This is a genomic window from Arthrobacter silvisoli (assembly GCF_003369445.1).
GTDB lineage: Bacteria > Actinomycetota > Actinomycetes > Actinomycetales > Micrococcaceae > Arthrobacter > Arthrobacter silvisoli.
In genome coordinates, this window is record NZ_QRCU01000017.1 from 1 (window position 1) to 57,096 (window position 57,096).

At 67.7% G+C, this 57,096-nt stretch carries 49 protein-coding genes (1 of these 49 only partly in view); 16 read left to right on the plus strand and 33 right to left on the minus strand.

Annotation, left to right across the window (positions count from 1 at the left end; all coding sequences use genetic code 11):
* The 8 genes from DWV11_RS03460 to DWV11_RS03495 form a co-directional block, all read right to left on the minus strand.
* A partial coding sequence (locus tag DWV11_RS03460; protein ID WP_168404553.1) for an ABC transporter substrate-binding protein occupies positions 1-551 on the minus strand: 551 nt, incomplete at its 3' end.
* A 335-nt stretch (positions 552-886) separates the two neighbouring features.
* Positions 887-2,200, minus strand: a complete 1,314-nt coding sequence (locus DWV11_RS03465) for an alpha-L-fucosidase (protein ID WP_115787500.1) — start codon at positions 2,198-2,200, stop codon at positions 887-889.
* Between the two features lie 5 nt (positions 2,201-2,205).
* Positions 2,206-3,486, minus strand: coding sequence for a glycoside hydrolase 5 family protein (locus tag DWV11_RS03470; protein WP_245953415.1), 1,281 nt, complete (start codon positions 3,484-3,486; stop codon positions 2,206-2,208).
* A gap of 182 nt (positions 3,487-3,668) precedes the next feature.
* Positions 3,669-5,069 carry a sulfate adenylyltransferase subunit 1 gene (locus DWV11_RS03475; protein WP_115787501.1) on the minus strand — a complete coding sequence of 467 codons (1,401 nt, stop codon included), beginning with the start codon at positions 5,067-5,069 and terminating at the stop codon, positions 3,669-3,671.
* A complete protein-coding gene (gene cysD / locus DWV11_RS03480; protein WP_115787502.1) occupies positions 5,069-6,022 on the minus strand; it encodes a sulfate adenylyltransferase subunit CysD in 954 nt (317 codons plus the stop codon). Before cysD ends, DWV11_RS03475 begins: the two co-directional genes overlap by 1 nt.
* Positions 6,019-6,732: a phosphoadenylyl-sulfate reductase gene (locus DWV11_RS03485; RefSeq protein WP_115787503.1), complete on the minus strand. Its 714-nt coding sequence runs from the start codon at positions 6,730-6,732 to the stop codon at positions 6,019-6,021. Before DWV11_RS03485 ends, cysD begins: the two co-directional genes overlap by 4 nt.
* Positions 6,729-8,474 (minus strand): nitrite/sulfite reductase, encoded by a 1,746-nt coding sequence (locus DWV11_RS03490; protein ID WP_115787504.1) that lies wholly within the window; start codon positions 8,472-8,474, stop codon positions 6,729-6,731. Before DWV11_RS03490 ends, DWV11_RS03485 begins: the two co-directional genes overlap by 4 nt.
* Before the next feature lie 110 nt (positions 8,475-8,584).
* Positions 8,585-9,298: a sirohydrochlorin chelatase gene (locus DWV11_RS03495; protein WP_115787505.1), complete on the minus strand. Its 714-nt coding sequence runs from the start codon at positions 9,296-9,298 to the stop codon at positions 8,585-8,587.
* 72 nt (positions 9,299-9,370) lie between these two features.
* Here DWV11_RS03495 and DWV11_RS03500 point away from each other — a divergent pair, with 72 nt between their 5' ends.
* Complete coding sequence (locus DWV11_RS03500; RefSeq protein WP_115787506.1) at positions 9,371-10,057, plus strand: trimeric intracellular cation channel family protein; 687 nt, start codon at positions 9,371-9,373, stop codon at positions 10,055-10,057.
* Positions 10,058-10,075: 18 nt separating this feature from the next.
* Positions 10,076-10,498 (plus strand): hypothetical protein, encoded by a 423-nt coding sequence (locus tag DWV11_RS03505; RefSeq protein ID WP_115787592.1) that lies wholly within the window; start codon positions 10,076-10,078, stop codon positions 10,496-10,498.
* A 119-nt stretch (positions 10,499-10,617) separates the two neighbouring features.
* Here DWV11_RS03505 and DWV11_RS03510 read toward each other — a convergent pair whose 3' ends face one another.
* The 4 genes from DWV11_RS03510 to DWV11_RS03525 form a co-directional block, all read right to left on the minus strand.
* On the minus strand, positions 10,618-11,505 hold the full coding sequence (locus DWV11_RS03510) for a type IV toxin-antitoxin system AbiEi family antitoxin domain-containing protein (protein WP_115787507.1): 888 nt from the start codon (positions 11,503-11,505) through the stop codon (positions 10,618-10,620).
* Positions 11,506-11,943: 438 nt separating this feature from the next.
* Positions 11,944-13,047 (minus strand): polyprenyl synthetase family protein, encoded by a 1,104-nt coding sequence (locus DWV11_RS03515; protein WP_115787508.1) that lies wholly within the window; start codon positions 13,045-13,047, stop codon positions 11,944-11,946.
* Between the two features lie 10 nt (positions 13,048-13,057).
* On the minus strand, positions 13,058-14,386 hold the full coding sequence (locus DWV11_RS03520; protein ID WP_115787509.1) for a geranylgeranyl reductase family protein: 1,329 nt from the start codon (positions 14,384-14,386) through the stop codon (positions 13,058-13,060).
* A gap of 33 nt (positions 14,387-14,419) precedes the next feature.
* On the minus strand, positions 14,420-15,181 hold the full coding sequence (locus DWV11_RS03525; RefSeq protein WP_115787510.1) for a demethylmenaquinone methyltransferase: 762 nt from the start codon (positions 15,179-15,181) through the stop codon (positions 14,420-14,422).
* A 44-nt stretch (positions 15,182-15,225) separates the two neighbouring features.
* Here DWV11_RS03525 and DWV11_RS03530 point away from each other — a divergent pair, with 44 nt between their 5' ends.
* The 5 genes from DWV11_RS03530 to DWV11_RS19905 all read left to right on the plus strand — a co-directional run bounded on the left by DWV11_RS03530 (position 15,226) and on the right by DWV11_RS19905 (position 20,084).
* Positions 15,226-16,551, plus strand: coding sequence for an isochorismate synthase (locus tag DWV11_RS03530; protein ID WP_115787511.1), 1,326 nt, complete (start codon positions 15,226-15,228; stop codon positions 16,549-16,551).
* Positions 16,552-16,749: 198 nt separating this feature from the next.
* Positions 16,750-17,556 carry an ABC transporter substrate-binding protein gene (locus DWV11_RS03535; RefSeq protein WP_115787512.1) on the plus strand — a complete coding sequence of 269 codons (807 nt, stop codon included), beginning with the start codon at positions 16,750-16,752 and terminating at the stop codon, positions 17,554-17,556.
* A gap of 86 nt (positions 17,557-17,642) precedes the next feature.
* Positions 17,643-18,434, plus strand: coding sequence for an amino acid ABC transporter permease (locus tag DWV11_RS03540; RefSeq protein ID WP_115787513.1), 792 nt, complete (start codon positions 17,643-17,645; stop codon positions 18,432-18,434).
* A gap of 10 nt (positions 18,435-18,444) precedes the next feature.
* Positions 18,445-19,251 carry an amino acid ABC transporter ATP-binding protein gene (locus DWV11_RS03545; protein ID WP_115787514.1) on the plus strand — a complete coding sequence of 269 codons (807 nt, stop codon included), beginning with the start codon at positions 18,445-18,447 and terminating at the stop codon, positions 19,249-19,251.
* Positions 19,252-19,658: 407 nt separating this feature from the next.
* The gene (locus DWV11_RS19905) at positions 19,659-20,084 is read left to right on the plus strand and encodes a beta/gamma crystallin domain-containing protein (protein WP_136017874.1); all 426 of its coding nucleotides are present in this window, start codon (positions 19,659-19,661) and stop codon (positions 20,082-20,084) included.
* 251 nt (positions 20,085-20,335) lie between these two features.
* Here DWV11_RS19905 and DWV11_RS03555 read toward each other — a convergent pair whose 3' ends face one another.
* From DWV11_RS03555 to DWV11_RS03590, 8 genes are all read right to left on the minus strand, one after another.
* On the minus strand, positions 20,336-21,250 hold the full coding sequence (locus DWV11_RS03555; RefSeq protein WP_245953416.1) for an aldose 1-epimerase family protein: 915 nt from the start codon (positions 21,248-21,250) through the stop codon (positions 20,336-20,338).
* A 14-nt stretch (positions 21,251-21,264) separates the two neighbouring features.
* Complete coding sequence (gene araA / locus DWV11_RS03560; RefSeq protein WP_115787516.1) at positions 21,265-22,785, minus strand: L-arabinose isomerase; 1,521 nt, start codon at positions 22,783-22,785, stop codon at positions 21,265-21,267.
* 75 nt (positions 22,786-22,860) lie between these two features.
* Positions 22,861-23,553 carry an L-ribulose-5-phosphate 4-epimerase gene (locus tag DWV11_RS03565; protein ID WP_115787517.1) on the minus strand — a complete coding sequence of 231 codons (693 nt, stop codon included), beginning with the start codon at positions 23,551-23,553 and terminating at the stop codon, positions 22,861-22,863.
* On the minus strand, positions 23,550-25,319 hold the full coding sequence (araB, locus tag DWV11_RS03570; protein ID WP_115787518.1) for a ribulokinase: 1,770 nt from the start codon (positions 25,317-25,319) through the stop codon (positions 23,550-23,552). Before araB ends, DWV11_RS03565 begins: the two co-directional genes overlap by 4 nt.
* A gap of 120 nt (positions 25,320-25,439) precedes the next feature.
* Complete coding sequence (locus DWV11_RS03575) at positions 25,440-26,447, minus strand: LacI family DNA-binding transcriptional regulator (RefSeq protein WP_115787519.1); 1,008 nt, start codon at positions 26,445-26,447, stop codon at positions 25,440-25,442.
* Positions 26,448-26,451: 4 nt separating this feature from the next.
* A complete protein-coding gene (gene menD / locus DWV11_RS03580; RefSeq protein ID WP_115787520.1) occupies positions 26,452-28,188 on the minus strand; it encodes a 2-succinyl-5-enolpyruvyl-6-hydroxy-3-cyclohexene-1-carboxylic-acid synthase in 1,737 nt (578 codons plus the stop codon).
* A 119-nt stretch (positions 28,189-28,307) separates the two neighbouring features.
* Positions 28,308-30,401: a PhoX family protein gene (locus tag DWV11_RS03585; RefSeq protein ID WP_115787521.1), complete on the minus strand. Its 2,094-nt coding sequence runs from the start codon at positions 30,399-30,401 to the stop codon at positions 28,308-28,310.
* 72 nt (positions 30,402-30,473) lie between these two features.
* A complete protein-coding gene (locus tag DWV11_RS03590) occupies positions 30,474-31,538 on the minus strand; it encodes an o-succinylbenzoate synthase (protein WP_425452040.1) in 1,065 nt (354 codons plus the stop codon).
* A gap of 95 nt (positions 31,539-31,633) precedes the next feature.
* On the opposite strand from DWV11_RS03590, the gene DWV11_RS03595 reads away from it, so the two are divergent.
* Positions 31,634-32,392 (plus strand): DUF2510 domain-containing protein, encoded by a 759-nt coding sequence (locus DWV11_RS03595; RefSeq protein ID WP_115787523.1) that lies wholly within the window; start codon positions 31,634-31,636, stop codon positions 32,390-32,392.
* Between the two features lie 119 nt (positions 32,393-32,511).
* Complete coding sequence (locus tag DWV11_RS03600) at positions 32,512-33,561, plus strand: LacI family DNA-binding transcriptional regulator (RefSeq protein ID WP_115787524.1); 1,050 nt, start codon at positions 32,512-32,514, stop codon at positions 33,559-33,561.
* Between the two features lie 300 nt (positions 33,562-33,861).
* On the opposite strand, the gene DWV11_RS03605 is transcribed toward DWV11_RS03600, so the two are convergent.
* The 4 genes from DWV11_RS03605 to DWV11_RS03620 are packed head-to-tail and all read right to left on the minus strand — an operon-like array spanning position 33,862 to position 38,565.
* The gene (locus DWV11_RS03605; RefSeq protein ID WP_115787525.1) at positions 33,862-35,265 is read right to left on the minus strand and encodes a glycoside hydrolase family 32 protein; all 1,404 of its coding nucleotides are present in this window, start codon (positions 35,263-35,265) and stop codon (positions 33,862-33,864) included.
* 32 nt (positions 35,266-35,297) lie between these two features.
* The gene (locus DWV11_RS03610) at positions 35,298-36,167 is read right to left on the minus strand and encodes a carbohydrate ABC transporter permease (protein ID WP_115787526.1); all 870 of its coding nucleotides are present in this window, start codon (positions 36,165-36,167) and stop codon (positions 35,298-35,300) included.
* Between the two features lie 8 nt (positions 36,168-36,175).
* On the minus strand, positions 36,176-37,150 hold the full coding sequence (locus DWV11_RS03615; RefSeq protein WP_245953417.1) for a carbohydrate ABC transporter permease: 975 nt from the start codon (positions 37,148-37,150) through the stop codon (positions 36,176-36,178).
* Positions 37,147-38,565: an extracellular solute-binding protein gene (locus tag DWV11_RS03620; RefSeq protein WP_115787527.1), complete on the minus strand. Its 1,419-nt coding sequence runs from the start codon at positions 38,563-38,565 to the stop codon at positions 37,147-37,149. Before DWV11_RS03620 ends, DWV11_RS03615 begins: the two co-directional genes overlap by 4 nt.
* A 155-nt stretch (positions 38,566-38,720) precedes the next feature.
* Here DWV11_RS03620 and DWV11_RS03625 point away from each other — a divergent pair, with 155 nt between their 5' ends.
* On the plus strand, positions 38,721-39,731 hold the full coding sequence (locus DWV11_RS03625) for a phosphatase PAP2 family protein (RefSeq protein WP_115787528.1): 1,011 nt from the start codon (positions 38,721-38,723) through the stop codon (positions 39,729-39,731).
* Positions 39,732-39,922: 191 nt separating this feature from the next.
* Here DWV11_RS03625 and DWV11_RS03630 read toward each other — a convergent pair whose 3' ends face one another.
* From DWV11_RS03630 to DWV11_RS03640, 3 genes are read right to left on the minus strand one after another with little or no spacing between them, the layout of a single operon-like run.
* Entirely contained in the window at positions 39,923-41,152 is a 1,230-nt protein-coding gene (locus DWV11_RS03630) for an MFS transporter (RefSeq protein WP_115787529.1), read from the minus strand.
* A 41-nt stretch (positions 41,153-41,193) separates the two neighbouring features.
* The gene (locus tag DWV11_RS03635; RefSeq protein ID WP_115787530.1) at positions 41,194-42,336 is read right to left on the minus strand and encodes a GGDEF domain-containing protein; all 1,143 of its coding nucleotides are present in this window, start codon (positions 42,334-42,336) and stop codon (positions 41,194-41,196) included.
* A gap of 20 nt (positions 42,337-42,356) precedes the next feature.
* Positions 42,357-43,556, minus strand: coding sequence for a MinD/ParA family ATP-binding protein (locus tag DWV11_RS03640; protein WP_115787531.1), 1,200 nt, complete (start codon positions 43,554-43,556; stop codon positions 42,357-42,359).
* A gap of 310 nt (positions 43,557-43,866) precedes the next feature.
* Here DWV11_RS03640 and DWV11_RS03645 point away from each other — a divergent pair, with 310 nt between their 5' ends.
* A complete protein-coding gene (locus DWV11_RS03645) occupies positions 43,867-45,342 on the plus strand; it encodes an APC family permease (RefSeq protein ID WP_115787532.1) in 1,476 nt (491 codons plus the stop codon).
* 43 nt (positions 45,343-45,385) lie between these two features.
* Here the strand turns inward: DWV11_RS03645 and DWV11_RS03650 are convergent, their stop codons facing one another.
* Positions 45,386-46,195: an MBL fold metallo-hydrolase gene (locus DWV11_RS03650; RefSeq protein ID WP_115787533.1), complete on the minus strand. Its 810-nt coding sequence runs from the start codon at positions 46,193-46,195 to the stop codon at positions 45,386-45,388.
* 243 nt (positions 46,196-46,438) lie between these two features.
* Here DWV11_RS03650 and DWV11_RS03655 point away from each other — a divergent pair, with 243 nt between their 5' ends.
* Complete coding sequence (locus DWV11_RS03655; RefSeq protein ID WP_115787534.1) at positions 46,439-47,950, plus strand: FAD-dependent oxidoreductase; 1,512 nt, start codon at positions 46,439-46,441, stop codon at positions 47,948-47,950.
* 146 nt (positions 47,951-48,096) lie between these two features.
* On the opposite strand, the gene DWV11_RS03660 is transcribed toward DWV11_RS03655, so the two are convergent.
* The 3 genes from DWV11_RS03660 to DWV11_RS03670 are packed head-to-tail and all read right to left on the minus strand — an operon-like array spanning position 48,097 to position 51,868.
* The gene (locus tag DWV11_RS03660; protein WP_115787535.1) at positions 48,097-49,578 is read right to left on the minus strand and encodes a dihydrolipoamide acetyltransferase family protein; all 1,482 of its coding nucleotides are present in this window, start codon (positions 49,576-49,578) and stop codon (positions 48,097-48,099) included.
* Positions 49,566-50,690 carry an alpha-ketoacid dehydrogenase subunit beta gene (locus tag DWV11_RS03665; RefSeq protein WP_115787536.1) on the minus strand — a complete coding sequence of 375 codons (1,125 nt, stop codon included), beginning with the start codon at positions 50,688-50,690 and terminating at the stop codon, positions 49,566-49,568. The genes DWV11_RS03660 and DWV11_RS03665 overlap by 13 nt, the downstream gene beginning before the upstream one ends.
* The gene (locus DWV11_RS03670; protein ID WP_115787537.1) at positions 50,687-51,868 is read right to left on the minus strand and encodes a thiamine pyrophosphate-dependent enzyme; all 1,182 of its coding nucleotides are present in this window, start codon (positions 51,866-51,868) and stop codon (positions 50,687-50,689) included. The genes DWV11_RS03665 and DWV11_RS03670 overlap by 4 nt, the downstream gene beginning before the upstream one ends.
* 193 nt (positions 51,869-52,061) lie before the next feature.
* On the opposite strand from DWV11_RS03670, the gene DWV11_RS03675 reads away from it, so the two are divergent.
* A complete protein-coding gene (locus DWV11_RS03675) occupies positions 52,062-52,547 on the plus strand; it encodes an Lrp/AsnC family transcriptional regulator (protein WP_115787538.1) in 486 nt (161 codons plus the stop codon).
* Here DWV11_RS03675 and rfbA read toward each other — a convergent pair.
* Entirely contained in the window at positions 52,544-53,407 is an 864-nt protein-coding gene (gene rfbA, locus DWV11_RS03680; RefSeq protein WP_115787539.1) for a glucose-1-phosphate thymidylyltransferase RfbA, read from the minus strand. The genes DWV11_RS03675 and rfbA overlap by 4 nt on opposite strands.
* A gap of 53 nt (positions 53,408-53,460) precedes the next feature.
* Between rfbA and rfbB the strand changes: the two genes are divergently transcribed.
* Both rfbB and DWV11_RS03690 read left to right on the plus strand, forming a co-directional pair.
* Positions 53,461-54,492: a dTDP-glucose 4,6-dehydratase gene (gene rfbB / locus DWV11_RS03685; RefSeq protein ID WP_115787540.1), complete on the plus strand. Its 1,032-nt coding sequence runs from the start codon at positions 53,461-53,463 to the stop codon at positions 54,490-54,492.
* Positions 54,489-55,889, plus strand: coding sequence for a sugar nucleotide-binding protein (locus DWV11_RS03690; protein ID WP_115787541.1), 1,401 nt, complete (start codon positions 54,489-54,491; stop codon positions 55,887-55,889). The genes rfbB and DWV11_RS03690 overlap by 4 nt, the downstream gene beginning before the upstream one ends.
* On the opposite strand, the gene DWV11_RS03695 is transcribed toward DWV11_RS03690, so the two are convergent.
* The gene (locus DWV11_RS03695; protein ID WP_115787542.1) at positions 55,872-56,711 is read right to left on the minus strand and encodes an alpha/beta fold hydrolase; all 840 of its coding nucleotides are present in this window, start codon (positions 56,709-56,711) and stop codon (positions 55,872-55,874) included. The genes DWV11_RS03690 and DWV11_RS03695 overlap by 18 nt on opposite strands.
* Before the next feature lie 127 nt (positions 56,712-56,838).
* Here DWV11_RS03695 and DWV11_RS03700 point away from each other — a divergent pair, with 127 nt between their 5' ends.
* A protein-coding gene (locus tag DWV11_RS03700; protein WP_115787543.1) for an HNH endonuclease signature motif containing protein crosses the window boundary here: on the plus strand, positions 56,839-57,096 show its start. 1,179 nt of this gene lie beyond the right edge of the window; only the first 258 of its 1,437 coding nucleotides appear in the window; its start codon is at positions 56,839-56,841; its stop codon lies off the right edge, out of view.

Sequence of the window (57,096 nt, forward strand, 5' to 3'; positions counted from 1 at the left end):
CGCAGCGCCACGTCCTGGGTGCCGCCCAGCTGCGGGGAGGCCAGGGTCTTGCCCTTCAAACCGGCGGCTGAGGTGATCCCGGGCTTGACGACCAGCTGCGCGCCGCCGGCGGCGGCACCGGCGATGATCCGGACGGACTCGCCCTTGCTTTTGACGAAGGAGTTGATGGCCGGGTTCGGGCCGATGTAGGTGGCGTCGATCGCGCCGGCGTTCAGGGCCTCGATCGCGGCCGGGCCGGCGTTGAAGACCTGGGTGCTCAGCTTCGTGGCGCCGAGTTCCTTGGCGATGAATCCCTTGCTGACCCCCACCAGGGCCGGGGCGTGGGTGACGTTGCCGAAGTAGCCCAGGCGCAGCTCAGCGGCCGGGGAGGGCGCGGCTGCCGGGGCGGCGTTGTTCCGGGCGACCGCCGAAGCGACCGCGGCACCGCCGCCGATCAGCAGGGCCAGGCCGACGGCGATGCCCACTTTCAGGCCGCGCCCGGCCCTGGGCTTGTTGCTCTCACCGGCAACGATCCGGACCATGCCGGGACGTTGCTCTGGGGTTTGTGACATCGGGGTTCCTTTGAAGATGTTGCGGGCGGGGCTGAAAAATCAGGTCCCGCAACATCGCCTTGGAAGGGCATGCAAGGACCAGTCCGTCATGGTCATGGATTCACAGTAGGGACTGGCCTGTTAGCCGTTCAACGGCGTGGAAACCCGGGGTCACGCAACTTCATCCGGCGTCATATACCGGAACGTTGGCGGGTTCGACCCGACGACGCTTCCGTCCCTACCGTAAATGCCCCCGGAAAACGTTGGTCACCCGGTCAAATTTGAGCGGGCAAGCAACATTTTCGGGGGTGAAACCGGTGGGCACCGGAACCGGTCCAGCGAAACCGCGCGGGCATTCAGTGGTCTTCGGGGTAGGTGGTGGGAGCCAGGTAGGCGATCTCCGGCACGCTTTCGGCGCCGGTGCTGAAGCCGTCGACGGCGGCCAGCCGGGCGCCGTCGTGAGCTTCCCCGGAGCCGTCCAGCTCAACGGTGAGCCGCTGGACCGTGACGGCCGGGAAGGCGTGAATGCGCTGGGAACCGACCGTCCCGCCGGAGGCAAGAAGCGTCGCTCCCGAAGCGGGCCGGCCGCCGTCGGCGTCCAGAACACGATCGGCAACACTGATCCGATGACCCCGCACCCGTTGGCCCTCGGACAGGTCCTCGGCGAGCATCAGGTGGTCGATGGTGACGGGCCGTCCGAAGTCCAGCTCCCAGCGCCCCTCCCCCAGGTCCCGGAGGGACGCCGGCAGCGGCGTGCCGAAACGGCGGCCGATCTCGGCGCCGAATTCCCGCACGCGTTCCACGTCCTCCTCGGGGAGCAGGCCGCGGGCGTCGGGCGGCAGGTTCAGGAGCAGGTTCGCGCCCAGGCCTACCGAGCGGTAGTAGATGGCCAGCAGGTGCTCAAGGGTCTTGGGTTCTTCATTTCCGTGCCAGAACCAGCCGGGGCGGATCGAGACATCGCATTCCGGCGGCAGGTAGAGGGCTTCCTCGAGTTTGGTGGTGACCACGGTGTAGTTGGAAAAGTCGGTCTGCTCCACGACGTACTCCACCGGGTCGGCGGCCAGGCCGTCCTCGTTGCCCACCCAGCGGATGGTCGGCTGGCCCATATTGAACACCATGGCGCCGGGCTGCAGTTCCTCGATGAGGGCGGCGATGCGGCCCCAGTCGTACTCGTGGCCTTCGGAGCCGGCGCCGTCGAACCACAGTTCGTGCAGTTCCCCGTAGTTGCTGCACAGCTCACGCAACTGGCCGAGGTAGAACTCGTCGTAGGCCTTGGAGTCGGCGTAGCACTGGGCATTGCGGTCCCAGGGCGAAAGGTAGAGGCCCAGCTTCAAGCCGTATTTCCGGCACGCGGCCGCCACCTCTGCCACGACGTCGCCCTTGCCGTCCTTCCACGGGGAGGACGCTACCGAGTAGTCCGTCAGCTCGGTGGGCCACAGGCAGAAACCGTCGTGGTGCTTCGCGGTGAGCACCACGTATTTCGCGCCGGCCTCCCGCGCGGTGCGGACCCACTGTGCGGCGTCCAACTGCGCGGGGTTGAACGACGACGCCGGCAGGGTCCCGTCACTCCACTCCTTGCCGTGGAAGGTGTTGATGCCGAAGTGGAAGAAGACGCCCATCCGGTCGGCCTGCCAGGCGAGTTGGGCAGGGGTGGCTTTGATGTGCTGCATGGGGTTCACTTTCGGAGGGATCGGGAGGTGCCGATGATGTCCGTGATGCCACGGGCGGCGAGGTACGCGGGGTCCGCGGCGCGGCTTTCCAGCACCAGGGCCGGCGGTTCACCGTCGACGACGGCCTGCAGCCAGGTGTCGAAGAACTCCCCCGTGACGGCGTAGCGGCCGCGCCCGGCGGTGCTCTGTTCGTCGTCGAGCGCGATGACCATGGCGTTCCTGCGCACGACGGCGGCGGGCGGCGCGGTGCGCAGCTCACCTATGAGTTCGGCCAGGGCAAGCCCGGCGGGTTTTGGCTGACGGCTGCTGTCCAGGAGGCCGAGCGAGTATTCGAGTTCCGGGAAGTCCCCGAGCTCCCGGCTGACGTCGTGCGAGCACCACCAGGTGATGCCCCAGAGGTTCGGGGTGCCGGCGAGGTGGCGCACCGTTGCGGTGGCGAAGTCCGCGGCATCCCCGGCGGCAACCCAGGGTGCGGGTGCACCGACTTCCTGGACCCACACCGGACGGGCCGGGTCCGCAGCGAAGGCCGTGACGTACTGGACGAGGTAGTCGGCGAAGTGCGCCAGGGCCGGGTGGCGTTCGCCGTAGCGCTGGCCGGCACCGCCGAACACCCAGGAGTGCACGGTGCTCACGTCGCCCAGGGTTGCCGCGTGCCGCGGGGTGAAAGCCATGTCTTCGTTGAACAGGGCCGAGTCGTCGAAGGAATGCTGGTGGCTCCCCCGGGGCCAGGCGGCCTTGGCGGCCCCCAGCAGCGTGGCGAGCCAGTCGCCCGCCTCGTCGCCGGAGAGCACGTGGGGATCGGGGTGCCATGGCGCAGCGAACTGGTTGGTTTCATTGCCGACGGTGAGGCCCAGGGCGTTGGGACGGCCGGAGAGTTCGGCGGCGAGGGCCCGGACAAGGCGGGCTTCGGCCGCCACGGCCTCCGGGTCCGTGAAAACGTTGCGGCGGTGCCACGCGCTGAGCCATGGCGGCAGGAAGTCGAAGCTGGACAAGTGGCCCTGCAGGACGTCGACGCTGGCGTCCAGGCCGAATTCCGCGGCCGCGTCCACCACGGCGCCGACGTCCTCCACGGCCTTCCGCCGGATCAGGGTGCGGCTGGGCTGGAGTTCGGGCCACAGCGGGAACACCCGGATGTGGTCGAGGCCGAGCTTCGCGATCGACTCGAGGTCGCGGCGGACCTCGTCGGAGTCGAAGTCCTGCCAGCTGTGGAACCAGCCGCGGCTTGGCGTGTAATTGGCGCCCAGTCGCAACGGCCGGGTGCCCTTCGGCTTCGTAATTTCCTGCACTGGCTCCCCGATGGTTCGGCGTCAGACTGCGATCGTCAGTCGAGCATAAACATCGGATGTCTGTGCGTCAAGGAACAAAAGGCAAACAAAAAACCGCAGCCCATCCGCGTCCGGGGACCTTGCGGTTCCGGCTTCGCGGACAGGCTGCGGTTGCAGGCGGCACCCTTCAGGGCGCACAAACCTCAGATGACGTAGCGCTCTTCTTCGTGGTCGCCCGGGTGGTCCTTCACCAGGCCGGCGGCCAGGGTGTTGCCGTCGAGCGGGTCAATCACCAGGAACGCACCCGTGCGGCGGTGGCGCTGGTAGTTTTCCACCGGCAGCGGCGCGGCCAGGCGGAGCTGGGCGTGTCCGATGTCGTTGAGCTCCAGGGTGGAGGCTTCCTCGACGTTGAAAGTGCCCAGGTCCAGCTTGCCGCTGACGTTGCGCACCAGGGCCTGCACCGTGCGGGTGCCGTGCTTCACGAGCACCTTGGCGCCTTCGCGCAGCGGCTTCGGCGACAGCCAGCACAGGGAGGCGTACAGGTCGGCGGTGCTGTCCGCGACCGTGCCGGCGGCGGCGATCGTGTCACCGCGGGCGATGTCGATCTCCTCGGCCAGGCGGATCGCCACGGATTGCGGGGCCGCAGCTTCCTCGAGTTCCCGGCCCGCGAAGTCGATGCCGGTGACCGTGGTGTTCCGGGGTTCGTGGCCAGGGCTCAGCACCGTGACCTGGTCGCCGACCTTCACCGAGCCCTCGGTGATCTGACCGGCGTAGGCGCGGTAGTCGCGGTACGCCTCGGCGTCGAGCCCGCCGGCCACCGCGTCAGGCGCCAGGGCGCCCTGCGGACGGATCACCAGCTGCACCGGGAAGCGGAAGCTCTCCAGGTGGCTTTCCAGCTCATCGGCCGCAGGCAGGGTCTCCAGGACCTCGAGCAGGGCCGGGCCGGAGTACCAGGGAGTGCGGACGGAGCGGTCCACCACGTTGTCGCCGTCGAGGGCGGACACCGGGACCACCAGAACGTCGCTGATGCCGTCGGCACCGATGCCCAGGTCGCGGGCCACCTGCTGGACGTCGGCCTCGATGGCGCGGAACACGTCCTCGCTGAAATCGACCAGGTCGATCTTGTTCACGGCCACGATCACGTGGGCGACGCGCAGCAGCTGCAGCACGGACAGGTGGCGGCGGGTCTGCTCCAGGACACCCTTGCGGGCGTCGATGAGCACGACGACGGCGTCCGCGGTGGACGCGCCGGTCACCGTGTTCTTGGTGTACTGCACGTGGCCCGGGCAGTCGGCCAGGATGAAGCTGCGGCGGTCGGTGGCGAAATAGCGGTACGCGACGTCGATGGTGATGCCCTGCTCGCGCTCGGCGCGCAGGCCGTCGGTCAGCAGGGCGAGGTCGATGCCGCCCTTGTCGCCGCCAAACCCGCGGTCCGCGGAAGTGCGGGCAACGGCGTCGAGCTGGTCGGCGAGGATCGCCTTGGAATCGTGCAGGAGCCGGCCCACCAGGGTGGACTTGCCGTCGTCGACGGATCCGGCGGTAGCGAAGCGGAACAGCGTGGATTCGCGCAGGCCGCTTTCAATCAGTGCGGTTTCGGTGCTCATCAGAAGTAGCCGTCCTTCTTGCGGTCTTCCATGGCGGCCTCGGAGATGCGGTCATCTGCGCGGGTGGCGCCACGTTCGGTGAGGGTGGAGGCGGCGACTTCGACAACGACGTCGGCCACGGTGTAAGCGTCGGACTCGACCGCACCGGTGCAGGACATGTCGCCCACCGTGCGGTAACGGACCGTCTTGGTGATGACCTCTTCGTGCGGCAGCGGCTGGGACACTTCGCCCACCGCGCGCCACATGCCGTCGCGGGCGAAAACCTCGCGCTGGTGGGCGTAGTACAGGCTGGGGAGTTCGATGTTCTCACGCTCGATGTAGCGCCAGATATCCAGCTCGGTCCAGTTGCTGATCGGGAAGGCGCGGACGTGCTGGCCCACGGTGTGGCGGCCGTTGTAGAGGTTCCACAGCTCGGGACGCTGGTTGCGCGGGTCCCACTGGCCGAACTCGTCGCGCAGGGACAGGATGCGCTCCTTGGCGCGGGCCTTGTCCTCGTCGCGGCGGCCGCCGCCGAAGACGGCGTCGAACTTGTTGCGCTGGATGGCGTCCAGCAGCGGCACGGTCTGCAGCGGATTGCGGGTTCCGTCGGCGCGTTCGGCGAGTTCGCCGCGGTCGATGAACTCCTGCACGGAGCCGACCACGAGCTTCAGGCCCAGGCGCTCCACTGTGCGGTCACGGAAGTCGATGACCTCCGGGAAGTTGTGGCCGGTGTCCACGTGCAGCACCGGGAACGGCACCTTGCCCGGCCAGAAAGCCTTGGTGGCCAGGTGCAGCATCACCACGGAGTCCTTGCCGCCGGAGAACAGCAGCGCGGGGCGCTCGAATTCGGCCACGACCTCACGGATGATGTGGATGGCCTCGGACTCGAGCGTGTCCAGGGAAGACAGTCGGGTCGACGTGGAAACTGCGGCGTCGGTCACCTGCGTGGGCTCCTCGGTTGTGTACGTGCTCATGTGTGTAGTCCGCATTCTGTCTTGTCGGTTCCTGACCAGCGGCCGGCGCGGGGGTCTTCGCCCGGGGCCACCTTCCGGGTGCAGGGCTGGCATCCGATGGACGGGTAGCCCTGGCTCAGGAGTGGATTGACGGGAAGGATGTTGTCCTCGGAGTACTCGACCAGCTGGTCGAAGGTCCAGTCGACCATCGGGTTCACCTTGACCAGCCCGAAGGACTCGTCCCAGGTGACTACCGGGGTGTTGGTCCGGGTGGGGGCCTCGTCGCGGCGCACGCCGGTGAACCAGACCTCGTAGCCGGCCAGCGAGCGGCGCAGCGGCTGGACCTTGCGCAGGGCGCAGCACTGGGCGGCGTCGCGGGCGAACAGGTCCTTGCCCAGGAGCCGGTCCTGCTGTTCCACGGTGTTCTCCGGCAGGACGTCCACCACGTTCACCCGCAGGTTCGCGGCGACTTCGTCGCGCGTGGCATAGGTCTCCGGGAAGTGGTAGCCGGTTTCCAGGAACAGCACCTCGACGCCGGGGATCTGGTCAGCCACGAGGGCCGGCAGGACGGCGTCGGCCATGGAGCAGGCCACAGCGACGGCGGGCAGCTCGAAGTTGCGGGCCACCCAGGCGATGACGTCCTGGGCGGTGGGGTTCCAGCCCAGCTCCCCCGCGCCGGCTTCGGCCAGCGCCTTGAGGTCCTCGACGGTGCGCTTGGTGGCGATTGTCACTGGAGGTCTCCTTCATCGGCAGAGTGTGCCCATTCGGCGAAGGTCTGGCCTTCGGCACCCACGGCGACGAACTTCCGGACGACGCGCTCGACGTAGTCCGGCAGGTCTTCGGCAGTGACCTTCAGGCCGCGGACGGTGCGGCCGAGGCCTGCCTCGGCGCGGTCGTTGTTGGCGAGCCCGCCGCCCAGGTGCACCTGGAAGCCCGGCGTGGGGTCGCCGTCGGGAGTCGGCAGCATCATGCCCTTCAAGCCGATGTCCGCCGTCTGGATGCGGGCGCAGGAGTTGGGGCAGCCGTTGATGTGCAGGGACAGGGCCTGCGGAAGCTGCTTGCTCTCCACGAGGTCCGCCAGGCGGGTCTCCAGCTCGGCGATCGCGGTGGCGGCCGTGGCCTTGGTTTCCACGATGGCCAGCTTGCAGAACTCAATGCCGGTGCAGGCGATGGTGCCGCGGCGGAACAGGGACGGGCGGGCGGACAGGCCCAAGGTGTCCAGCTCGGCCACGAGCGGCTCCACCTGGTCCTTCTCCACGTCCAGCACCACGAGCTTCTGGTGCGGGGTGGTGCGCAGGCGCCGGGAGCCATGGGCTTCCAGGGTGTCGGCGAGCTTCACCAGGATCGAGCCGGAAACGCGGCCCACCGTGGGGGTGACGCCGATGAAGAACTTGCCGTCCTTCTGTTCGTGGATGCCCACGTGGTCGCCGGGGGTGGAGGGCTTGGGCGCGGCGGGGCCGTCCGGAAGCTTGAAGCCGAGGTATTCGTCCTCGAGGACCTCGCGGAACTTGGCCGGGCCCCAGTCGTTCATGAGGAACTTCAGGCGGGCCTTGGTGCGCATGCGGCGGTAGCCGTAGTCGCGGAAGATGCTGGTGACGCCCAGCCAGACTTCGGCAGCAACGTCCGCGGAGACGAACACGCCCAGGCGTTCGGCCAGGCGGGGGTTGGTGGACAGGCCGCCACCGACCCAGAGGTCGTAGCCTGCACCGAGCTCAGGGTGCACCACGCCCACCAGGGCGAAGTCGTTGATTTCGTGCACCACGTCCTGGGACGGGTGGCCGGTGATGGCGGTCTTGTACTTGCGCGGCAGGTTGGCCAGTTCCGGGTCGCCGATGAAGCGCTCGGACAGCTCGTGGATCAGCGGCGTGGGGTCGATGATCTCGTCCTTGGCGATGCCGGCCACCGGGGAGCCGAGGATGACGCGGGGCACGTCGCCGCAGGCCTCGGTGGTGGACAGGCCCACGGCTTCGAGGCGGCGCCAGATTTCCGGGACATCCTCCACGCGGATCCAGTGGAGCTGGACGTTCTGGCGGTCGGTGAGGTCCGCGGAGTCGCGGGCGAACTCCACCGAGATCTCGCCGATGACGCGCAGCTGCTCGGTGGTGAGGGCGCCGCCGTCGATGCGGACGCGCAGCATGAAGTACTTGTCTTCGAGCTCGTGCGGTTCGAGGGTGGCGGTCTTGCCGCCGTCGATCCCGGGCTTGCGCTGGGTGTAGAGGCCCCACCAGCGGAAGCGGCCGTGGAGGTCGGTACCGTCGATCGAGTCGAAGCCGTTCTTGGAGTACACGGACTCGATACGCTCGCGGACGTTCAGCCCGTTGTCTTCCTGCTTCCAGGTTTCGTTGGCGTTGAGCGGCGTGGTGCCGTCAACCTTCCACTGGCCATGGGGTTTTGCGGCAGGGCGGGACGCGCGCACCGGGCGCTTCGGAGCAGCCTGGTCCGCGGACGCTCCGGCTAGAGCAGTATCAGTCATGCATCGACTGTAGGGGTGGCCGGAATTGCGTCACAAAGGTCCGGAAACGCTAAGTCACCTAGGGAAACATTTCGTCACGAACACGCCGCGGGCCTTGCATTTTTGCGGCGTTAGGGCAGGAGCGCGACGGCGGCGTCGTACCGTTCCAGCGCAATCTCCGCGAGCACCGGGGATGGCAGCACCGGTGCCGTAACAATGTCGGCCTCCGCTTTGAACAGCTGGTCATGGAAGTACCCCGTGGCAAGCAGGTAGGACGACACGACCACCCGGCCCGCTCCCCCGTCCGGGTCGCCGCCGGTGAGTTCAGCACGCAGGGCCGCGACGCCGTCGGGCACGTTCGGTTCGGCACTGGCACCGTAGGCGACGCGCACCTTGTTCGGCAGCAGCTCGGCGAGCAGCCGCGCCTGCTCCTCGGAATCGACGGAGCCGTCCGGCAGCGAGGACCCCGCGGCGGCGAGCAGCACGCCGTCGTCCTCGCGCAGCCCGGCCTCGCGCAGGCGCTCGGCGAGCAGCCCGGCCAGCCGCGGGTCCGGGCCCAGCGGCGGCGCCGCGGTAACCTCCGGACGGGCCTTGATTGCCTTGGGGATGTCCACCTTCACGTGGTAGCCGGTGCCCAGCAGCAGGGGAACGACGACGGCGGCCGTCCCCTCAGGCAGGCCCGCCACCACCGCGGAAAGTTCCGGCTCCTGGACGTCCACGTAGGCTTCGACCACCTGCAGCCCCGGTCGCAGCGCCTCGATCTCGGCGAGGACCTGGCGGATGGCTGCCTGGCCCTCTGCGTTGCGGGTTCCGTGGGCACAGGCAATCAGGACGGGTTCGCTCATTCCCCCAGCGTAACGTTGGGTCAGTACTTGTCCGCCTTGATGACAATCCCTAACGACTGAGGAGACCTGCGCGTGTTCAGCTTCGACCTGGCCTTGGCATGGCTGGATCTGGCGGGTGTGTTCTTCTTTGCGGTGTCGGGCTCGCTCCTGGCTGCCCGCAAGCAGTTCGACATCATCGGCTCACTCATGCTGGCCGGCCTCGTTGCGCTTGGCGGCGGGGTGATCCGCGACATCATCATCGGCGCCGGTATTCCGGCGGCCTTCAGCAATCCCGTGTACCTGCTTCTGCCGGTGCTCGCCGCGGGGCTGGTGTACTTCCTGTTCTTCAGCGTCCAGCGCTTCACGTCGCTGCTGACCCTGTTCGACGCCGGCGGGCTGGCCCTGTTTTGCATCACCGGCACCGTCAAGGCCCTGGCGTCCGGGATGAACCCGGTGGCCGCCATCCTTCTGGGCGTGACCACGGCGGTGGGCGGCGGGGTACTGCGGGACATCACCGCCAACGAAGTCCCCTCGCTCTTCAACGACCGCGACCTCTACGCCCTGCCCGCCTTCCTGGGGGCGGGGCTGACCACGTGGCTGTGGCACAGCGGCACCTTCAACGGGGTCAGCGCCGCCCTCGTTGCTGCCGCCGTCTTCCTGTTCCGGGTGGCCGCGTGGCGCTGGAGCTGGCGGGTGCCGCTGGCCGTGCGCGGCTGGTACCGGACGGCCCACGGTACGAAAGTCAGGGTGCGCCAGCGGAAGAAATTCCGACGCCCCTGATTGGCTAGGATGGAAGCCATGACTGAGATGTTCCTCGAGAAGTTCCGTGCGCTTGTTCCGAAGTATCTCGAGGACGAATGGCAGGAAGAAGACGGCCTGACTCCGGCCGAGCTGGACGAGGCACTTTCCGCCCACAGCTTCACCATCCCCCTGGTCCTGCGCGAGTTCTACCTCGCCCTCGGCGGCTGCGAAGACCTCATGGAGGCCTACCACTACTTTTGGGACCCCGAGGAACTCGAAGTGGACGACGAAGGCTTCCTCATGTTCCTCGAGGACGAAGAGGAGCGCTTCACCTGGGGCTTCCGCGTGTCCGACCTCAGCGTCCCGGACCCCATCGTGTGGCGCCGGAACAACGTCCGCGGGCAGTGGAAAAGCGAGGACGGCACGTTCTCCGAGTTCGTCTTTGACATGTTCGACTGGGCCTTCAGCGACGAGGACTAGGGTTCGTACTGCGGGCCGGATTGCCGGGACCTGGACTTGCTGCCGTCCTTCCTGACCCTCTTTGAAACCCGCAGGGCCGCGACACGCCTCTCCCACGGCGCGTCGCGGCCTTTTGCGTGTCAATCAGGGTCGGGAAAGAACGGCGAAGCCTGCCCTGAGCCGAACGTTCCCGCTTCCCTCAGGCGCAGGACAGTGAGCACCTGTGCAACCATCCGCTCCGGATGGTGCACGACGTCGTCGTAGTAGTACCGCAAGGGCAACAGTCCGGCCCTGAGTGCGGCGTTGTTCCGCCGGTGGTCCTTCTTCACCTGCCGCGGCTCCATGTGGCTGCCGCCGTCAAGCTCCACGGCCAGGCAGTCCTCGATCAGGCAGTCGATCTCACCCACGCCCGGCACCTCGGCATGCATCCGGACCATGAGGCCCGCGCGGATGAAGTGGGTGCGGGCCAGCACCTCCGTCAAGGAGTCCGCCCGCGGGATCACGAGGTCCAGCACTGAGCGGGCCACCCCGTTCCGGTTTCCCGGGAGCTTCTGCCGCAGGAAGTCCACCGTGATGCTTCCTTGGCTGACGGCGGATTGGACCATTACCAGGGCCTCAAGCTCATGCAGGCAGCGCATGGCATGGAGAAGCACGTCCGCCAGGCCTGCCACGGGCAAGTAGGGGTGGGCTGGATGAACGCAGCTCGAATGGTCCACCATGCCTGCTTTGGGGACTCCGTTGCCGCAACTAACGTGCAGCGTTCCGGGCTCTTCCGGCGTTCCGGGCTCGCGGAGTTGCCACAGGCCATAAAACCGGCCTGCCGAGACGCAGCTCAGTTTCGCGTTCGCCTGCACCGCGGCAAGGATTGCCCGGTCCGGCTCTTCGACGGCGTAAACACCCCTGCGGACCAGGCTCAACCGGCCATCCTGCAGGCCTTCCGACAGCTCCCTCTTGGAAAATCCGGCCTTCCGGAGCTGCGCCGTTCTGGCCACTCCGCCCCGCGTGCGGACAAATTGAACGAGGTCCATGTGACAACTCCACCAGCCGGAGGAGCAGTTTGGAGGGGCCGGGAACGCCTTTGTGGATAACGGACCGGCCTTCCTGACTTTGTTTCAGGGCTTGAGGGGCCCATTTCGCCGCTTGGCCGGCGTGTCGCGCGGTTCGTCGTGGCGAACAGGGTCAGGAAGGACCCGGCAGGTCCGCGAAGCGCGCCGGCAGGCCACCCGCGCCTCCATTCGTAAATGAGAGTTGACCGCCAGGGTTGCGCTTATGACAAAGTTGTCATAAGCTGTTTCACGGATTCACTAAATGCCTCCGGTGGGTCTGATGCGAACGGAGATTATGGCCCCGGTTTCGCGCAACGTTTGACTCGTAACGTTGCGGGGAACCGGGGTCATTCCGTTTAAGCCGCTAAGCAGGAACACCCAACTGACTCGCAGTTGTCAGTTGGGTGTTCCAGGAAAAAGTCAGCTGCTGCGCTCCACCACGGCGTGCGCGAAGTTGCTCAACGAGTCCTTCACCACGCCCTCCGGCAGCGGCGCCAGGGCCGCCACGGCCTCAGCGGCCCACTGGCGGGCAATCACCCAGGACTCGGCGGTGACCGGGTGCTCGCGGAGCCCGGCAACGGCCTCGGCCAGGGCTGCATCCGAGGACAGGTCGCCGTCCACCAGTTCAAGCAGCGAAACGGCGGACTGATCGCCGTTCGCCGCGGCCTTGCGGAGCAGGAGCACCGGCAAGGTCGGCACGCCTTCGCGCAGGTCGGTCCCCGGGGACTTGCCGGACTTGACCTTGACCCCGGTGACGTCGATGACGTCGTCGGCCAACTGGAAGGCCACACCGACCTTCTCGCCGTACTCCACCAAGACGTCCTCAAACGCCTCGTCGGCCCCGGCGAAGATGGCGCCGAGTTGGCCGGACGCGGCAACCAGGGAGCCGGTCTTGTCGGCGATGACGGACAGGTAGTGCTCCACGGCGTCTTCGTCTTCACGCGGGCCCACGGTCTCGTGCAGCTGCCCCAGGCACAGGCGTTCGAACGTGCGGGCCTGGATGCCCAGGGCACGGGAGCCGAGTTCGGACACCAGGATCGAGGCGCGGGCGAAGATGAGGTCACCGGTGAGGATCGCCACGGAGTTGCCCCACACCTCGTGGGCGGTGGGAGCGCCGCGGCGGAACGGGGCGGAGTCCATCACGTCGTCGTGGTAGAGCGTGGCCAGGTGGGTCAGTTCAACGACGACGGCGGCCTGCACCACTTCGGGCCGGGACGCGTCACCCAGGTGCGCACACAGTAGCGTGAGTAGCGGCCGGATGCGCTTGCCGCCTGCTTCCACCAGGTGACGCGACGTTGCGTCCGCCAGCGGGTCCGAGTTGGCGATGGCCTCGCGGAGCTGCTTCTCCACGCGGGCGAGGTTCGTGGTGATGGCAGGGCCCAGCTCGGCGTCGGCGGCGATGGCAGCGAATCCCGCGGGTAGCTGCAGTCCCGTGGCGATCGCAGTGGTGCTGGGAGCGGGTTCCGCAGTGTCGGGCAGTCCGTGCCCTGCATGCGTCCAGCTGTGTTCGGCAGAGTGAGTCACAGGCTTAACCCTAACTAGTCGTTGCGGAAACCGCGGTGTCGGAGCCGGCCGCCCTCAAAGCGCCACTGTTGGACGTGGCCGGCACCATGGCTTCGAGTACCCGGATCACACGGTCTTCGAGGCCCTTGGCGGAGGAATCGGTGAGGTTGGCCAACATGCGGACCACGAAGCGCATGAGCAGCGGCAACGGCATGCCGGTCCGCAGCGCGAGCTTCATGACGGCAGGCTTGCCGATCAGCGCGGCAAATGCCCGGCCCAGGGTGAAGTGCGATCCCCACTGCCCCCGTACATGGTCCGCGTAGCGCGCCAGGTGCGCGTCGGCGTCGTAGGTTCCGGCGGAAGCGGCTCGGGCTGAAGCGTCGATGATGAACTCCGCGGCGAAGCGCGCGGACTCCATGGCGTAGGAGATGCCTTCGCCGTTGAACGGGGACACCATGCCGCCGGCGTCGCCCAGCAGCAGGAGCCCTGGCGAGTAGTGCGGGGTGCGGTTGAAGCCCATGGGCAGCGCGGCGCCGCGGATCTCCCCCACCTGGTTCTCCGGGGTGAAGCCCCACTCGGCGGGCATGGCTGCAGTCCACTCGCGCAGGACCTGTTTGTAGTCGAGCTTGCCGAATTCCTTGGAGGAGTTCAGGATGCCCAGGCCCACGTTGGAGGTGCCGTCGCCGACGCCGAACACCCAGCCATAGCCGGGCAGCGGTTTGCCTGACTTGCCGGGAAGTTCCAGCCAGCCTTCCATCCAGTCGTCGTCCGTGCGCGGCGAGGTGAAGTAGGTGCGCACCGCGACGCCGAGCGGCCGGTCGTCGCGCTTGTGTATGCCCAGCGAGACGGCCGTCCGGGTGGAGTTGCCGTCGGCAGCGAGGACGACGTCGGCATGGAAGTCGCGCGTTTCGCCGGTCTTGCGTCCGGCTCCGTCGAGGATCGCGGCCCGTGCGCCGATGACGCGGCCGTCCTCGTTCCGGAGCGCTTCGGTGACGCTGTGGCGTTCCAGGACGACGGCGCCCGCCGCCTGGGCGTGCCGGGCCAGTTCCTCGTCAAAGCCGAGGCGGGTCCGGATCAGCCCGTAGCTGGGGAAATCGGAGACGTCCGGCCAGGGCAGTTCGATGGTGCGACCGCCAGCGATGAGGCGCAGGCCCTTGTTGCGGCGCCAACCGTCGGCCTCGGCGTGCGGCAGGCCGAGCTTCTGGATTTCACGGACCGCACGTGGGGTGAGGCCGTCGCCGCAGACCTTTTCCCGCGGGAAGCTGGTCTTTTCCAGCACGGTCACGTCCACTCCGGCGCGGGCAAGGTAATACGCGGCGGTGGACCCGGCGGGCCCGGCGCCAACAATCAGTACGTTCACAACGTCCTTGGATAACTACGGGGAGAACCGGAACTAGGAGGTGCGGCGCGGCTTGAGCTGGCGGCGCAGCTTGGCCACGGGAACGCTGTCCGAGTGCCCGTTGGCCGGTTTGGAGGCGCGGTGCACGGCCACGATGCCGCCGCTGAGGTTGCGGTAGGTGACATCCTGCCAGCCGGCTTCCTGCAGCCACGCGGCCAGGTGGTCCTGGTCCGGCCAGGCGCGGATGGATTCGGCGAGGTAGACGTAGGCATCCGGGTTGGAGGAGACCTTGGTGGCGATCGCAGGGAGGGCGCGCATCAGGTATTCGGTGTACATGGTGCGCCACAACGGCACCACGGGCGCGGAGAATTCGGCGATGACCAGGCGTCCGCCCGGCTTGGTCACGCGCAGCATTTCCGCGAGGGCCTTGTGCGGTTCGTTCACGTTGCGCAGACCGAAGGAAATGGTGGTGGCATCGAAGCTGTTGTCCGCGAAGGGAAGGTTGGTGGCGTCCCCTGCCACGAAATTGATGTCCGGGCGGCGGCGCTTGCCCACCTTGAGCATCCCGAGGGAGAAATCGCAGGCCACGACGTCGACGCCGGCGTCGGCGTACGGCTCGCTGGAGGTTCCGGTTCCGGCGGCGAGATCGAGCACCCGCTGCCCTTTCCTGACGTCCACGGCTTCGACCACCACCCGGCGCCAGCGCCGGGTCTGCCCCATGGAAAGGACGTCGTTCACGACATCGTATTTGGGGGCGACATCGTCAAACATCGTCGCAACTTCGTCCGGGCGCTTTTCCAAGGATGCTCGATTCACCCAGCAATTGTCTCAGACAATCCCCGGAGTACTGTTGTTCCATCATGACGAGCACGCTCCGCACCTTGACAGTCCCCCTCGATGAAGACGCCACCGCCGGGGGGCTGCCGTCGTTTCTGGTGCGGGACGACGCCCTCTGCTGGACGCGCCGCGAGGACGGACTCGTGGCCTTCGGCGAGCTCACCCGCTTCACCGGCAGCGGCCCCGAACGCTTCCTCGAGGCCGATATCTGGTGGCGGCACATGGTCATCGAAGCCGAGATCACCGACCATGTGGGCATTCCCGGCACCGGCCCCCTCGCTTTCGGGACCTTCGCTTTTTCCAAGACCTCGCCGTTCGAGTCCCGCCTGATCCTGCCCGAAATCGTGGTGGGCATCCGCGACGGGCGCTCCTGGCTCACCCAACTGACCCTCGACGACGTCGAACTCACCGAAGCCGGCGCGCGCGCCGCCCTGGCTGGCTGGCTTGATGTCCCGGATACCGGACTCGGGTCGCCCGACGGCGGCAGCACCGCCGTCGGGCGATCCTTTACTTTGAAGAGCGGCTCGCTGAGCGAGGAGGACTGGAAGCAGGCGGTGGCGGACGGCGTCGCCGAAATCCGCACCGGGAAGCTCGAGAAGCTGGTGCTCGCGCGCGACGTCGTGGCCACCCTGCCCGACGGCGTCCGTTCGGCGGAGGTGCTGCGGAACCTCACGCGCAACTACCGGGAGTGCTGGACGTACGGCGTGGACGGCCTGGTGGGCGCGACCCCCGAAATGCTGATCCAGGTGGAGGGCCGCACCGCCCAGGCCCGGGTCCTGGCCGGAACGCTTGACCGGCGCGACGCCGAGGGCGTGGACGGCTCCCCCATGGAATATGCGGAACGGGTGCTGGCCGGCTCGGAGAAGCAGCGGCACGAACACGAAATCGCCATCCAGTCGCTCACCACCCAACTTGCACCGTTCTCCGAGGCCATGAACGCGCACAGCGAGCCGTTCATCCTGGAACTGCCGAACGTGTGGCACCTGGCCTCGGACGTGAAGGCCGAACTCGCCGACATCGAAGGGCACGTCCCCACGTGCCTGGCACTCATCAACGCCCTGCATCCCACGGCGGCGGTCTGCGGCACGCCGACCACCGTTGCCGGCGCCCTGATCCGGCGGCTTGAGCACATGGACCGCGGACCGTACGCCGGGCCGGTGGGCTGGCTGGATGCCGCAGGCAACGGGGAATGGGGCATCGCCCTGCGCGGGGCCGTGATCGAGTCCCCCACCTCGGTGCGGATGTTCGCGGGCTGCGGGATCGTGGAGGGCTCGGTGCCGGAAACCGAGCTTGCCGAGACCTGGGCGAAGTTCCGCCCGATGCTCGAGTCCCTCGGCATCCAGAACTGACCGGCGCTGCGGCGTGGTTTTTTCGCCCATGTAGCCGAAGAATCTGGGATTAGAGACTTGCTTGGCAGGGATAGGCTTGATTTTTGGATGAGTTGGTTATCCAATAGTGAAACTTAGTTTCCTGTGACGAACATCTCACGGTCGGCGCTACACTAAAGACCGATTTGCTTCGAGTCCCCCGCAACAAAAGGTAAACAAATGCATATCTCCCGTTCGTTCCTCGGCAGTTCCAAGGTGAAGGCGGCAGGTCTCCTCGCTGCCGGTGCACTCGCCCTGACCGCCTGCGGTGGCGGCGCTCCTGCACCTGCAGCAAGCAGCTCCGGCTCGGTCAGCCTGATCAACGCAGGCAAGCTCACCGTCTGCTCCGACATCCCCTACGAGCCCTTCGAGTATCAGAAAGACGGCAAGATCGTCGGCTTTGACATCGACATCGCCAATGAACTGGCAAAGGACTTGAACGCCGAGCTCAACGTTGTGGACAGCTCTTTCGAGGCCATCGAAACCGGTACCGCGCTGACCGGCTGCGACGTTTCCATCTCTTCGATTTCCATCACGGACACCCGCAAGAACGTCATGGACTTCTCCGACCCGTACCTGAACGACGACCTCACCCTCGTCGCCTCGGACGCCTCCGGCATCACGAACATCGACAGCGCCAAGGGCAAGAAGGTGGGTGTGCAGCAGGCCACCACCGGCGCCGCGTACGCCAAGGACAAGGGCCTTGACGCACAGCAGTTCGAGGACACCGGCCTCCTGGTCCAGGCCCTCAAGGCAGGTACCATCGACGCCGCCCTGGGCAACCAGTCCGTGCTCGGCTACGCCATCAAGGACGACACCAAGTTCAAGCGCGTGGAGAACTACGCAACGGGTGAAAAGCTCGGCATCTCCATCAAGAAGGGCAACACCGCCATGGCCGAGAAGGTCAACGCGACCCTCAAGCGCCTCACCGACGACGGAACCCTGAAGAAGCTCGAAACCACCTACTTCGGCGAAGCCGCAAAGTAGTACGTCCGGCCTGAGACATACGCTGCGAGGCCCCGTGTGAGCGTCTGCACGGGGCCTCCGCCGCGCAACATGAATGTGAGAACACCATGGCAATGACCGCACGTCAACGAGCCAAAACCAGCCTGTACGTCCAAGCAGGAATCTTCGTGGTGGCAATTGCCGCCCTGCTGCTGGCCACCGACTGGAAGACCATCAGCGCCAACGTCTTCAACTTCGGCAGGATCGGCCCGATGTTCCCCGGGATCTTCACCGCCGGGTTAGTCAATACGCTGATCTACACAGCGCTCGGCTTCATCGTGGGCCTCTCCGGCGGTTTGCTGCTGGCCCTCATGAAGCTTTCCACCTTCCCGCTTTACCGCTGGATCGCCACCGGCTACATCGAGTTCTTCCGTGGCATCCCCGCCCTTCTGGTCTTCATCGCCTTCGGCTACGGCGTCCCGCTGGCCTTCGGCGTGCAGTGGCCCATCTTCGTGGTGGTGATGGTGTCTCTGGGCATGGTGGCAGCGGCCTACATCGCCGAAACACTGCGCGCCGGCCTCCAAGCGGTCCCCAAGGGACAGCTGGAAGCGGCCCGCTCCCTGGGCATGCCACAGTGGCGGGCAATGGTGACCATCATCATCCCGCAGGCCTTCAAGATCGTGTTGCCGCCGCTGACCAACGAGATCATCCTGCTGACCAAGGACTCCTCCCTGATCTACGTGCTGGGCCTGACCGCGTCCCAGTACGAACTCACCAAGTTCGGCCGCGACGGCATCTCCAGCCTCGGCGCCGGTCTGACTCCCCTCCTGGTGGCAGGCGCGTTCTACCTCGTGGTCACCATCCCGTTGAGCCTCTTGGCCCGGAAGTTCGAAAGCCGCAGCGCGCGGACCAAGCGATAGGCAGGAAGCCATGAACGACGTCGAAACCACCAACCCCGGCGGTACCCAGACGGTGCACGCCGCCGGCGTGTCAATCAAGGACCTCCGCAAATCCTACGGCTCCAACGAAGTCCTCAAGGGCATCAGCCTGGAAGTACGGCCGGGCGAGGTCGTCTGCCTGATCGGTCCCTCCGGGTCCGGCAAGTCCACCCTGCTGCGCTGCGTGAACCTGCTCGAACAGCCCAACGAAGGCGCCATCCAGGTGGGCGGCTTCGAAGCCACCGACCCGGACGTGGACATCGACAAGATGCGCCGCAAAGTAGGCATGGTCTTCCAGCAGTTCAACCTCTTCCCGCACCTTGACGTGCTGCGGAACTGCACTATTGCCCAGACCAAGGTGCTCAAGCGCTCCCAGGGCGAAGCTGACAAGATCGCCCAGGCGAACTTGGAACGTGTTGGCCTGGGGCACCTCGCCAAGCGCTTCCCTGACCAACTCTCCGGCGGGCAGCAGCAGCGCGTAGCCATCGCCCGTGCGCTCAGCATGAACCCCGAGCTGATGCTCTTCGACGAGCCCACCTCGGCGCTCGACCCCGAAACGGTCGGCGACGTGCTCGCCGTCATGCGCAAGCTCGCCCGCGAAGGCATGACCATGCTCGTGGTCACTCACGAAATGGCCTTCGCCCGCGAAGTAGCCGACCGTGTGGTCTTCATGGACGGCGGCGTGGTGGTCGAGGAAGGCGTAGCCGAGCGCGTCATCGGCGCCCCACAGCAGCCACGTACGCAGGAGTTCCTGCGCCGGGTCCTGGATCCCACTCACATCGAGGTCGCGGAAGACTAACGGTTTGGACCGCGGCCGTGTTTCCGGGCGCAGGGGCCGCGGTCCAAACCAGAGTTGAAATTCAGGGGTCAGGCAAAGCCAGGAGGCCCGAAATATTCTCAACCTGCCCCGAAAACATAATCAAATCCTGTTTTTCGTTTTGCTCCTATTTCCGTTGACACGCTACACCGCTAGCTGGAACAATCCGACTACACCAAACCCTCAGCACGCGGTCACCACGGAATTCCTCAGCCGCGTTCTCTAAATCGCAGGATTGACAGCCGCCTCCGGGAATCCATGGGCGACTACCTATTTGTGCATCGCAAACCTGGGCCGCGCGTTTGGCCTTACTCTCGGACGTCGCACAATTCCGAGGGAGCGAACGAGCGACAACAATTGCGTCGCAACAATTTTGAATACAGGATTGATTGACAGTCGTTCAAGATGATGCAAGGATCTGGATTCCAACCGGACTTCAAAATTTGGGGGATACATTGAAAGTGGGTCGTTTAGTTTCATCAGCGCTGGTTAGCATCGTATTAGGCCTAGGAGTTCCGCTCGTTGCTGCGACTGCGGCCAACGCCACGACCATGGTGCAATGCGGAACCCGTACCGATTACCTCAAAATAACGCAGTTCAATGGTCAGAGCGACTGCTTTGCCTACGCCGGATTGACTATCATCCCGCCCCAACTCAGACAGTCTATTGCCAGAATTTCAAGTGGAAATAACGCGATAACAGTGACTTACTATTCGGGCGGCTTTTCCGACGGGTCATTTTACCTCGGGAAATGGTCATCTTGGTCAAATCCAAATCCGACCGGAATTTGGATCAAGAGCATCACGATTCACTGATGATGCCTCATATAGGCAAGCTAAGGCTGGAGTCATCGACCGATTTGCTACTCAGTGAGCCTATTGTATAGAGCATTGAATGCCCTGTTGTTTTCGCAAGGTGGAGACAACAGGGCATTCACTGTACATTTCGGGTTCAAACGCAGAGTTCGATCTCGCCGGAGCGCGGGCGCCTCTGACTTCGAGCGGTATGCAAGGAAAGGCCCTGCAGGATTGACTGGTCCGCGGATTAGCTGGCTCAGGCCGCCCGGTCACACCGCGAAAATAGTCCACGCCGTGCTGTGCGTGGCGCCTGCTTCGAGCCGCACGAGGTCCGTTCCGCTGTTGAAGGCGTCCGGGGGGCAGCTCATGGGTTCCACGGCCAGGCCCAGGCGGTTCAGCGCCGGGGCTTCCTTGTCCGCGGTGTGGATCTGCAGCCACCGGCAGCTGCTGTCCCAGGACATCCCGACGCCGGTCCCGCCGGGGTCCCGGACGAGCACTCGGGCCTGGCCGCCGCCGTCGAACGCGATGTCCGTGAAGGCGTGGTCAATCTCGGTGGCGCCGATGGCGCGGGGCGACCGGAAGTCGAAGGCGTGGCCCTCCACGCTGCGCGTTTCCTTGGGCAGCAGGCGATCCGGGGTGACTTCCAGGCATGCCCCGGCCGGGATTTCCAGGATCCACTGGTCCAGGGGCGACGGGCCTGCCACCAGGTACGGGTGCGGGCAGACGCCGTACGGCGCGGCCGTACGGCCAAGGTTCGCCGCGGTGACGGCGATCCGCAGGCCGGCGTCCGTCAGCCGGTATTCGACGGCGAGGCGCAGCGCGTGCGGGTATCCCGCCGTCGGCGCGGGTGAACAGGAAAGGGTGACGGCGGATTCCTCCTGCGAATCAAGGGTCCAGTCCAGTTCGAACAGAAAGCCGTGGAGGGCGCAGCTCCGGGCGGGCTCGTTGATCGGGACGTGGTATTCGACGCCGTCGAAGGTGTATTGACCGTCGGCGATCCGGTTGGGCCAGGGCGCGGCGATGATGCCGCGGTAGTCGGGGATCGGCCCGCCGGCGGGGAACGGGACCACGATGTCCCGTTCCCCGTGCCGGAGTTCGCGCAGGGCCGCGGCGCGTGCCGTGATGACGGCGCTGTACTCCCCCGAGCGGATGCGGTATTCGTTCACGGTGTTTTGCCTGGTCACAGCCCGGTGCCCGGTCACAGCCCGCCTGCCAGCTTGTAGTAGGCGGCGTTCCAGGCGAGTTCCTTCTTGAACTGTTTGATGGTGGTGCCCTCGTCGATGGTCAGGAGTTCGGTCTTGGCGATCTCGGCGAAGTCCTCGAACACGTCCAGGCCCACCTGCGTGGACAATACCGTGTGGTGGGCCGCGCCGGCGGTGAGCCACGCGGCGGCAGAGGTGGCGAAATCGGGCTTCGGTTCCCAGAGCGCCCGCGCCACCGGCAGGTTGGGCAGCGGCTGCTCGAGGTCGACGACGTCAACGGCGTTCGCCACGAGACGGAAGCGGTCGCGCATGTCGGACAGCGCGACGACGACGCCGGGGCCCGCGTCGGTGTCGAACACCATCCGGACCGGGTCTTCCTTGCCGCCGATGCCGAGCGGGTGGATCTCGACGCGCGGCTTGGCGGCGGTCAGGGACGGGCAGACTTCGAGCATGTGGGCGCCGAGGATCTTCTCCGAGCCGGGCGCGAGGTGGTAGGTGTAGTCCTCCATCAGGGAGGCCCCGCCGGGCAGCCCGGCGCCCATCACCTTGGCGGCGCGGACCAGGATGGCAGTCTTCCAGTCACCCTCGGCGCCGAAGCCATAGCCGTCGGCCATGAGCCGCTGCACAGCCATGCCGGGGAGCTGCCGGAGCTCGCCCAGATCCTCGAAGGAGGTGGTGAAGGCCGCGGAGCCGTTGGCTTCCAGGAAGGACCGCAGGCCCAGTTCGATCCGGGCGCTGTAGCGCAGCGATTCGTGGCGGGCGCCGCCCGCCGTGAGCTCCGGCGCCACGTCGTAGAGGCGCTCGTACTCGGCAACCAGGGCGTCGACGTCGGACTCCGCCGCCGCGTGGACAGCGTCGGCGAGTTCGTTGACCGACCAGGTGTTGACCGAGACGCCGAAGCGCAGCTCGGCTTCGGTCTTGTCGCCCTCGGTGACCGCGACGTTGCGCATGTTGTCACCGAAGCGGGTCAGCTTCAGGGCGCGGACGGCGGCCCAGCCCGCGGCGGCCCGCTGCCAGGTGCCGAGCTGGCGGGCGACTTTCGGGTTGGAGGCGTGGCCCACGACGGTCTTGCGCGGCACGCCCAGGCGGGACTGGATGTAGCCGAATTCGCGGTCGCCGTGGGCTGCCTGGTTGAGGTTCATGAAGTCGAAGTCGATGTCCGCCCAGGGCAGGTCCCGGTTGGCCTGGGTGTGCAGGTGGAGCAGCGGCTTGCGGAGCAGGTCCAGGCCCTGGATCCACATCTTGGCCGGGCTGAAGGTGTGCATCCAGGCGGTCACGCCGATCACCGAGTCGTCCGAGTTCGCTTCCAGGGCGGTGCGGCGGATGGCGTCCGAATCGGTCAGCACGGGCTTCCAGACGAGCTTGACCGGCACCTCGGAGGAGGCGTTCAGGAGCTCGGCGATTTCCCGGGACTGGGCAGCCACCTGCTTCAGGACGTCCTCACCGTAGAGGTGCTGGCTGCCGGTGAGGAACCAGACTTCGTAATGGTCCAGGGACGTGGTGTTGGCGGTGGGCATGGTGTCTCCTTGACGTTCGTGGGGGCGGACGCTTAGCGGCCTGGTGCTTGGGCCTAGCGGCCCGGTTGCTTGGGCCTAGCGGCCGTAGACGTTCTGGTAGCGCTCGTAGAGGGAGTCGATCTTGGCCCCGTCGATGGGCATGGGCTCGCCGAGCTGCCGTGCGATATGCACCGTGCGGGCCACCTCTTCGCACATGACGGCGGCCTTGACGGCGGCGCGGGCGTCCTTGCCGATGGTGAAGGGGCCGTGGTTCTGCATCAGGACGGCGGGCGAATTGGATGCCGAGAGGGTGTCCACGATGCCGCGGCCGATCGAGTCGTCGCCGATCAGCGCGAAGGGGCCCACCGGGATGGATCCGCCGAATTCGTCGCCCATCATGGTCAGCACGCACGGGATTTCCTCGCCGCGCGCCGCCCAGGCCGTGGCGTACGTGGAGTGCGTGTGGACCACTCCGCCCACCTCGGGCATGTTCCGGTACACGTAGGCGTGGGCAGCGGTGTCCGAGGACGGGGAGAGCCCGGGATTCCCCCAGTAAGCCGTTCCGTCACCGTCCACCGGAGTCCCGTGCAGGTCGGTGACCACCATCAATTCGGGCGCCAGCTCGTCGTAGGAGACGCCCGAGGGCTTGATGACCATCAGCTCATGGCCGGGGATACGCCCGGAGATGTTCCCCGCAGTCCACACGACCAGTTCGTAGCGGGTCAGCTCGGAATGCAGGGCGCAGACGTCCCGGCGGACGGTGGCAATGGATTCCAGCAAAGTGCTCATGCGGGGACTCCCGCTTCGTGTGCGGCGAGCGCTGCGTCCGCGGGTTCGACGGCGGCGCCCGCGTCGAACCCGGCCCGGGCCTTGCGCTGGATCGCCTTGAGCCGGTGCATCACCTCGTTGCTTCCCCGGCCGAAGTAGTCATGGAGGGCGCGGTACTCGCGGAACAGTTCCTCGTAGGCTGCCACGTTCTCCGGGATCGGGGTGTACACCGCGCCTGGTTCCGCACCCATGGCGGCCGCCGCAGCCCTGATGTCGGGGTAACTGCCGGCGGCGACGGCGGCATGGATGGCCGAACCCAGGGCCGGGCCCTGCGCGGAGCCGATCGTGGAAAGCTGCAGGCCGGTGACGTCAGCGTAGATCTGCATGAGGAGCCGGTTCTTCAGCAGGCCGCCGGCCACGATGAATTCCTGCACCGGAACGCCTGAGTCCCGGAACGCGTCCACGATGGTGCGGGTGCCGAAGGCCGTGGCCTCCAGGAGCGCCCGGTAGATGTCTTCCGGCCGGGTGGCCAGGGTCTGGCCGACGATCACGCCGGAAAGTTCGTGGTCCACCAGCACGGAGCGGTTGCCGGAGTGCCAGTCGAGTGCCACGAGGCCGTGCTCACCGATGGCCTGCCCGGACGCGAGCGAGGTCAGGTATTCGTGGATGTCCTGGCCCGCCGCGGCGGCAGCCTGGTGGTATTCCGGCGGCACCCCGTACTTGGTGAACCAGCCGAAGATATCGCCGACGCCGGACTGGCCGGCTTCATAGCCCCAGAGGCCGTCCACGATTCCGCCGTCCACCACGCCGCACATGCCGGGAACCTCATGGAGCCCGGCGCCGTTCATGACGTGGCAGGTGGAGGTGCCCATGATGGCCACGAGCTGGCCCGGTTCGACTGCCTTGGCCGCGGGGGCGGTGACGTGTGCGTCCACGTTGCCCACTGCCACGGCGATGCCTTCCGGCAGTCCGGTCCAGGCTGCGGCCTCGGCGGTCAGGTAGCCGGCGGCGTGGCCGAGGCGGCCGATGGTGTGCTCCAGTTTACTGCTGACGAAGTCCCTGAACTGCGGGTTCAGCGCGGCGAGGAAGTCTTCCGAAGGGTAGCTGCCGTCCTGGTAGATGCCTTTGTAGCCGGCGGTGCAGGCGTTCCGGACGTAGCTGCCGCACAGCTGCCAGACGATCCAGTCCGCGGCTTCCACCCAGTGGTCCATCGCCGCGTAGGCTTCGGGGTCCTCTTCGAGCAACTGGAGGCCCTTGGCGAATTCCCATTCGGAGGAGATCAGCCCGCCGTAGCGCGGCAGCCAGCCCTCCCCGCGTTCGGCGGCGAGGGCGTTAATCCGGTCCGCCTGGGCCTGCGCTGCGTGGTGCCGCCACAGCTTCACATAGGCGTGCGGGCGGTTCGCGAAACCCGGTACCTCGTTCAGCGGGGTGCCGTCCGCCGTGACGGGCACCATGGTGCAGGCGGTGAAGTCCGTGGCGATCCCGACGACGGCGGCGGGGTCGATCCCGGCGTCGGCAATCGCGGCCGGAACCGCGTGCCGGAGCACCTCACGATAGTCCTGTGGCACCTGCAGCGCCCATTCGCCGGGAAGCCGGGCGGCCGTTCCCCCTGTTACGCCCGCTACGTCCGCGGGAAGCGCGTCGGTGACCACCGCGTGCGGGTAGTCGAACACCCCGCTGCCGAGTTCCTTGCCGTCCCGGACCCGCACCACAACGGCCCGGCCGGACAGGGTGCCGTAGTCCACCCCGATGACATACTTTTCGCTGCCGTCTGCAGTGACGTCCATGAATCCTCCAAGAAATGCCGCCCGCCGCTTCGCGGACTGACACTATTGTGAGCGCTAACAAATTGCCCGTCAAGTACCACATTGAGCCGTCAAGTGCCGCTCGTCACTGCGTCACGGGAGTCAGGCGAGGGCCGCGGTGCTCCGGCGGATCACGAGTTCGGGCTCCACCACGGTAGTGGCGGTCCCGCCCTTCGCCAAGGCGGCGAGCATGAGGTCCATGCAGCGCCGGCCCAGTTCCTCGAAGTCCTGGCGGACCGTCGTGAGCGGCGGGGTGAAGTAGCCGGACTCGGGCTGGTCGTCGAAGCCCACGACGGAGACGTCTTCGGGCACCCTGACCCCGGCCTCGTTGAAGGCCCGGAGCAGACCCAGGGACATCTGGTCGTTGCCGACGAAAATCGCGGTGGCGGACCGTGCCGTTGCCAGTTCGCGGCCGATTTCGTAGCCGCTGCCCGCGCTCCAATCCCCCTCCATCAGGAGGTCGTCCGCCAGCCCGGCAGCCCGCAGGGCCGTGCTCCAGCCCTCGGCGCGGGCGGCGCCGTCGATCCAGTCCTGGGGGCCGGCGATGTGGCCGATCCGGTGGTGGCCCTGCTCAATCAAGTGCGCGACGGCGAGTTCGGCGCCGCGTCTCTGGTCCACCATCGCCCCGCTGACGGATCCGCTGCCCGAGGCGCCCACCGCCACCACCGGAACGCCCGGTGCCTGTTCCTCCAGGGCAAGCAGCGTTTCCACGTGGGGAACGATCACCACGATGCCGTCCACGGATTGGTCCAGGAAGTGCTGGATCGCATCGAAGATCGCTTCACGGCTCACGGTCCGCAGCGCCGCTATGCTGACGAAGTAGCCGGCGTCGCGCGCGGCCTGCTCCACTCCGAGGAGGGTGTTGGCCGGGCCGTACTGCGAAAGTTCGCTGCCCAGGACACCGATGGTCTGCGAGCGCCTGGTCACCAGACTGCGGGCCGCCGTGTTCCGCCGGTAGCCGAGTTCGGCGATAGCGGCCTCGACCCGTTCGCGCGTGGACTTGCTGACGTTGGGGTGGTTGTTGATCACCCGGGAGACGGTCTGGTGGGAGACTCCCGCGCGCTGCGCCACGTCCTCGAGCCGGGGAAGCCGGGCACTGCTGTTAGCCATGGGGCTATTGTGCTCGATACCACGCGTCGAGGCGAACGCCCGCAGCCTCCCCCACCGCGGCCTTGATGCGCCCGTGGAGCGCCCGGAGGCCGGTGCGGTCGGTGCGGACCTCCACGATGCTGCGGCCCTTCAGCGGCGCGGTCAGCGCGGTGGTGAGTTCCGCCGTCGTGCCCGCCAGCGAATAGGCGACGCCGTACGCGCGGGCCAGCGCCTGGATGTCCGCTGTGTGCGGGGTGGCGAAGAGGCGCTCGACGGCGGTGCCGTAGCCGCCGTCCGCTTCGACGCCGCGTTCGAGGAAGGCCCCGTGTTCCAGGAGCCCGAAGATCGCCCCGCCGGAGTCGTTGAGGACCACGATGCGCAGGTCCGGCTCCGGTTCCCCGGTACCGAGGAGCAGGCTGCCGGCGTCGTGCAGGAAGGTAACGTCACCCAGCAGGAGCGTGGTTTCGCGGCCGGAGCCGATGGCGATCCCGGTGGCCGTGGCGATGGTGCCGTCGATTCCGGCGAGGCCGCGGTTGGCGTCCACGGTGGCCAGGGGTGCCGGCTGCGGCTGGCCGGCGAGGTCCACGTCGCGGATGCCGTTGGAGGAGCCCAGCACCAGCCGGCCCCGGGCATGCTCCCACACGGTCGCGGCCACGGAGGGGCCGGTGGGAAGGGCCTCCGCGGAGAGGACACCGTCCAGGGCGTGCTGCGCCGCGGCTCCAGCGAGCAGCCAGGCGTCGAGCCAGCCGGCGGCCCCGCGGCCCGCGAATTCGCCGAGCGCCGCCAGGGTTTCGATGGGTGTTTCGCGGCGCCGGCCGTGTTCGTACCACGCCACGGGGACGGGCTCATACAGGGCCGTCGCCACCTCTGTCCGGGCCAGCAGGGCGGCCACCGGGCGGGAGAGCGTGGGGCGGCCGAACACCACCACGCGTTCGATCGGCAGCGCGGAATCCGCGGAGAAGTGCTCCAGGAGCAGCCGGTAGGGGCCCACTGCGTTGGGGCCGAAGCGGGCGTTGGACGAGGGTTCGGCGAGCAGCGGCAGGCCGTGGGAGCGGGCGAACGCTTCGGCGACGGCGCCGGCGTCGTGCCCGGCGAGGACCACGGTGCGCCGCTCGGGCAGCTCCTCCGAGGCAGCCGGCAGCTCGAGGACCTCCGGGCCAGCGTCGTAATGGAAGATACCGCGGCCCTCGCGCCCCGGCAGGGCCTCCCCGGGTTCGGGCACCAGGGGTTCGCGGAAGGCAAGGTTCAGCTGCACCGGCCCGGGCGGGGTCCCTTCGAGGGCGCCGCTGGCGGCATGTAGCGCGGTGCGGACGGCCCGCTGCGGGTTGTCCCCGGCCGGAACGTCAACGGCGAAGCGGACGTGTTCGCCGAAGAGGTCCAGCTGGAGGGTGGTCTGGTTCGCCCCGGTTCCGTGCAGCTCGGCCGGCCGGTCCGCCGAGAGAACCACCAGCGGCACGGCGGCGTGGTTGGCTTCCATGACGGCGGGCAGAAGGTTCCCGACGGCGGTCCCGGAGGTGGTGAGGACGGCCGCGGGCGTGCCGGTGGACAGCGTCAGTCCCAGTGCGGTGAATCCAGCCGAGCGTTCGTCGATCCGGACTAGAAGCGTGACCCGACCGGCGGCCTCGGCCTCTGCCAGCGCGTACGCCATGGGCGCCGACCGCGAGCCCGGAGACACCACCACGTGCCGCACCCCGGCGTCGAGCAGGGTGGCAACGGCAATCCGTGCGGCGGCGAGCGAGGTCAGAGAGTCCTGGGAAGTCACGGAGCTAAGTCTATTTGGCCGATTGATACGGCAACGCGGGGTCACGTACGGCCCATGTTTGCGCCAAACATGGGCGCGTAGTGACCCCGCGTCGGGAGTTTTCCTAGCCTTCGAGTTTCCTAGGCCTGGCGGTAGACCTGAACCACGGACGGACGCGGTGCGCGGACCTGTCCCGGCTTCGGGGTGGCACCGGCAGGCACGTAGTCCGGGAAGTAGGAGTGCGGCTCCGCGAAGGTGCCTTCCTCGCCCGGGTGCTGCACGGAGACGAAGACAGTGCGTTCCTCGTCGTGGATGACCGGGCCGCAGGTCTCGGCGTCGCGCGGCACGGCCAGGAACTGCTCCACCTTGCCGCGTTCGGGGCCCTCGAGGGTGACCTTGAAGAGGCCGTCGTTGTAACCGATGGTGGACGGGGCGCCGTCGGTGGAGATCCACAGGTTGCCCACCGAGTCGAAGGCCACGTTGTCCGGGCAGGAAATCGGGGAAACCTTGTCCGCCGGGAATCCGGAGAAGTAGGCCGAGCCGTTCTTCGCCGGGTCGCCGGCCACGAGCAGCAGGGTCCAGTTGAACTTCGTGGAGGCCTGACCGCCGTTTTCGGTGATTTCCACAATGTGCCCGTCGCGGTTCTGGGTGCGCGGGTTGACCTCGGTGGCGCCTTCCTTGCCCGGCTTGCCGCGGTCCGAGTTGTTGGTGCAGGCCACGTAGACCTTGCCGCTGTGCAGGCTCGGCTGCACGTCCTCGCAACGGTCCATCTTGGTGGGGCCCACCTTGTCCGCGGCGAGGCGGGTGTAGACGAGGACCTCGGCGACCGTCATGCCCGGAACGGCAGAGGCGCCGTCCACCACGAGCGGCAGCCACTCGCCGGAACCGTCGAACGCGCCGTCGGAGGGCAGCACGCCGGTGCCGGTGATTTCGGCCAGGGGCGAGTTGCCGGCGAACTTGGCGACGTAGAGGTTGCCTTCGGACAGCAGGGTCATGTTGTGGCGGCGGTCCCCGGCCGTTGTACCTGGACGGTAGGTGTCCTTGGAGACGAACTTGTACAGGTAGTCGAAGCGCTCGTCGTCGCCCATGTAAGCCACCACGTGCCCGGATTCAGCCACGATCACGTTGGCGCCCTCGTGCTTGAAGCGGCCCATCGCGGAGTGCTTCTTCGGGGTGGAGGTGGGGTCGAAGGGATCCACTTCCACGATCCAGCCGAAGCGGTTGGTCTCGTTGGCATAGCCGGCGTTGCGGGTGTCGAAACGCGGCTCGTCGAGTTCCCATTGGCGGGCGGTGGGCTTGGAGGTGATGCCGTAGCGCTTGTCGGTGTCGCTGGTGCCGGCAGAGACGAAGTAGCCGTTGAAGTTCTCTTCGCCGGAGAGGATGGTGCCCCAGGGGGTGGTGCCGCCCGAACAGTTGCCCAGGGTGCCCTTGATCTTGCGGCCCGAGGGGTCCTCGATGGTCTTGACCAGATCGGTACCCGCTGCGGGGCCGGTCAGTTCGTAGACCGTGTCGGTGAGGTAGCGGCGGTTCAGCGGGGCGCCCTTGACATAGTTCCACGGCGCGTTCGTGTTCTTGCGTTCCAGTTCCACGACGCTCAGGCCGTGCCCGGCGCGTCCGATGGCGCGGGCTTCGCCGGCCGGCAGGCTGGCCGGGAACATGATGTTCTCGTTGGTGTACTCGTGGTTGGTGAACAGCAGCGCACGGCGGTCCTTTGAGCCCGGGACGGGCAGGATGTCCGTGTAGTCGTTGTTGTAGCCGAACTGGCGGGCCTGGGCGGCGGCGCTCTGGTTCTCCAGGTCGAACTCCGGGGAGTCGTTGAACAGCGGGTCGCCCCAGCGGATCACCGGACGCCAGGTGAAACCTTCTGGAACGATGAAGGCGTCAACGGTGTAATCCACCGGCTTGATCGGCGTGAAGCTCAGTTTCGAGTCCTTGAGCCCTGCGGTGGCGGCGGCGGACAGACCGCCACCTGCGGCGGCTTCTGCCTGACCGGCAGTGGCGAGGTTTCCGCCGAAGACGACGGCGAGCGCACCGGCTGCACCCAGGCCCAAGGCGGCGCGGCGGGACATGGCGGCGGAGGCGATGTCGCGGAAGTAGGAGTTGGAGCTGGTGTTGCAGACCTCGCCGGAGCAGGCGTTGTCGCACTTGAGCGCACAGGTCACCGGGCTGCGCTTGCCCTTGGTGTGGCCGAGCATCGGCAGGAGCGGGAACGTACGGGTGGGCTTTTCAGACATGGGTGGCCTCCGGATAGTAACTGGGTCCCGGCCACCCTTTCAGCGCAAGGGGAATCTGAGAGGACGCTCTGGTTAAGTTCCGGTGAACTCGCCGCGGGGCCTGGAAGCGGCGCCTGCTTGGGCAGCGGCCAGGACACCATGCACCCGGCGCAGCCGCTCCAGCCACCAGTCGCGCCGCGGCGCGGGCGCCGCATACCGCTCCAGCAGCCCGGCGTCGGCTTTCGTTTCGCGCACCGTGATGGCGCCGTCGTCGGGCACCAGCGGATCCAGCGTGATGTCCGACTCGAACAGCCGGACGGTCGCCAGCCCGCAGGCGTACGGCAGTTCCGGCAGGGACGCGGCGAGCGCCAGGCCCGCGCGGATTCCCACCGAGGTATCCAGGGCGGAGCTGACGACGGCGGGCAGCCCGGCCTGCGCCACGATCCCGAGGGCCCGCCGGACTCCGCCGAGCGGCGCCACCTTCACGACGATCAGGTCCGCCGCCCCGGCGCGGGCGACCTTCAGGGGATCGCCCTCCTTGCGCACGGATTCGTCGGCGGCAATCAGCACAGCTGTGCTATTCGCGGCGAGGCGCCGGCGGACTTCGGCGAGCCCGTCGATGTCCGGCACCGGCTGCTCCGCGTATTCGAGCCCGACGGCGGCGAGCCGGCCGAGTGCCTCCACCGCCTGCGGCACGTCCCAGCCACCGTTCGCGTCCACCCGGACCGCGGCGTCCGGCAGGACTTCCCGGACGGCTTCGACGCGGGCGATGTCCTCCGCCAGTTCCTGGCCGTGCTCAGCGACCTTGACCTTGACGGCGTCCACCCGGCCGAAGCGGGCGAGCACCTCCGGTACCCGGGCGGCGTCCACGGCAGGGACCGTGGCGTTCACGGGGATGCTGCAGCGGAGCGGCTCGGGGAAGCCGGTCCAGGCGGCCTCGACGGCGGCGGCCAGCCAGCGGGAGGCCTCGGCGTCGCCGTACTCGGGGAAAGGGCAGAACTCCCCCCAGCCGGCCGGCCCCTCAAGCAGCAGCGTTTCGCGTTCCATGATGCCGCGGAATTTCACCCGCATCGGCAGGCTCACCACGCGCGCGGTGGCGAGGAGCTCCTCCAGGGAGGGCAACGGCATGGTTGGTCCGGTTGCAGTGCTTTCAGGCATGCTGCCACTGTATCCGGGGCCGGTTCCAGGGTGGGGGCGCGGGATTACCGCCGGAGGGCTATCCTCAGTGAAAAAGCACACATTGGGAGCTCACCATGACGCACCCCGGCACTGGTTCCACCCCGCCTCCCGGCTGGTACCCCGATCCTGCAGACCCGAGACGGTCGCGCTGGTGGGACGGCGTGGCCTGGACGAATCACTACGCCCCGCAGCCCGGGAGCACACCGGGGATCATGCCGCCAACGTCACCGGTTCAGGGCCCGCCCGCCCAGGGCGCGTCACCGGTTCAGTGGCCGTCGGCCCAAGCGTCGCCGTGGCCGTCGGCCCAAGGGTCGCCGTCACCGTGGACCACCCAGGGGAACGTTCCGCCCCTCCCCGGCGCACCGGCCGAGCGGCCGAAACTCGACCGCAGGACGCCGGTCCTCAACCCGTACATCTGGGGCGTCGTGCTGCTGCCACTGCTGTCCCTCGTTTTCCTGTTGGCGTGGAACCCCGAGCTGCGCTTCCGCACCGTGGGCTCCCGGCAGGTGCTCGACCCTACCTCGATGTTCACGCCGTGGTACTTCGCGATCGGCATTTCGAGCTTCCTGCTCTACGGGGTCTCGGTGCTGCTGGCGTACCTCGATTGGCAGAAGCTCAGCCAGGACGGCGTGGTGCGTCCCTTCCACTGGGCCTGGTGCTTCCTCAGCCCGGCCGTCTACGTCATCGGGCGCTCGGTCATCGTCCACGGAGTGTCCGGGCGCGGCCTCGCTCCGGTGTGGGCGCTGATCGGGACCTTCGTGCTGAGTACCGTCGTGGCCGCCGCCAAAGCCTCCACGATCATGGCTCAGCTGATGTCCTCGATCCCCCGCTAGCCCCCAAGGTCCGTTCCGCTGGCGGATCCCGTCGGCCGCCCCGGCCGCGCAGCAAATGCCGCTCTCCCCTCACACGCGTTAGGTAGACTGCAAGGGAAACGCAGTGTGAAGGAGTTGGGATGCAACGCAAGGCAACCGCGCTCGACGTCGCCAAGCGCGCGGGCGTCTCCCGCAGCGCCGTGTCCCTGGTGCTCAACGGCCGCGGGGACGGCAACGTGGCCAAGGAAAGCCAGGACCGGATCCGGCAGGCCGCCGCGGAGTTGAACTATTCCCCCAACCCCATCGCCCTGAGCCTGCGGAACCAGCGCACGCGCGTGATCGGCATCGTCTCGGACGAAGTGGTCACCAGCCCCTTCGACGGCAACATCATCGGGGGCGCAGACGACGTCGCCCGAAGCCGCGGCTTCGTCACAGTGGTGATGGACACCGAGCTGGATTCTTCCCGGGATGCCAGCGCCGTGGAGACCCTGCTGGACCGGCAGGTGGACGGGCTGATGTACGTGACTGTGGGCCTCAAGCCGCTGGACGTGCCGCAGGGCATGCTCCGGGTACCGTCCGTCCTCGCCAACTGCATCGACAACGCCCCCGTCCCGCGCCTGCACCACGTGATTCCGGACGAGGTGTCCGGCGGCCGCGAAGCCACCGAACACCTGCTGGGCCTGGGGCACCGCGACATCGCCTTCCTCGCCGGCGCGCAAACCTCCCCGGCGGCGCCCCTGCGCGTGCAGGGTTACCGCGGGGCTTTCGACGGCGCGGGCCTGCCCGTGCGGGCGGACCGCGTCTTCCTGGCGGGCTGGGATATCGATACCGGTTTCAACGGTGCCATGAAACTGCTCGACGGCGTGTCCCCGTCCGAACGCCCGACGGCGATCATGTGCGCGAACGACCGCCTCGCCGTCGGGGTGGTGCTGGCCGCCGCCCGGCTGGGGCTCAGTGTGCCGCGGGACCTGTCGATCATGGGCTACGACGACGAATTCCGGATCGCCAACACCATGGTCCCGGCCCTGACCACCATGGCGCTGCCGTTGCGCGAGATGGGCGCGGCGGCGATGACCCGGCTGCTGGATGCGGTGGAAAGCGGAGACCCTGTGGACTCTGCCGGCACCCTCGAAACAATGGTGCCCTGCCGCTTGGTGGTCCGGGAGTCCACAGGCCCCGTTCCCGCCTGACATCTGTCCGGAAGGGCCGCGGCCAAGCAAACCAAGGCGCCGGAAATCAGCGGAAGCCGGCCGGGCCCAAACCCAGGATCAGAATGCACGCGGGAAGGAACGTCACGACCAAGTAGCGCCGGACTGCCCTGCAGTCCGGGGCATCCCGTGTGCAGGAGCCAGCTTCGCTGGAGTGGCCCTGGCTCTTCCTTTGGCTCTCCCCGGTCGCGGGAGAACTGCGGGGTCGCTGTAACGTTACGGCGACCCCGCAGCCGTCCGGCGAATTCGGCGGGAACAGCCACGGCTTCCGCCGAGGTGCTGTCAGGCGGCCGCCAGCTCCCACACCTCTGCCGAGGCGCCGGCCGGGAGTTCCAGCCGCCACTCCTCGCCCGGCGCCGGGTAGGCACGCAGCGTCGTGGCGACGGCACCGCTGCGGTACACCTCCACGAGGGAAGCGTCGATGAAGACCCGCAGTTCCTCGCCCGCGACCAGCGGTCCGGCGAACACGGTCTGCTCCCCGGACGAGCCGCCGAGCACCAGGCGAACCTCGCCGCCGGCAAAGCCGGAGGAAGCCGTGACCCGTGCCTCCGCCAAGGCCGGGAGTTCAACGCGTCCGACGGCGGCCTCCGCCAGCCGGGCGGCCCGGTAGCCGTCGATCTCTGGTGCCGGAGCCACAGCAAGTCCACCGTCCACCAGAGACAGCACACGCGGGTGCGTGAGCACCCCGGCCCAGCCGGCGGCGTCGATCTCGTCCTGGCTGCGGCCACGGCGGCCGTCCCGGCCCGGCCCTTCGTTGGCCCAGCCCCAGAGCAGCGCCCGCGGGGTTCCGTCCGGGGCGTCATCGAGCTGGGTGACCTGCGGGGCATAGAAGTCGCGGCCGAAGTCGGACGTGCCTGCGCTGCCCGGGGTGAACACGGGCAAGCCGGTCTCCGGGTCAGCGGCCATGGCGCCGATCAGGTGGCCGACGCCGAGGGCGTGCTCATGGTCGTCGTCCTTTTGCCAGAGGGAGAACATGGCCACCCAGGCAGTACCGCCTTCACTGTTTCCGGTGTCAGGTATGCGCAGCAACTGCGGGCATTCCCAGATTTCGGCCCGGTTCACGTCGTGGCCCGCGCCGGCCGCATTGTCCGTGGTGAGCCAGATGCCCTGGTACTCCCAGACCTCCATGGCATCCACGCGGTAGAGCAGCAGGGCGGCGCGGCCGTCTGCCAGGCCCGCGCCCTGGATGGCGTAGCGCCGGCCCTCGAAGCGGAAGAGGAACGGGTCACGCACTGCCGTGACCTGCGGGTCCTCCGGCATGGACACGGCCACGTGGCCGTTCTGGGTCCAGTCCACCAGGTCAGCCGAACCGCGGGCGATGACCACCTGGGAGGCACCTTCACCGGAACGGACACCCGAGTACGCGGCAGTGGGCACGCCGTCGTCGTCCGTCACCACGCCCGTCCAGCAGCCGAAGTCGTCCGGCCCGCCGTCCTGCGGCCGCAGGGCCACCGGGTGCTCATCCCAGTGCAGCAGGTCCGCGGAGCTGACGTGGCCCCAGCAGATCCGGTGGTGCCGGGCGGAGTCCGGGTTGTACTGGAAGAAGACGTGGTAGCGGCCGTTGATGTAGCTGATGCCGTTGGGATCGTTGATCCAGCCCTGCGCCGGGCGCGGGTGCAGGTGCGGGAAGGCGGGGTCGGCGTGGCCTGCTGCGGTGACGGCCGTGGCCAGCTCCGTGTTGCTCATGGGAGGGTGTTTCCTTCGTTGAAAGAGTGGGTTTACTTACCGGTGCCGGCGGTGAGGCCGTCCCGGAGGGCGCGCTGGCCGAACATGAAGACCACCAGGGCCGGGATCATGGAGAGCACCACGCCGGCCAGCACCACGGAGATGCTTCCGGTGCCGAGGTTGCCCTGCAGTGAGACCAGGCCCAGCGGGAGCGTGAAGTTCTGCTCCGAGATGGTCATGATGAGCGGCCGGAAGAACTCGTTCCAGTGGAAGTTGAATGCCAGGATGCCAACGATCGACAGGCCCGGCATCGCCAGCGGCGCATACACGGAACGGAAGGTCCGCCACGGGGAAGCGCCGTCGATCGCGGCGGCTTCCGCGAGGTCGGCCGGCAGCCCCATGAAGTACTGGCGCATCAGGAAGGTGCCGAACGCCGTCGGGATGGCCGGAAGGATCAGGGCCATCAGGGTGTCCGAAAGTCCCACCCCACGGATCAGCATGAACACGGGGACGATCGTGACCTGTGCGGGCACCATCATGGTGGCCAGCACCACGGAGAACAGGGCACCCCGGCCGCGGAACTTGAGGTTCGCGAAAGCGTAGCCGGCCAAGGCGGCAGTGATCATCTGCCCGACGGCGATCAGCCCGGTGACCAGGGCGCTGTTGATCACGAGTCCGATGATGTTCAGCTGCTTGAAGACCTGGCCGTAGGAAACGAAGTCCGGGTTCAGCGGCAGGAACGACGGCGGCAGCTGGAAGGATTCCGCCGGCGGGCGCAGGGAGGTGGACAGGGTCCACAGCACGGGTCCGAGGACCAGCACGGCGGCGAGGGAGAGGAGCACGATGCGGCCGGCGACGGACCAGTCGCGCTTCCTGCGGTGGACAACCGGCGCGGCGGCGGGGCGCTTGATGGTGGTGGTCATGGCGGGCCTCACTGGTAGAAGACGAATCGTTTGCTGAGCCGGAACTGCGCGGCCGTGATGGCCATGATGATCAGGGTGAGGATCACGCCGATCGCCGAGGCCTGGCCGAATTCGAGCCGCTGGAAAGCGGACTCGAAGATCACCATCACGGCCGTGCGGGTGGAGTCGCCGGGGCCGCCGCGGGTGAGCACGAAGGGCTGGTCGAAGACCTGAAGCGCGTTGATGATCGCCATCACGGAAGCCACCAGGGTGGTGGGGCTGAGCAGCGGCAGCGTCACGTGGACGTGCTTGCGCCAGCCGGTGGCGCCGTCCAGCGAGGCGGCTTCGTAGGTTTCCACCGGGATGGACGCCAGGCCGCCGATGAACAGCAGGAACGAGAAGCCGAAGTTCTGCCACACGTACACCAGGATCACGACGGCGGCCGAACCGCCAGGCGTCGTCAGCCAGGGAACCGCGGGGATGCCCACGAGGGACAACAGCCAGTTGACTACGCCGAACTGTTCGTTGAAGAGGTACCGCATGAAAATCGACACCGAGGCGGCGGAGAGGATCAGCGGGAAGAAGAAGGCGCTGCGGAAGAAGACCCGCAGCCACGCCGGAAGCTTCTCCTGGACCATGATGGCCAGCGCGAGGGCAAGGCCAAGCTGCAGGGCCACGGCCACCACGACGAACAGGATGGTGTTCAGGAAGGACACCCGGACCGTGGGGTCCTGGACCACTTCGGCGAAGTTGTCGAAGCCCACGAAGCTCGGCGCCGAGATGATGTCCCAACGGAAGAAGGCCAGGGCCACGGAGGCGATGATGGGCAGCACGGTGAAGATGCCCATGCCCACGATGGTCGGGGCCAGGAAGACCCAGGGCAGCCAAGGCTGGCGTTCGCGGCCGGAGCGGCGTGCCTTGCCGGGCAGGCCGGCGCTGGTGCCGTGCCCTGTCCTTCCCCCAAGTGCTTTGCTGCGCACGCGCGTATCGCTTGCGGTGCTCATGGCTGCCTCCTCAAGGCAAATTCGAGGTCCCTCTGGAGCGAGTCGAGCGCCGACTTCAGCTGGCGTTCGTCACCGCTGACGGCCAGGGACACGTTTTTCATCAGGGCCGTCTCGACGGCGGCCTGCTGGGGCGGGGCGGGAATGGGACCGGTGCTGGGGAAACGGTCGAGGGTGTCATAGAACACCTTCCAGTGCCGCGGGCCCTTGCCCGCGTACAGCTGCTCGTTGACCATGGAGCGCCGGGCCGGGGTGGTGTTCGGCGTGGGGAAGACGATCTTCATGGCTTCGAGGCTGGAGCTGAACTTCACCCATTCCCAGGCGGCGTCCTTGTCCTTGGCGGTCTTCATGATCGCGTAGCCGGCGGTGCCGAACTGGTGCCGCTGGGTGCGCCACTTCGGGAAGAACTGGACATCGTAGTCGTCCTGCTTCATGCCGGCCTCGCTCAGGCCCTGCACCCAGTAGCCGCCGGCCGGGGTGGTGCCGATCCGGTTGGAGGCGAAGAGGCCCACCAGGGAGTTGCCGCCGCCTTCTTCCGGGCGGACCCCCAGCCCGTCCTTGACCAGGCCGCGGAGGAAGTCGAAGGACTCGAAGACCTTCGGATCGTTGGCGTTGGGTTCGAGCCACTGGTAGCCACCCGAGCGCATGCCGCGGGTGGGGTCGTTGGCGTAGAAGCTGTCCCACAGCCACCGGCCGCCCGTGGACTTGGTTTCCTTGAGGAAGCTGGTGTCGTTGGCGTAGAGCCACGGCACCACGCCGCCGAAGAGCCGGTTGGTCCAGTAATACGGGGTGAAGTCCGAGGGCCGGGCCTTGCGCATGGCGGCCAGGGTGCTGCGGAAGTCCAGGTGGTTCCAGTCGTCCGCCGGCCGCTCCAGGCCTGCCTGCTGCAGGGCCTTGGTGTTGTAGTACATGTTGGCGGCGTTCCAGTCGATGGGGAGCTGGAACAGGCTGCCCTTGTACATGAAGGCTTCCACCAGGCTGGGGTGGACGTCCGCGAAGTATTCCTTCATATGTGCTGCATCCCGGCGCAGGTACTCGTCCAGCGGGTGGGCCAGCTTCTCGGCAAACAGCTGGGCGCCTTCCGTGGCCACGTACACCACGTCCGGCGGTGTCCCGGCAGCCACCATCGTGAGGATCTTGGTGAAGAAATCCTTCCAGTCCACGGCCTGGATGGCCTGGACCTTCACCTTGATGTCCGGGTGGACCTTGGCGAATGCGTCGACCACTTTCTGGCGGGCAGCGGCGTCCGCGGCGGTACCCAAGATGGCGATGCTGAGGCTGTTGTCGCCGCGGCCCGGGATGTCCATTCCGGTCAGCCGCGGCCACGACGCCACGGTTGTCCCGACGATTCCCGCACCCAAGGCGCCAAGGGCAGTCCTGCGTGAGATTTCACGCAGCTTCCCGTTGCTTCCTGGCATGTCTTTTTCCTTCCTAACACGTGTTAGGAACTCTAAATCCTCGACCTAACACGTGTCAAGGGTCACACGCTGATTACCGCTTCCTCACCGGCGCCCAGCTTTCGCCCAGGGAATCCGATGTGTCCTGCCGGGCCCGGTGTGGCACCCTGAAAGGGATGATGTTTCGAAGGGACAGCAGCCTCCGGCACGCTCAGCGGGAAGCCGGCGGACAGGGGGACACCGACGTGCGGCGGGAAAGCAGCCGGCCGCCTGAAGGCGGCGGAAACGGCGGCGGGATCGGCCGCGGACGCCCGGCTGCCAAGGGCAGCGGGGTGCTCTTCGCCGCCGCCACCTTGGCCTGCGCCGCCGGACTCGCGGCGAGCTACTACTTCTTCGTCCAGACGACCACCGGCCAGTACATCGACGAATCCGCCCTTGTCGAAGCCGGGGAACTCCACGGACCCGCAGGCAGGGCCACCACGCGCTTCCTGGACGTGTTGCCGGGCATCTCGCTGGCGATCGCCGCCGTCGTGGTCCTGTTCGTCACCCTGGCCAGGCGGCGCTGGAAGGCGGCCGGAATCGCCGTGGCGGCCTGCGCCGTCGCGAACCTCGCCACCCAGCTGCTCAAGGATTCATTCCCGGACCGGCCGTTCACGGGAGTCCAGACCCTCGAGCTGAACTCCCTGCCCTCCGGGCACACCACGCTGGCGGCCTCCGCCGCAGCCGCCGTGTTCCTGGTGGTATCGCCGCGCTGGCGACCGCTGGCGGGCTTCCTCGGCGGCACCTTCGCCGTGGCCGCCGGAGTCTCCACCCTGGTCAACCAGTGGCACCGGCCGGCCGACGTCGTCGCGGCCTTCCTGGTGACCGGCGCCGTGATGCTGCCGGCCGGCTGGCTGGTGATGCGCACCGGCAACCGCTGGAACGTGTGGGGAGGGCACGCCGAGCACTGGGCGTCCTCCCGGCTCTGGCTGGCGCTTTCGGTGCTGGCCGGGGTGCTGTCGGCGGGTGTCGCCGTCTACTCCCTGGCCAGGATCGCGCCCTACGGCCTGGGCATTCCCGGCTTGGCGCAGGAGGAAAGCACCACCAACTACTTCTGGGCCGGCGTCTCGCTGATCGTGGTCACGGGGTACCTGGGGACCGTGGCCGCCACCTGGCTGTTCGGCCAGGCCGCACGCCAGCGTTCCTGACGCCCGCCCCGCGCACCCAACCCCGGCCCCGCGCACATGTCCACCCTGCGGCGCCAACAACGCACATATTCCTGTTATGTCCACTGGCCGCGGCCAAGGGTGGACATGTCCCTGGCGCTGCCAGGCCTGAAACCTGCGCCGGGTCTGAATTCGGGCTCCCAGGCCTGAAAACGGCGCCCGCCCGGGGGCCCCTAGTAGTTCCGGCGGTGCTTCAGTTTCGGAAGGGCGACGGCGAACACTGCCGCAGCGGCCAGGCCGAGCACCCCGCACGACCAGATCCCGGCGGCCAGGGACACCGCCGCCGTCATCGCGGACAGAAGCAGGGGCCCGCCGGTACTGCCGGCGTCGGCGATGAACCGCCACAGGCCCAGGAACTGGCCGCGGCCGCGGTCCGGCGAGAAGTCGGCACCCAGGGTCATGACCAGCCCGGAGCTGATGCCGTTGCCGAAGCCGATCAGCATGGCTGCAAGGCCCAGGCCCACGAATCCGCCGGACAACGGAATCAGGAACAGCGAAATACCCATGATCAGGGTGGACGGCAGAGCTACCCAGAGGCGCCCCTTGCGGTCCATAAGCTTTCCGGCCGGGTAGAAGACCAGCATGTCGATGGCGCCGGACACGCCGTAGATCAGCGAGGCGTGGGTGGCGTCAAGGCCCAGGTGGTCCGCCCAGAGGGGAATCACCACCTGCCGTGAGGCACGCAGCGCGGCCAGCAGCAGCACACCGGTGCCGACGGCGAACAGCACCAGTGCGTGCGCGGACGCGACGTTCCGCAGCGTGGGTTCCGGTCCCTTCGCACCCTTCCTGGCGCCGCCTGAGGCTCCGGAGGCGTGAACGAGGTCCGGGATGGTGAGGGAGAGGACCGCTGCGGCAGCCATGGCCACGGCGCCCACCCAGTAGGCGCCGGCGATGCCGAGGAACTGCATGGCTGCGGCACCCACAAAGGGGCCGATGAACACACCGATCCGTGTGCTGCCGCCCAGGGTGGAGAGCGCGCGGGCCCGGAATTCCACCGGCACGGCTTCGGTGAGGTACTTCTGCCGGGCAAGGTTGAAGACACTCGTGGCCATTCCCGCGATCGTCATCGCCACGGCCAGCAACCACAGGCCCTGCCGCAGCTGCGGGGCGAGCGCGGCCGCTACCAGGGCCAGGGCACCAAGGGCGCCTGCGCCGGTGATGGCCCAGCGCTCCCCGAAGCGGATGGTGATGAGCGACGCCGGGATGTTGAAGAGCCAGGACCCCACGCCGATGAGGGTGACCAGCAGGGCCGACAGCGCCGCGGAGGCGCCCAGGTCCCGGGCGGACAGGGCAACCACCGGCAGTACGGCGCCTTCGCCGAGGCAGAACAGCACCGTTGGCCCGAAGGCGGGGAGTGCGATGCTGCGGAGCGAAAACGTCGTGGAGGTTTTGGTGGTGCTCATCCCCTCCATCCTAGGACGGCCGGCATGCCGCACCCGGGGCTCTAGCCTGGCTGGCCCGCGCAGACCACGCGGTCCCTGCCCAGTGCCTTGGCCTCGTAGAGCGCCGCGTCGGCCGCCGAGATCATGCCGGGCAGGTCCGCGTCGGCGCTGGTGCCGAGGGCGACGCCGTAGCTCACGGTAGGCAGCACGAGTTCGGCATTCGTGTCCGTGAGCCTGCGGCTGATTGCGGCGGCGATGGTCTTCGCGCTCTCAAGGTTGGCGCCGGGCAGGAGGATGACGAACTCCTCGCCGCCGTACCGCGCCACGAGGTCCGTCGAACGGACCGAGGCCAGGCACGCCGAGGCAAAGGCCTTGATGGCGGCGTCGCCCGCGGTGTGGCCGTGGACGTCGTTGAGGGTCTTGAAATGGTCAAGGTCCGCCAGGATCAAGGCCGCCACGGACCCTTTGGACTTGAGGCGCTGGATCTCCTCGGCGGCGAGTTCCATGAACGCCAAACGGTTCAGGAGGCCCGTAAGGCCGTCCCGGGTGGCGCGTTCGCTGAGCCCGTTGATGAGTTGTTCGTTGCTCAGGGCCGTCATGCTGTAGGAGACGGAGACCAGCAGGACCAAGGTGATCAGGCTGGTCATGGCGGGGCTGAAGTACGTCCGGAAGACAGGCCCGAGCGGTCCGTCCACAAAGTACACCACCCAGCGGCAGCAGTAGTAGGCGGCCATGAACCCGGCGGCTACGGCGATCGTCCTGTGGACCTGGGACGCCCCGGGCTTGAGCAGCCACAGCTCGCGCGACGCCAGGGCAATGCCCACCGTCATCATGCCGAGGTAGGCCAGCCCGCCGGCGGAAGAGTTCGACGCCGGGCCGTCCAGCAAGGATGCCACGGCCGTGAACGCGGGCCCGGCGGCGAACTGCCAGCGGGGAGTGCGCAGCAGCCGCAGCGAACGGGATCCGGCCCACACGCTGAAGGCCCCGGTCACCAGCAACACGTTCCCGGCGGGGTTGGCCCAGGCCTGGTGCGGCGTGCCGTTCAGCAACAGGGCCAGGTTGCCCGTGAAGAAGAACAGGAGCGCCACCGACCACCAGCCGCTGTAGCGGGAGCGCGTGCGGCGGAACGACGAATAGAACAACAGGAACAAGGTGAGGGTGACCACGCCAAGGGACACCCTGAGGGTCACGGTATCGAGCACCATTTCTTGCCTGTCATCGTCTGCTAAACATAGCCGTCGACGATCGCGGCGGCGATCTCCTTGTACGCCCGGCGCGTCTCGGGCCGCAACACGTCCAGGGTGACGAGGTCGCCGTCGGCCACTCCCCTGTCGTGCGGCACGGCAATCAGCTGGCGGCAGATCCCGGAGAGGTGTTCCTCGATGGCGCTCTTGTCCACCCGGGAGGACACCTCGTCCTTGTCCGTGATGACCACAATCGCGTTGCGGGCCAGGTCCTCGTAACCGTGGCTGGCGAGCCATTGCAGGGTGCTGCGGGCCCGTTTGGCGCCGCTCACCGCGTACCCGGCGGCGATGATGAGGTTGTCCGCGGACTGCAGGATGCCCTTCATGGCGTTGTGGGTGACACCGGTGCCGCAGTCCGTCAGGGCCACGGAATAGTAGCTGGAAATCAGCTGGCGGATCTTCAAGTACTCGGCCGCGGTGAGGGAGTCCGAAACCTCCGGGTCCTGCTCCCCCGCGATCAGGTGCAGGCGGCCGGCGTGGTGCATGTAGCGGGAGAGCCCGGTCAGGGAGTCGATGCTCTCCAGGTTGCCGAGCAAGTCGGTGATGGTGCGCGGGGTGGAGCGCTGGTAGATGCCCTCGCCGAGTGCGCGTTCCACGAGGTCGCCGGAGTCCGGGTTGGCGTCGATGGCGCACGGCGGATCCCCACGGTATTCGGCCAGGGTCAGGCCCACGCCTACCGTGGTGGAGGTCTTGCCAATGCCGCCCTTGAGGCTCAGGATCGCCGTGTTGAAGCTGCCCTGCAGCTGCCGGGAGATCCTGCGCGCGAGTTCATCTTCCTGGCGCTGCTTGGCGCTGGGCCCGAGGTTCCAGGCGCCACCGGTGAGCCGGTAGATGGCCCCGCGGAACCCTCCCACAGGGCGCGGCTTCTGTTCCTTCACGAAGGAACCCGGGGAGCTGATGAAGTCGGGCATCGGCGCCGAGCGCAGGGCTGTGCGTTCCGCTGAGCGGTCCCCCTGGGTCCCCGGAGCGTCGACGACGGCGGCATCCGGCACTGGGCTGGGATACCCTCCCGCAGTGGTTTCCACCGCTGCTGCCACTGGGCTCCCGGCTGCGCCTGCTTCGGGGCCGCTTTCTGCGTCCGAGGCATCGGCTGCGGCGGCTGCCGCTGCCCAGGAACTGCTCTGGATCAGGCCGCCCGAGGCGCTTCCCTGGTCCGGGGTGTTTGCGGAGACGATAGGCATGTTTCCTGTCCGGGCATCGTCCTGGGCACGTCGGCGATCGCGGCGGCTGCGGAACTCTGGCTGCCCTTCGGTAGCAGTGGCTGGGTCGTTGTCGTTCTGCACGGAATCCGCCATGGTGTCGTCCCCCCGGACCCGCAACGGCGCGCGCTGCGGAGCTCGATTGAAATGCATCAAACGCTAAGTCTAAACGCCAGCTGACAACGCTGCAGGTCAAGACCGCCTTCGATGACCGATCCACCCTGCGCTGTGTGACAAAGCGAACACGCGCAGGAACAAGTCGCGACCCGCTTCCGCGGACCATACTCCCTGCATGAGACCTTCACCACAGTCCCTTGGGCAGCCCACACTGACGGCACCGCGGCAGGAGCTGCGGCGCGATGCGCTCGGCGTCGGCGGCATCGTGTTCCTCGTCCTCGCCGCGGTGGCACCGCTGACCGGCATCATCGTGATCGCAACCATCGGCATCGCCGTGGGCAACGGCGGCGGCATGCCCGGTTCATTCCTCATTGCCACCGTCATCCTGCTGCTGTTCGCGGTGGGGTATGCCCAGATGGCCCGCACCCTGGTCAGCGCCGGCGGCTTCTACGCCTTCGTAGTACGGGGCATGGGCCGGCCCTTCGGCCTCGCCGCCGGCTTCATTGCGATGCTGGGCTACAACTGCTTCGTTGCCGGCGCCATCGGGACCTCCGGCTTCTTCACCGCCACGGTCGTCAAGGACCTCACCGGGCTGGACCTTCCCTGGTTCATGTGGAGCCTGGTCTCCGTTGCCGCCGTCTTCCTGCTCAGCCGCCGCGGCATCGATGTCAGCGCCAAGGTCCTGGGGGTCTGCCTGGTGCTGGAAGTGTCGATCCTGCTGGTCCTGGACTTCTCGGTGCTGTTCCGCCACGGTTTCGCCCCCGCGGCATTCTCGCCCGAGTTCGTGTTCTCCGGCTCCCTTGGCCTCGGCCTGCTGTTCGCGGCCAACTGCTTTGTGGGATTCGAAGCCACCGGCCTGTTCGGCGAAGAAGCCAAGGATCCGCGCCGCACCATCCCGAAGGCCACCTACCTGTCCATCCTCTTCATCGGTGCCTTCGCGGCCTTCACCAGCTGGGCGATCGTCAGCGCACTCGGGGTTGAACAGGCGCAGGGAACGGCCCTGGAACACCTGGCCACCGGGGACCTTGTCTTCGCGATTTCCACCGAATACCTCGGCGACTTCCTCACCAAGACCATGATGGTGCTGCTGCTTGTCTCGCTCTTCGCGGCACTGCTGGCGCTGCACAACTCGGCGTCCCGGTACATCTACGCCTTCGGACGCGTGGGCGTCCTTCCGCCCGCCCTCGGCCGGACCCGTCCGGGCAGCGGCGCCCCGCAGAACGCCAGCCTGGCCCAGCTCGCCTTCGGCACGGGCATTGCCTTCATCTTCTGGATCGCCAAGCTCGACCCGATCACGGCACTCACGGCGTCCATGACGGGCTTCGGAACCCTCGGGATCCTGAGCCTGCAGCTCCTGGCTGCGGTGGCCGTCGTCGTGCATTTCCGGCGCCAGCGGGATCCGCGGCTCTGGCGGACGCTGGTTGCTCCGGGTCTAGGGGCGGTGGGGCTGGCCTTGATCGTCGGGTTGGCGGTCTCGAACTTCCCGGCGCTGGCCGGTTCGGACAACCCCGTCATCGGCGCCCTGCCGTGGCTGCTGCTGCTCGCGGTGGTCGCCGGCGTGGCCACGGCGGCGTGGCTGAAGTCCCGGCGGCCGGCAGTCCATGAGGGGCTGAGCCGGGACATGGAGCGCTTCGACCAGGAACGCGCGTAGCGGGGCCTGCACTCTTCACAGCCGGGTCCCACAGGGGCCCGGCTCAGGCCTGCGTTTCCTGGAGCCGCTTGATGAACCAGCGCGACTGCTCCGGACCGTACGGCAGCACCGGGATCGCCTTGGTGGCATCGGTGGGCATGTCCCGGATGGACTGCCGGGCCTGGCGCACCGCGGTGGTCATGGTGTCGGCCAGGGTCTTGACGAACTGGTCGCTGCAGGGTTTCCCGTGTCCGGGAATCAGGAATTCATAGCGGTGGCGCAGGGCCGAGATGTGCCGCAGAACGTCCGCCCACTCTTCCGGGTAGGAATCCTCGAAGGAAGGGTGGGCGCCCTGCTCCACGAGGTCGCCCGTGAAAAGGGTGCTGGGGGTGCCCACCAGGAGGTCGCCGTCGGTGTGGCCGCGGCCCAGATAGAACAGGGTGACAGTCAGTCCGCCCAGGTCCACCAATACCGGCTGGTCCTTGACGATGGCGTTCGGAATGACGATCTCCGCCGCTTCGCCGGTTCCGGCGGCCATTTCCGGTTCGATGTCCGCCACCAGGCGGCGCTGGTGGTCGCCGTCGTCGTCGATCGTTGCGGCGCAGTTGACGTGTGCCCAGAACTCGGTGGCACCGTCGTCGGCGAACACCGCGTTGCCGAAATAGTGGTCGTAATGGGCGTGGGTGTTGACCACCACCAGTGGCAGCTCCGTCTTTTCGCGGACGGCGGCCAGGATCTCCCGGCCCTGCCGCGGACCGCAGCCGGTATCGATCACCATGGCCCGTTCCTGTCCCACCACCAGGCCCGTGTTCAGCAACCGCCCAGGGGTTTCCAGCACATAGTTATCCGGGCCTACTTCGAGCCAAGCTGACATTTCGTCTCCGTATCCAGACGCATTCCGGCGGTGTTCAGGCCTCGATTCTACCCACGCAGCGGTGGCGGATCCGGCAGGTTGCCCGCCGCGTCAAGCCGGGTCTGCCGGAAACCCGCACGCCCCCGACGGCGGCGTGGAACCCCTTGTTTCGTGCCCCGCCGTCTGCTTCCCTGAAGGTGTGCCGGGCCGCCGACGGACCACCTCAGGCGTGGTTGCCCCGGGCCGGCGGAAGGGGCTTCTGCCATGGATTCCTTGTGGCTTCAGAACAGCACCAGGATCGACAGCGACCAGTTCACTCCCGGGAACACCTATGATGTGGTCGTTGCGGGCGCGGGGATCACCGGCCTGGCCACCGCCGTGATGCTTGCCCAGGCTGGTTCCACCGTCCTCGTGCTTGAAGGGCGCCACGTCGGGGCGGCGGCCACGGGAAACACCACGGCCAAGCTGAGCCTGCTGCAAGGCACGGTGCTGTCCGGGCTGCGGAGCATGTATTCGATCCGGCAGGTCCACGCCTACGTGGATGCGAACCGGGCCGCCCAGGAATGGCTGCTGGGTTACCTCGAAGGGCGCGGCGTGCCGTTCCAGTACCGCGACGCCTACACCTTCGCCACCACCGCCGCGGGAGCGGAGAAGCTGCGCACCGAACTGGAGGTGTCCCTGGCGGCCGGTCTTCAGGTGGAGGCGACCCGCGAAACGGGGCTTCCGTTCGACGTCGAAAACGCTTTGCGCCTTCCACGCCAGGCCCAGTTCAACCCGATGGACGTCCTCAGGGCGTTGGCTGCGGATGTCCGGGCGGCCGGCGGAAGCATCGTCGAAGGGGTGCGGCTCATGAACGTCCGCGCTGGCAATCCCCTCACCGTGGTCACGCGCCGCGGCGACGTCCGCGCCGGAACCGTGGTCCTGGCCACTGGCACGCCGGTCTTGAACCGCGGCCTCTACTTTGCCAAGCTTCGGCCCAACCGCTCCTATGCCGCCGCGCTGCGGCTCCCGGACGGGGTCACCCCGCCGCCGGGAATGTACCTGTCGGCCGAGCCGCCGACCCGTTCGATCCGCGACTTCCCGGCGCCGGGCAGCGAAGGTCCGGGCGGCTCCCTCCTGCTGGTGGGCGGCTTCGGGCACCCGGGCGGGCGGGCGCCGTCGCCCAAGGCCAAGCTGGACCAGCTCGTGGCCTGGGCGCAAGGGCACTACCCCGGCGCCGAGTTGACGCACACGTGGTCCGCACAGGACTATCAGGCGATCAACCTCATGCCGTTCTTCGGCAAGCTGCCCCGGGGACGCGGCCGGATCCTCTTCGGCACCGGCTACAACAAATGGGGCATGACCAACGGCGTGGCCGCGGCCCTGGACATCGTCTCCGACATCACAGGCAGCCCGCAGAACTCCTGGGCGCGCACCATCCACTACCGCACCACCGGGCCCCGGGGCACGTCCTCGGCGGTGTCGTTCAACCTGGACACCCAGCTGCAGAACGTGCGCGACAACGCCGCGCTGAAGAAGAAGCCCGAAATCACGGAGGAGACCACTCCCGCGGAGGGCACCGGCGTCACCGGGTTGTTCCATGGCAAGCCCGCCGCGGTCTGCACGGTGGACGGAGTCACCTGCCGTTTGTCCGCGCACTGCGCTCACCTGGGCGGCATCCTGCACTGGAATGACGCCGAAAAGTCCTGGGATTGCCCGCTGCACGGTTCACGCTACTCGGCCTCGGGCAAGCTCCTGGAGGGCCCGGCCACGCACAACCTGCTCAAGCTGCAATAGCGGAGCGAAGCGGCGTTCCCGCCCGCTTGCTTTTGCCAACACCGGCGCGTCTGCCACGACACGCCGCTGTCCGGCGCCGGTTCAGGGTGACCTGGAAAGCAAGCGGGCAGGAGCGTCAGAAGCCGTTCCTCCCGCCGGCCTCTGCCCTAGAGGTCCGAGAGCACGGCTCCAGGGTTCTCGATGGCGTCCGCCACGTAGCGGAGGAAACCGGCCGCAGTTTCGCCGTCGCACACCCGGTGGTCGAAGGCGAGGGTCAGTTCGGTGACTTTGCGGACCGCGAGCTGGCCGTCCACCACCCACGGCTTGTCGATGATCCGGCCGAGCCCCAGCATCGCTACTTCGGGGTAGTTGATGATCGCGGCGGACCCGTCTACGCCGAACACGCCGTAGTTGTTCAGGGTGAACGTTCCGCTGCCCAGTTCCGCCGGGGTGGCTTTACCGTCGCGAGCGACTGCGGTCAGGCGGCGGATCTCGGCGTCCAGTCCGCGGGCGCTGAGCTTCTCCGCACTGCGGACAGAGGGAACGACGAGGCCGCGGTCGGTCTGGGCGGCGAAGCCAAGGTTGATGCCGTCGAAGGCCACCATCTCCTGGCTGCCATCCGGCAGTGTTTCGAAGCGTGTGTTCAGCTCCGGGTACTTCTTCAGCCCGGCGGTGACGAAGCGGGCGATGAACGCGAGCAGGCCAGGCACGTGCTGGTCCCCCGCCTTCTTCAACCCGGCCCGCAGTTCCAACAGCGCGGTGGCATCCACATCCACCCATACCGTGGCTTCGGGGATTTCGGAGCGGCTGCGGGCCATGTTCGCGGCCACGGCCTTGCGCACCCCGCGGACCGCCGACCGCGAAGCCACGGCCAGCCCGGTCCGCGAATCCAGGGAGCCGGCAGGCGCCTCCGCAGCAGCAGGTGCCGGTGGGGCCTTGCGTGGCTCCGCGATCGCAGCCTCCACGTCGCGCCGCAAGATCAGCCCGCTCTCCCCCGAGCCAGGAACGCTCTCCAGCGAAACCCCATGGTCCCGGGCCATCTTCCGCACCAGCGGCGAAATCACGGCAGAAAGCTTCCCAGGAACCCGCGACGCCGCGGGCAAGGACAGTTCAGTGACGGACGTTTCAGGCGCAGAAACGACGACGGCGGCCGGAGCCTTCCGCGGCCGCGTCCGACGCGCCTCACCCCCGCCGGACGTCCCGTAGCCAATAAGCACATTCCCCGACCCGGCCCGTTCCTCGGTGCGGTAAGTTTCGGCAGCGGCGGACGAAGAACCGCCGGACGGCGAGTCGACGGCGCCAGCCGGAGCGGATGATGCCGCCCCGGCAGTGGCATCGGAACCGGATGCACCTTCGGAGGCGCCGGAACCACCAGGAGCAGAGATCCCCACAGGAGCCACCGAGATCAGCGGCTTCCCGACGTCGAGCGTCTGGCCGGGTTCGCCGTGCAGCACGGCCACGGTGCCGGCGTACGGGGACGGCACTTCGACGACGGACTTGGCGGTCTCCACCTCGGCAATCGGCTGGTCCACGCGGATTTCGTCGCCCACGGCCACGAGCCAGCTGAGGAGTTCGGCTTCGGTGAGGCCTTCGCCGAGGTCCGGAAGGCGGAAGACTTGCAGTTCGGCGGTCATGGTCAGTTCTCCCATTGCAGATCGTCGACGGCGTCGAGGATACGGTCGACGCTTGGCAGGTAGTAGTGCTCCAGCTTCGGGGCGGGGTACGGCACGTCGAAGCCGGTGACCCGGCGGATGGGGGCGGCCAGGTGGTGGAAGCAGCGTTCCTGGACCCGGGCCACGATCTCCGAGGCGACGGACGCGAAACCGTGCGCTTCGGCGATCACCACGGCGCGGCCGGTCTTGCGCACTGACGCGGAGACCGTCTCGTCGTCGAACGGCACGATGGTGCGCACGTCGATCACTTCGAGGGAGCGGCCTTCCTCGGCTGCCACCGCGGCGGCTGCGAGCGCGGTGGGGACGGAAGGTCCATAGGCGATCAGGGTGGCGTCGGTTCCGGAACGGGCGACGGCGGCCCGCCCCTCGCTGCTGGTTCCTGCGGCGCGGTGGGCGGCGTGCTCGGCGGCGAGCGCTTCGAGGTCCACCTGGTCCTTGGACCAGTAGAGCTTCTTGGGCTCCATGAACATGACGGGGTCGTCGGAGTCGATCGCTTCGCGCAGCATCCGGTAGCCGTCGGCCACGGTGGCCGGGGTGAAGACCTTCAGGCCTGCGGTGTGGGCGTAGTAGGACTCGGAGGAGTCGCAGTGGTGCTCCACACCTCCGATCCCGCCCGCGTAGGGCACCCGGATGACCATGGGCAGCTTGAGGGCGCCGCGGGTGCGGTTGTGCATCTTGGCCACGTGGCTGACGATCTGTTCGAAGGCCGGGTAGGCGAAGGCGTCGAACTGCATTTCGATGACGGGACGCATGCCGTTCATGGCCATGCCCACGGCCATGCCGACGATCCCGGATTCGGCCAGCGGGGTGTCGAAGCAGCGCTGTTCGCCGAAGGTGTCCATCAGGCCGTCGGTGATGCGGAAGACGCCGCCCAGGCGGCCGACGTCCTCGCCGAAAACCAGCACCGAGGCGTCGTCGCGCATCGCGTCGGCCATGGCGGTGTTGAGGGCCTTAGCCATGGTGACGCTTGGGGGTGCAGTGCTTTCCCGACGCGACGCGGTTTCGGCGGCCGCGGCAGCGCTGGCTGCGGCCCGGGCGGTGGCGGCGCTGACGTTGCCGTTCGCTTCCGAGGAGGTGGTGATGGTCATTTTGCGCTCTCCTCGCGGGCGAGTTCGTCGGCCAGCAGCGCGGATTGTTCCCGCAGCTGGGGCGTGGGGCTGGAAAAGACGTAGCGGAAGAGGTTCTGCGGCTCCACCGGAACGTCCTCACCCAGGCCCTCGCGCAGCTGGGTGGCCACCGCTTCTGCGTGATCGGCGATCCGGGCGGCGCCGTCGTCGTCGAGCAGTCCGCGGCTCCTGAGGTAAACGTCCATGCGGCTGAGCGGGTCCTTGGCCTTCCACTCGCTGACCTCGGCGTTGTCCCGGTAACGGGTGTCGTCGTCGGCGTTCGTGTGGGCCTGCATGCGGTAGGTGTTGGCCTCGACCAGCAAAGGCCCGGAGCCTTCGCGGGCAAGCTTCACGGCGCGGTCCAGCACGGCCAGGAGTGCCACGAGGTCGTTACCGTCCACGCGTTCGCCGGCCATGCCGTAGCCCACGGCCTTGTGCGCCAGGGAGGGTGCCACGGACTGGTGGCTGAGCGGCACGGAGATGGCGTACTTGTTGTTCTGCACGAAGAAGATCACCGGCAGGTGGAAGACCGCGGCGAAGTTCAATGCCTCGTGGAAGTCGCCTTCGCTGGTGGCGCCGTCGCCGCACATGGCCAGGACTACGGTGTCCTCGCCACGCAGCTTGGCGGCGTGGGCAACGCCGACGGCGTGCAGCAGCTGGGTGGTCAGCGGGGTGCACTGGATACCCACCTTGTGTTCCTGGGGGTTGTAGCCGCCGTGCCAGTCGCCGCGGAAGATGGTCATGGCCTGCACCGGGTCCACGCCCTTGGCCATGACGGCGACGGCGTCCCGGTAGGTGGGGAACAGCCAGTCGCCGTCGGACAGGCACATGGCCGCGGCCACCTGGCAGGCTTCCTGGCCGTGGCTGGATGGGTAGACGGCCATACGGCCCTGCCGGACCAGCGCCGAGTTCTGGTCGTTGACGCGGCGCCCGACGACGAGCCGCTCGTAAGCGGCCATGAGTTCGGCGTCGCCCGGGATGGGATATTCGTGGCCGGGTTCGGTGCCTTGTTCAGCTTCCGGTTTCAGCGTGCCGTCCGGCGCCACCATCTGGATCTGGTGGTGGGCCGGGAGCATGTAGGCCTCGACGCTGATGCCGAACTTGCGCCGGACCTCGGTTGCCTGGTCCGTGGTGGATTCCTGGCTTGCGGAGATCGTCATTGGTCCGTCCTCTGTTGCACTATTTGCCTCCAAGTATGGTCCTGCACGAAGTTTCGTATCCAGTGCCCGCCGGAATCATGGAAAGGCTTTCGAAAAATAGCTATTCTGGAAGACGAATTGCGGGATGTGAGCTGGGTTACCGCCCGTGTATGGACGAATTGCGCGGGGCTTCCTGCGCCCTGAAGGAGTCACCATGGCCGAAACGGAACAGGAACCGGCCGAGGCACCGCCCGCCACGCTCGAAGTGTCGCTGGACGACGTGGACCGGGACATCATTTCCGAGCTCACGCGCGACGGCCGGATGTCCGTCACCCAAGTGGCCGGGAACGTGCACATCAGCCGCGCGCACGCCTACTCCCGGATCGGGCGACTCACGGGCGAGGGGGTCATTACCAAGTTCACGGCCGTGGTAGACCCGGTCAAGGCGGGGCTGAAGTCCTCGGCGTACGTCACCCTGAAGGTGCAGCAGCATTCCTGGCGGACCTTGCGGGAGCAGCTCCGGGCGATCCCGGAGGTCCAGCACATCGCGCTGGTGGGCGGGAGCTTCGACGTGATCCTGCTGGTGCGTGCCACGGACAACGTGCACCTGCGGCGGGTGATTTTCGACCAGTTGCAGTCCATGCCGGGTGTCATCGACACCCAGACCTTCCTGGTGTTCGAGGACGTGGATACCCGCTAGGACTCCAGCAGGCCCAGCAGGTACTTTCCGTAGCCGCTCTTCAGCAGCGTTTCGGCGCGGTGGCGGAGGTCGTCGGCGGAGATGTAGCCCTGGCGCCACGCGATTTCCTCCGGAGCGCCGATCTTGAAGCCCTGCCGGTTCTCCACCGTGCGCACGAAGCTTGAGGCATCGTTCAGGTCGGCGAAGGTCCCGGTGTCCAGCCAGGCCGTACCGCGGGGCAGCACCTCGACGTGCAGCTTCCCGTTCTTCAGGTACGTCTGGTTGATGTCCGTGATTTCCAGTTCGCCGCGGTCCGAAGGGCGCAGCCCCTTGGCGATGTCGACGACGTCGTTGTCGTAGAAGTAGAGCCCGGGAACCGCGTAGTTGCTCTTCGGGTTGGCCGGCTTTTCCTCGAGCGAAATGGCCTGTCCGGCGTCGTCGAACTCGATCACGCCGTACGCCCCCGCGTTCTGCACCCAGTAGGCGAAGACCGCGCCGCCGTCGACGTCCGTGAAGCGCTCCAGCTGCTGGCCCATGCCGGGCCCGTAGAAGATGTTGTCGCCAAGCACCAGCGCCACGGAATCACTGCCGATGTGCTGCTCCCCCAGGATGAACGCCTGGGCCAGTCCGTCGGGCGAGGGCTGCTCGACGTAGCTGAGGCTGATGCCGAACTGGGAACCATCGCCCAGCAACTGCTGGAACTGCCCGGCGTCCCGGGGCGTGGTGATCACCAGGATGTCGCGGATCCCGGCGAGCATCAGGGTAGACAGCGGGTAGTAGATCATCGGTTTGTCGTACACCGGTACCAATTGCTTGCTGATCCCGAGAGTGATCGGGTGAAGCCTCGAACCCGTCCCCCCGGCGAGGATGATCCCGCGCATACGCCACATCATGTCCTCCCGGCATGGCTTCCGCAAGGCTAGAGTATGGATCCATGGAGAAGATCCTCGTCACGGGCGGGGCCGGATTCATCGGGTCCAACTTCGTCCGTTACGCCTTGGCGCACACGGACTACGAGATCACGGTCCTGGATGCCCTGACGTATGCGGGGCATTTGGAATCGCTCGCAGGACTGCCGCCGGCGCGGTTCCGTTTCGTGCACGGGGACATCGCCGACGCCGGGCTGGTGGACGTTCTGATGGCTGCGGTTGACGCTGTGGTCCACTTCGCCGCCGAATCCCATAATGACAACTCGCTGCACGAGCCGCGACCGTTCCTGGACACCAACGTGTCAGGCACCTACACCCTGATCGAGGCCGCGCGCAGGCACGGGACCCGTTTCCACCACATCTCCACCGACGAGGTCTACGGCGACCTCCCGCTCGGCGATCCGGAGCGGTTCACCGAGGCCACCCCGTACAACCCGTCCAGCCCGTACTCCTCCACCAAGGCCGCATCCGACCTGCTCGTCCGGGCCTGGGTGCGCTCCTTCGGGCTCCGGGCCACCATCAGCAACTGCTCCAACAACTACGGCCCGTACCAGCACGTGGAGAAGTTCATCCCCCGCCAGATCACCAACATCCTGGATGGCGTGCGGCCCAAGCTCTACGGCGAGGGCCGGAACGTGCGTGACTGGATCCACGTGGACGACCACTCGTCCGCAGTGCTGGCGATCCTGGAGAACGGCAGGATCGGCGAAACCTACCTGGTGGGTGCGGACGGCGAACGCTCCAACAAGGACGTGGTGGAGCTGGTGCTCGACCGGATGGGGCAGGACCCGGGCGCATACGACCACGTGCCCGACCGCCCCGGCCACGACCTCCGCTACGCCATCGATTCCTCGAAGCTGCGCGCGGAGCTGGGCTGGACGCCGTCGTACCCGGACTTCGCCGCGGGACTGGACGCCACGATTGCCTGGTACCGCGACAACCAGGATTGGTGGCGGCCGCAGAAGGAGGCAGCCGAGGCCCGCTACCTCGAGCAGGCGCGGCGCCTCCAGGCGCAGGGTGCCGAGGGAATCGCGTGAGCGGGCAGCTGGCGGTCCGGGAGACGACGATCCCGGGCCTGCTGCTGGTGGAGCTCCCCGTGCACGGCGACAACCGGGGCTGGTTCAAGGAGAACTGGCAGCGCCGGGCCATGACCGAACTGGGGCTGCCGGACTTCGGCCCCGTCCAGAACAACGTCTCGTTCAACGCCACGGCCGGGACCACGCGCGGCATCCACGCTGAGCCGTGGGACAAGTTCGTCTCCGTCGCGGCTGGCCGGGCCTTCGGGGCCTGGGTGGACCTGCGCGAAGGGCAGGGATTCGGCCGGCTCTTCACGGCGGAGCTGGATCCGGGTACGGCCGTGTTCGTGCCGCGCGGGGTGGGCAACGCCTTCCAGACCCTGGAAGACAACACCGTGTACTCCTACCTGGTCAACGAGCACTGGTCCCCGGAGGCAAAGTACACGCTGCTCAACCTCGCCGATGAAACCGTGGCCGTCCCCTGGCCACTACCCCTGGAGCGGGCCGAGGTCTCGGACAAGGACCGCGGGCACCCGCGCCTGGCGGACGTGGTTGCCGTCCCGCCGCGGCGGACCCTGGTCCTCGGGGCGGACGGGCAGCTGGGCAGGGCGCTGCGGGCGCTGTACGGCGATGACCCCGCCGTCGAGTTCGCCGCCCGGGACCGTTTCGACCTCGCGTCCCCGGAAGCTTTCGCAGCGCGGGACTGGCGCGACTATCACGTGGTCATCAACGCCGCCGCGTTCACCGCCGTCGACGACGCCGAGACGCCGGAGGGGCGCCGCGCCGCCTGGGAGATCAACGCCGCAGCCGTGGTGCGGCTGGCGCGCACCGCCGTCGAGCACCGGCTGACCCTGGTGCACGTTTCCAGCGACTACGTCTTCGACGGGCTGGCGGGGCCGCACGCCGATGCGGGTCCGTGGGCGCCGCTGGGCGTGTACGGACAGTCGAAGGCCGCGGGCGAGGCGGCAGTCGGCGTCGTGCCCCGGCACTACCTGGTGCGCAGCAGCTGGGTGGTGGGCGAAGGGAGGAACTTCGTCCGCACCATGGCGTCGCTCGCGGCGCGGGGCGTGAAGCCGTCCGTGGTCAATGACCAGACCGGCAGGCTCACTTTTGCCGAGGACCTTGCCGCCGGGATAAGGCACCTGCTGGACTCCAAGGCACCCTACGGCAGCTACAACCTCTCCAACAGCGGCCCCGCGCAGAGCTGGGCGGACATCGCCGCGGACGTCTTCGAACTCTGCGGCCGTCCCCGCAGCGACGTCACCGGAGTACCCAGCGCCGAATACTTCGAAGGCAAACAGGCAGCGCCGCGGCCCTTGGACAGCACCCTGGACCTTGCCGGTATCGAGGCCGCCGGTTTCTTCCCGCCGCCCGCGGCGGAGCGGCTCAAGGAGTACGTTTCACGTCTGGCTGACTGATTCGAGGAATTCCGCCACGTCCGCGCCCACCCGCTCCGGGCATTCCCAGAGCAGCAGGTGCCCTGTGCCTTCGTAGACCACCAGTCGCGCGCCGGGGATCCGGGCTGCGAGGGTTTCCTGGTGCCGGCGCGGCAAAAGGGAATCGTGGGCGCCCCACAGGATGAGCGTGGGCACCGCGATGGAACCGTGCTCGGTAGGCGGCACCGCTTCGCACAGTCCGGCCAGGATTCCCTTCCATGCCCGGGCGGGCATCGCCACACCGTCCTGTACCCGGTCCTCGATGAACCAGGCGGGAACCGTGTGCAGCAACGTGAACCAGGACAGCGAATCGCGCACCCATTGTTCATCCACGGGATCACTGAGCTTCCCGACTTCGGCGGCGAACGCCGGCCGGCTCCGCAGGCTGAGGGGTGCGCCCACGAGGATCAGGGAGTGCACCAGCTCCGGCCGGTCAACGGCCAGCTGCTGTGCCAGGTAGCCGCCGCTGGAGGAACCCAGCACGCAGGCCGAGGCGATGCCGAGCGCCTCAAGGAGGGCGGCGACGTCGTCCGCCATCTGCGCGAGCGAGTACCCGTCCTCCGGTTTGTCGGCGTCACCCTGGCCACGCAGGTCCGGGACGAGGATCGTGAACGACGGCGGCAGGAGCGGCAGCAGGCGGTCGAAGGTGCGGCGGGACTCGGCCCAGGGGTGCAGCAGCAGGAGGGGCGGTGGGGCTTTCGGGGCAGCGCGGTCATTGAGCTCGCAGCCGTCGGCCGGTCGGCGGACCAGGCACGGGACCGTGATCCCGGTGCGGAGCTGTACGCGGCGGAGCTCAGAGTGCATGGCACGAGGCTACGCTCCCGTAGCAGCGGATGGATCTTTCCGACCCCACCAACACAACGTCACCCGCAAGAACGCAGGCTGGGCCGCGCGGCCTAATAATGTCGCAGCTCGGTGATGTGATGGATTCATGGAGAAGACCAGCAGCCTGAGCGAGGGGACGCCGCAATCTGACGCAGCGTTCGACCCTCTGGCTGTGCTGGACGGAATGGTCTCCACTCTTGGATCCCTCGAGTCGGCGATCGCCAGCCTCCAGGCATTGCGGGAATTCACGCTCGCCCTGGCATCCCGGCTCGCGGACGTAATGAACGACGGCGGTGCTGCTTTGGGCGGCACTGTGCGGTCTGGGTTTACGGCTGCGGCTTGGGACTCGCGGTCGGCGGAACTG

Bases quoted from the DNA above. Each gene is read 5' to 3' on its own strand.
- DWV11_RS03600 (WP_115787524.1), top strand. From the start codon at position 32,512: ATGCAACGCAAGGCAACCGCGCTCGACGTCGCCAAGCGCGCGGGCGTC.
- DWV11_RS03655 (WP_115787534.1), top strand. From the start codon at position 46,439: ATGGATTCCTTGTGGCTTCAGAACAGCACCAGGATCGACAGCGACCAG.
- DWV11_RS03535 (WP_115787512.1), top strand. From the start codon at position 16,750: ATGCATATCTCCCGTTCGTTCCTCGGCAGTTCCAAGGTGAAGGCGGCA.
- cysD (WP_115787502.1), bottom strand. From the start codon at position 6,022: ATGAGCACGTACACAACCGAGGAGCCCACGCAGGTGACCGACGCCGCA.
- DWV11_RS03590 (WP_425452040.1), bottom strand. From the start codon at position 31,538: ATGCCTGAAAGCACTGCAACCGGACCAACCATGCCGTTGCCCTCCCTG.
- DWV11_RS03595 (WP_115787523.1), top strand. From the start codon at position 31,634: ATGACGCACCCCGGCACTGGTTCCACCCCGCCTCCCGGCTGGTACCCC.
- DWV11_RS03490 (WP_115787504.1), bottom strand. From the start codon at position 8,474: ATGACTGATACTGCTCTAGCCGGAGCGTCCGCGGACCAGGCTGCTCCG.
- DWV11_RS03505 (WP_115787592.1), top strand. From the start codon at position 10,076: ATGACTGAGATGTTCCTCGAGAAGTTCCGTGCGCTTGTTCCGAAGTAT.
- araA (WP_115787516.1), bottom strand. From the start codon at position 22,785: ATGCCCACCGCCAACACCACGTCCCTGGACCATTACGAAGTCTGGTTC.
- DWV11_RS03620 (WP_115787527.1), bottom strand. From the start codon at position 38,565: ATGCCAGGAAGCAACGGGAAGCTGCGTGAAATCTCACGCAGGACTGCC.
- DWV11_RS03465 (WP_115787500.1), bottom strand. From the start codon at position 2,200: ATGCAGCACATCAAAGCCACCCCTGCCCAACTCGCCTGGCAGGCCGAC.
- rfbA (WP_115787539.1), bottom strand. From the start codon at position 53,407: ATGCGCGGGATCATCCTCGCCGGGGGGACGGGTTCGAGGCTTCACCCG.
- araB (WP_115787518.1), bottom strand. From the start codon at position 25,319: ATGGACGTCACTGCAGACGGCAGCGAAAAGTATGTCATCGGGGTGGAC.
- DWV11_RS03475 (WP_115787501.1), bottom strand. From the start codon at position 5,069: ATGAGCACCGAAACCGCACTGATTGAAAGCGGCCTGCGCGAATCCACG.
- DWV11_RS03645 (WP_115787532.1), top strand. From the start codon at position 43,867: ATGAGACCTTCACCACAGTCCCTTGGGCAGCCCACACTGACGGCACCG.
- DWV11_RS03630 (WP_115787529.1), bottom strand. From the start codon at position 41,152: ATGAGCACCACCAAAACCTCCACGACGTTTTCGCTCCGCAGCATCGCA.
- DWV11_RS03675 (WP_115787538.1), top strand. From the start codon at position 52,062: ATGGCCGAAACGGAACAGGAACCGGCCGAGGCACCGCCCGCCACGCTC.
- DWV11_RS03565 (WP_115787517.1), bottom strand. From the start codon at position 23,553: ATGAGCACTTTGCTGGAATCCATTGCCACCGTCCGCCGGGACGTCTGC.
- DWV11_RS03495 (WP_115787505.1), bottom strand. From the start codon at position 9,298: ATGAGCGAACCCGTCCTGATTGCCTGTGCCCACGGAACCCGCAACGCA.
- DWV11_RS03530 (WP_115787511.1), top strand. From the start codon at position 15,226: ATGACGAGCACGCTCCGCACCTTGACAGTCCCCCTCGATGAAGACGCC.
- DWV11_RS03540 (WP_115787513.1), top strand. From the start codon at position 17,643: ATGGCAATGACCGCACGTCAACGAGCCAAAACCAGCCTGTACGTCCAA.
- rfbB (WP_115787540.1), top strand. From the start codon at position 53,461: ATGGAGAAGATCCTCGTCACGGGCGGGGCCGGATTCATCGGGTCCAAC.
- DWV11_RS03615 (WP_245953417.1), bottom strand. From the start codon at position 37,150: ATGAGCACCGCAAGCGATACGCGCGTGCGCAGCAAAGCACTTGGGGGA.
- DWV11_RS03640 (WP_115787531.1), bottom strand. From the start codon at position 43,556: ATGCCTATCGTCTCCGCAAACACCCCGGACCAGGGAAGCGCCTCGGGC.
- DWV11_RS03625 (WP_115787528.1), top strand. From the start codon at position 38,721: ATGATGTTTCGAAGGGACAGCAGCCTCCGGCACGCTCAGCGGGAAGCC.
- DWV11_RS03610 (WP_115787526.1), bottom strand. From the start codon at position 36,167: ATGACCACCACCATCAAGCGCCCCGCCGCCGCGCCGGTTGTCCACCGC.
- DWV11_RS03660 (WP_115787535.1), bottom strand. From the start codon at position 49,578: ATGGGAGAACTGACCATGACCGCCGAACTGCAAGTCTTCCGCCTTCCG.
- DWV11_RS03605 (WP_115787525.1), bottom strand. From the start codon at position 35,265: ATGAGCAACACGGAGCTGGCCACGGCCGTCACCGCAGCAGGCCACGCC.
- DWV11_RS03510 (WP_115787507.1), bottom strand. From the start codon at position 11,505: ATGGACCTCGTTCAATTTGTCCGCACGCGGGGCGGAGTGGCCAGAACG.
- DWV11_RS03695 (WP_115787542.1), bottom strand. From the start codon at position 56,711: ATGCACTCTGAGCTCCGCCGCGTACAGCTCCGCACCGGGATCACGGTC.
- DWV11_RS03665 (WP_115787536.1), bottom strand. From the start codon at position 50,690: ATGACCATCACCACCTCCTCGGAAGCGAACGGCAACGTCAGCGCCGCC.
- DWV11_RS03650 (WP_115787533.1), bottom strand. From the start codon at position 46,195: ATGTCAGCTTGGCTCGAAGTAGGCCCGGATAACTATGTGCTGGAAACC.
- DWV11_RS03670 (WP_115787537.1), bottom strand. From the start codon at position 51,868: ATGACGATCTCCGCAAGCCAGGAATCCACCACGGACCAGGCAACCGAG.
- DWV11_RS03545 (WP_115787514.1), top strand. From the start codon at position 18,445: ATGAACGACGTCGAAACCACCAACCCCGGCGGTACCCAGACGGTGCAC.
- DWV11_RS03635 (WP_115787530.1), bottom strand. From the start codon at position 42,336: ATGGTGCTCGATACCGTGACCCTCAGGGTGTCCCTTGGCGTGGTCACC.
- DWV11_RS03575 (WP_115787519.1), bottom strand. From the start codon at position 26,447: ATGGCTAACAGCAGTGCCCGGCTTCCCCGGCTCGAGGACGTGGCGCAG.
- DWV11_RS03585 (WP_115787521.1), bottom strand. From the start codon at position 30,401: ATGTCTGAAAAGCCCACCCGTACGTTCCCGCTCCTGCCGATGCTCGGC.